Annotated in this window: 54 protein-coding genes and 1 pseudogene (1 of these 55 only partly in view); 26 read left to right on the plus strand and 29 right to left on the minus strand. The window is 62.6% G+C overall.

Annotated features, from left to right (window positions below):
- Window positions 1-327: the 5' portion of an AMIN-like domain-containing (lipo)protein gene (locus ACXIUA_RS03640; protein WP_457976135.1), read on the minus strand. Its footprint begins 267 nt before the window's first position; only the first 327 of its 594 coding nucleotides appear in the window; its start codon is at window positions 325-327; its stop codon lies beyond the left edge, outside the window.
- Between the two features lie 143 nt (window positions 328-470).
- On the opposite strand from ACXIUA_RS03640, the gene ACXIUA_RS03645 reads away from it, so the two are divergent.
- Window positions 471-1,376, plus strand: a complete 906-nt coding sequence (locus tag ACXIUA_RS03645) for a sucrase ferredoxin (protein WP_070477627.1) — start codon at window positions 471-473, stop codon at window positions 1,374-1,376.
- Here the strand turns inward: ACXIUA_RS03645 and ACXIUA_RS03650 are convergent.
- The 4 genes from ACXIUA_RS03650 to ACXIUA_RS03665 are packed head-to-tail and all read right to left on the minus strand — an operon-like array spanning window position 1,373 to window position 4,805.
- Window positions 1,373-2,161: an HAD family hydrolase gene (locus ACXIUA_RS03650; RefSeq protein WP_421628985.1), complete on the minus strand. Its 789-nt coding sequence runs from the start codon at window positions 2,159-2,161 to the stop codon at window positions 1,373-1,375. The two genes, ACXIUA_RS03645 and ACXIUA_RS03650, sit on opposite strands and share 4 nt — an antisense overlap.
- Before the next feature lie 29 nt (window positions 2,162-2,190).
- Window positions 2,191-2,883 (minus strand): methionine ABC transporter permease, encoded by a 693-nt coding sequence (locus tag ACXIUA_RS03655; protein WP_070477634.1) that lies wholly within the window; start codon window positions 2,881-2,883, stop codon window positions 2,191-2,193.
- On the minus strand, window positions 2,880-3,911 hold the full coding sequence (locus ACXIUA_RS03660) for a methionine ABC transporter ATP-binding protein (protein ID WP_070363017.1): 1,032 nt from the start codon (window positions 3,909-3,911) through the stop codon (window positions 2,880-2,882). The genes ACXIUA_RS03655 and ACXIUA_RS03660 overlap by 4 nt, the downstream gene beginning before the upstream one ends.
- A 3-nt stretch (window positions 3,912-3,914) precedes the next feature.
- Complete coding sequence (locus ACXIUA_RS03665; protein WP_070363016.1) at window positions 3,915-4,805, minus strand: MetQ/NlpA family ABC transporter substrate-binding protein; 891 nt, start codon at window positions 4,803-4,805, stop codon at window positions 3,915-3,917.
- 144 nt (window positions 4,806-4,949) lie between these two features.
- On the opposite strand from ACXIUA_RS03665, the gene ACXIUA_RS03670 reads away from it, so the two are divergent.
- Genes ACXIUA_RS03670 through ACXIUA_RS03680 form a run of 3 tightly spaced genes read left to right on the plus strand, consistent with a single transcriptional unit; the run spans window position 4,950 to window position 9,983 of the window.
- Entirely contained in the window at window positions 4,950-8,087 is a 3,138-nt protein-coding gene (locus ACXIUA_RS03670; RefSeq protein ID WP_457976136.1) for an error-prone DNA polymerase, read from the plus strand.
- A gap of 19 nt (window positions 8,088-8,106) precedes the next feature.
- Window positions 8,107-8,613, plus strand: coding sequence for a PH domain-containing protein (locus ACXIUA_RS03675; protein WP_255365775.1), 507 nt, complete (start codon window positions 8,107-8,109; stop codon window positions 8,611-8,613).
- The gene (locus tag ACXIUA_RS03680) at window positions 8,610-9,983 is read left to right on the plus strand and encodes a PH domain-containing protein (RefSeq protein ID WP_457976137.1); all 1,374 of its coding nucleotides are present in this window, start codon (window positions 8,610-8,612) and stop codon (window positions 9,981-9,983) included. Before ACXIUA_RS03675 ends, ACXIUA_RS03680 begins: the two co-directional genes overlap by 4 nt.
- On the opposite strand, the gene ACXIUA_RS03685 is transcribed toward ACXIUA_RS03680, so the two are convergent.
- A complete protein-coding gene (locus ACXIUA_RS03685) occupies window positions 9,980-10,948 on the minus strand; it encodes a S1 family peptidase (protein WP_457976138.1) in 969 nt (322 codons plus the stop codon). The two genes, ACXIUA_RS03680 and ACXIUA_RS03685, sit on opposite strands and share 4 nt — an antisense overlap.
- A gap of 69 nt (window positions 10,949-11,017) precedes the next feature.
- A complete protein-coding gene (locus ACXIUA_RS03690; protein WP_070477642.1) occupies window positions 11,018-11,488 on the minus strand; it encodes a tRNA (cytidine(34)-2'-O)-methyltransferase in 471 nt (156 codons plus the stop codon).
- Window positions 11,489-11,511: 23 nt separating this feature from the next.
- On the opposite strand from ACXIUA_RS03690, the gene ACXIUA_RS03695 reads away from it, so the two are divergent.
- On the plus strand, window positions 11,512-12,360 hold the full coding sequence (locus tag ACXIUA_RS03695; protein ID WP_205634833.1) for a bifunctional methylenetetrahydrofolate dehydrogenase/methenyltetrahydrofolate cyclohydrolase: 849 nt from the start codon (window positions 11,512-11,514) through the stop codon (window positions 12,358-12,360).
- Window positions 12,353-12,688 (plus strand): DUF3017 domain-containing protein, encoded by a 336-nt coding sequence (locus tag ACXIUA_RS03700; protein ID WP_457976139.1) that lies wholly within the window; start codon window positions 12,353-12,355, stop codon window positions 12,686-12,688. Before ACXIUA_RS03695 ends, ACXIUA_RS03700 begins: the two co-directional genes overlap by 8 nt.
- Before the next feature lie 7 nt (window positions 12,689-12,695).
- On the opposite strand, the gene metX is transcribed toward ACXIUA_RS03700, so the two are convergent.
- The 3 genes from metX to ACXIUA_RS03715 form a co-directional block, all read right to left on the minus strand.
- Complete coding sequence (gene metX / locus ACXIUA_RS03705) at window positions 12,696-13,790, minus strand: homoserine O-acetyltransferase MetX (protein WP_457976140.1); 1,095 nt, start codon at window positions 13,788-13,790, stop codon at window positions 12,696-12,698.
- Between the two features lies 1 nt (window position 13,791).
- The gene (locus tag ACXIUA_RS03710) at window positions 13,792-15,114 is read right to left on the minus strand and encodes an O-acetylhomoserine/O-acetylserine sulfhydrylase (RefSeq protein WP_457976141.1); all 1,323 of its coding nucleotides are present in this window, start codon (window positions 15,112-15,114) and stop codon (window positions 13,792-13,794) included.
- A 626-nt stretch (window positions 15,115-15,740) separates the two neighbouring features.
- Window positions 15,741-16,238: an ATP-binding protein gene (locus ACXIUA_RS03715; RefSeq protein WP_457976142.1), complete on the minus strand. Its 498-nt coding sequence runs from the start codon at window positions 16,236-16,238 to the stop codon at window positions 15,741-15,743.
- 35 nt (window positions 16,239-16,273) lie between these two features.
- On the opposite strand from ACXIUA_RS03715, the pseudogene bioB reads away from it, so the two are divergent.
- Both bioB and ACXIUA_RS03725 read left to right on the plus strand, forming a co-directional pair.
- Window positions 16,274-17,176: pseudogene (bioB, locus tag ACXIUA_RS03720) on the plus strand (biotin synthase BioB); the annotation flags it as partial.
- A gap of 135 nt (window positions 17,177-17,311) precedes the next feature.
- Entirely contained in the window at window positions 17,312-17,383 is a 72-nt protein-coding gene (locus ACXIUA_RS03725; RefSeq protein WP_457976172.1) for a hypothetical protein, read from the plus strand.
- A gap of 30 nt (window positions 17,384-17,413) precedes the next feature.
- Here the strand turns inward: ACXIUA_RS03725 and ACXIUA_RS03730 are convergent, their stop codons facing one another.
- Genes ACXIUA_RS03730 through ACXIUA_RS03740 form a run of 3 tightly spaced genes read right to left on the minus strand, consistent with a single transcriptional unit; the run spans window position 17,414 to window position 19,127 of the window.
- Entirely contained in the window at window positions 17,414-18,097 is a 684-nt protein-coding gene (locus tag ACXIUA_RS03730) for a hypothetical protein (protein WP_457976143.1), read from the minus strand.
- On the minus strand, window positions 18,094-18,777 hold the full coding sequence (locus ACXIUA_RS03735) for a hypothetical protein (protein WP_457976144.1): 684 nt from the start codon (window positions 18,775-18,777) through the stop codon (window positions 18,094-18,096). The genes ACXIUA_RS03730 and ACXIUA_RS03735 overlap by 4 nt, the downstream gene beginning before the upstream one ends.
- Window positions 18,774-19,127: a GntR family transcriptional regulator gene (locus ACXIUA_RS03740; RefSeq protein WP_071569341.1), complete on the minus strand. Its 354-nt coding sequence runs from the start codon at window positions 19,125-19,127 to the stop codon at window positions 18,774-18,776. The genes ACXIUA_RS03735 and ACXIUA_RS03740 overlap by 4 nt, the downstream gene beginning before the upstream one ends.
- Window positions 19,128-19,499: 372 nt before the next feature.
- On the opposite strand from ACXIUA_RS03740, the gene ACXIUA_RS03745 reads away from it, so the two are divergent.
- Window positions 19,500-20,408 (plus strand): endonuclease domain-containing protein, encoded by a 909-nt coding sequence (locus ACXIUA_RS03745; protein WP_457976145.1) that lies wholly within the window; start codon window positions 19,500-19,502, stop codon window positions 20,406-20,408.
- A gap of 220 nt (window positions 20,409-20,628) precedes the next feature.
- Here ACXIUA_RS03745 and ACXIUA_RS03750 read toward each other — a convergent pair whose 3' ends face one another.
- On the minus strand, window positions 20,629-22,842 hold the full coding sequence (locus tag ACXIUA_RS03750) for an NADP-dependent isocitrate dehydrogenase (RefSeq protein ID WP_457976146.1): 2,214 nt from the start codon (window positions 22,840-22,842) through the stop codon (window positions 20,629-20,631).
- A 103-nt stretch (window positions 22,843-22,945) separates the two neighbouring features.
- Here ACXIUA_RS03750 and ACXIUA_RS03755 point away from each other — a divergent pair, with 103 nt between their 5' ends.
- The 4 genes from ACXIUA_RS03755 to ACXIUA_RS03770 all read left to right on the plus strand — a co-directional run bounded on the left by ACXIUA_RS03755 (window position 22,946) and on the right by ACXIUA_RS03770 (window position 26,896).
- Window positions 22,946-23,863: an exodeoxyribonuclease III gene (locus ACXIUA_RS03755; RefSeq protein ID WP_457976174.1), complete on the plus strand. Its 918-nt coding sequence runs from the start codon at window positions 22,946-22,948 to the stop codon at window positions 23,861-23,863.
- A gap of 1 nt (window position 23,864) precedes the next feature.
- On the plus strand, window positions 23,865-24,653 hold the full coding sequence (locus ACXIUA_RS03760) for a trimeric intracellular cation channel family protein (protein ID WP_288792463.1): 789 nt from the start codon (window positions 23,865-23,867) through the stop codon (window positions 24,651-24,653).
- A gap of 56 nt (window positions 24,654-24,709) precedes the next feature.
- Window positions 24,710-25,717, plus strand: a complete 1,008-nt coding sequence (gene trpS / locus ACXIUA_RS03765; RefSeq protein WP_457976147.1) for a tryptophan--tRNA ligase — start codon at window positions 24,710-24,712, stop codon at window positions 25,715-25,717.
- An 81-nt stretch (window positions 25,718-25,798) separates the two neighbouring features.
- Window positions 25,799-26,896, plus strand: coding sequence for a YhjD/YihY/BrkB family envelope integrity protein (locus tag ACXIUA_RS03770; protein WP_457976148.1), 1,098 nt, complete (start codon window positions 25,799-25,801; stop codon window positions 26,894-26,896).
- On the opposite strand, the gene ACXIUA_RS03775 is transcribed toward ACXIUA_RS03770, so the two are convergent.
- Window positions 26,856-28,124 (minus strand): D-alanyl-D-alanine carboxypeptidase family protein, encoded by a 1,269-nt coding sequence (locus tag ACXIUA_RS03775; RefSeq protein WP_457976149.1) that lies wholly within the window; start codon window positions 28,122-28,124, stop codon window positions 26,856-26,858. The genes ACXIUA_RS03770 and ACXIUA_RS03775 overlap by 41 nt on opposite strands.
- A gap of 88 nt (window positions 28,125-28,212) precedes the next feature.
- Between ACXIUA_RS03775 and ACXIUA_RS03780 the strand changes: the two genes are divergently transcribed.
- Window positions 28,213-28,902: a VIT1/CCC1 transporter family protein gene (locus ACXIUA_RS03780; RefSeq protein WP_256020693.1), complete on the plus strand. Its 690-nt coding sequence runs from the start codon at window positions 28,213-28,215 to the stop codon at window positions 28,900-28,902.
- On the opposite strand, the gene ACXIUA_RS03785 is transcribed toward ACXIUA_RS03780, so the two are convergent.
- The 4 genes from ACXIUA_RS03785 to ACXIUA_RS03800 form a co-directional block, all read right to left on the minus strand.
- Window positions 28,899-29,984 carry a trimeric intracellular cation channel family protein gene (locus ACXIUA_RS03785; RefSeq protein ID WP_070363000.1) on the minus strand — a complete coding sequence of 362 codons (1,086 nt, stop codon included), beginning with the start codon at window positions 29,982-29,984 and terminating at the stop codon, window positions 28,899-28,901. The two genes, ACXIUA_RS03780 and ACXIUA_RS03785, sit on opposite strands and share 4 nt — an antisense overlap.
- A 64-nt stretch (window positions 29,985-30,048) precedes the next feature.
- Complete coding sequence (locus tag ACXIUA_RS03790) at window positions 30,049-31,287, minus strand: hypothetical protein (RefSeq protein WP_256059608.1); 1,239 nt, start codon at window positions 31,285-31,287, stop codon at window positions 30,049-30,051.
- 12 nt (window positions 31,288-31,299) lie between these two features.
- On the minus strand, window positions 31,300-32,262 hold the full coding sequence (locus ACXIUA_RS03795) for a C40 family peptidase (RefSeq protein WP_457976150.1): 963 nt from the start codon (window positions 32,260-32,262) through the stop codon (window positions 31,300-31,302).
- On the minus strand, window positions 32,262-32,543 hold the full coding sequence (locus tag ACXIUA_RS03800; protein WP_457976151.1) for a hypothetical protein: 282 nt from the start codon (window positions 32,541-32,543) through the stop codon (window positions 32,262-32,264). The genes ACXIUA_RS03795 and ACXIUA_RS03800 overlap by 1 nt, the downstream gene beginning before the upstream one ends.
- 62 nt (window positions 32,544-32,605) lie before the next feature.
- On the opposite strand from ACXIUA_RS03800, the gene upp reads away from it, so the two are divergent.
- The 4 genes from upp to ACXIUA_RS03820 all read left to right on the plus strand — a co-directional run bounded on the left by upp (window position 32,606) and on the right by ACXIUA_RS03820 (window position 36,388).
- On the plus strand, window positions 32,606-33,241 hold the full coding sequence (upp, locus tag ACXIUA_RS03805) for a uracil phosphoribosyltransferase (protein WP_070477655.1): 636 nt from the start codon (window positions 32,606-32,608) through the stop codon (window positions 33,239-33,241).
- Between the two features lie 100 nt (window positions 33,242-33,341).
- Window positions 33,342-33,659 carry a helix-turn-helix domain-containing protein gene (locus tag ACXIUA_RS03810; protein WP_256007745.1) on the plus strand — a complete coding sequence of 106 codons (318 nt, stop codon included), beginning with the start codon at window positions 33,342-33,344 and terminating at the stop codon, window positions 33,657-33,659.
- A 52-nt stretch (window positions 33,660-33,711) separates the two neighbouring features.
- On the plus strand, window positions 33,712-34,890 hold the full coding sequence (locus tag ACXIUA_RS03815) for an amidohydrolase (RefSeq protein WP_070477658.1): 1,179 nt from the start codon (window positions 33,712-33,714) through the stop codon (window positions 34,888-34,890).
- A gap of 91 nt (window positions 34,891-34,981) precedes the next feature.
- A complete protein-coding gene (locus ACXIUA_RS03820) occupies window positions 34,982-36,388 on the plus strand; it encodes an NAD(P)H-quinone dehydrogenase (RefSeq protein ID WP_457976152.1) in 1,407 nt (468 codons plus the stop codon).
- On the opposite strand, the gene ACXIUA_RS03825 is transcribed toward ACXIUA_RS03820, so the two are convergent.
- Entirely contained in the window at window positions 36,369-37,679 is a 1,311-nt protein-coding gene (locus ACXIUA_RS03825) for a helix-turn-helix domain-containing protein (protein WP_457976153.1), read from the minus strand. The genes ACXIUA_RS03820 and ACXIUA_RS03825 overlap by 20 nt on opposite strands.
- A gap of 187 nt (window positions 37,680-37,866) precedes the next feature.
- Here ACXIUA_RS03825 and prpD point away from each other — a divergent pair, with 187 nt between their 5' ends.
- From prpD to ACXIUA_RS03845, 4 genes are all read left to right on the plus strand, one after another.
- Window positions 37,867-39,378 (plus strand): 2-methylcitrate dehydratase PrpD, encoded by a 1,512-nt coding sequence (prpD, locus tag ACXIUA_RS03830; RefSeq protein WP_457976154.1) that lies wholly within the window; start codon window positions 37,867-37,869, stop codon window positions 39,376-39,378.
- A gap of 1 nt (window position 39,379) precedes the next feature.
- Window positions 39,380-40,300 (plus strand): methylisocitrate lyase, encoded by a 921-nt coding sequence (prpB, locus tag ACXIUA_RS03835; RefSeq protein WP_457976155.1) that lies wholly within the window; start codon window positions 39,380-39,382, stop codon window positions 40,298-40,300.
- 51 nt (window positions 40,301-40,351) lie between these two features.
- On the plus strand, window positions 40,352-41,512 hold the full coding sequence (locus tag ACXIUA_RS03840) for a bifunctional 2-methylcitrate synthase/citrate synthase (protein ID WP_070362990.1): 1,161 nt from the start codon (window positions 40,352-40,354) through the stop codon (window positions 41,510-41,512).
- A gap of 195 nt (window positions 41,513-41,707) precedes the next feature.
- A complete protein-coding gene (locus ACXIUA_RS03845; RefSeq protein ID WP_457976156.1) occupies window positions 41,708-45,157 on the plus strand; it encodes a pyruvate carboxylase in 3,450 nt (1,149 codons plus the stop codon).
- 17 nt (window positions 45,158-45,174) lie between these two features.
- Here the strand turns inward: ACXIUA_RS03845 and ACXIUA_RS03850 are convergent, their stop codons facing one another.
- The gene (locus ACXIUA_RS03850) at window positions 45,175-45,672 is read right to left on the minus strand and encodes a GNAT family N-acetyltransferase (protein ID WP_070975880.1); all 498 of its coding nucleotides are present in this window, start codon (window positions 45,670-45,672) and stop codon (window positions 45,175-45,177) included.
- A gap of 64 nt (window positions 45,673-45,736) precedes the next feature.
- On the opposite strand from ACXIUA_RS03850, the gene ACXIUA_RS03855 reads away from it, so the two are divergent.
- The gene (locus ACXIUA_RS03855) at window positions 45,737-46,639 is read left to right on the plus strand and encodes a hypothetical protein (RefSeq protein WP_457976157.1); all 903 of its coding nucleotides are present in this window, start codon (window positions 45,737-45,739) and stop codon (window positions 46,637-46,639) included.
- On the opposite strand, the gene ACXIUA_RS03860 is transcribed toward ACXIUA_RS03855, so the two are convergent.
- From ACXIUA_RS03860 to ACXIUA_RS03870, 3 genes are all read right to left on the minus strand, one after another.
- A complete protein-coding gene (locus tag ACXIUA_RS03860) occupies window positions 46,626-47,111 on the minus strand; it encodes an N-acetyltransferase family protein (protein WP_457976158.1) in 486 nt (161 codons plus the stop codon). The genes ACXIUA_RS03855 and ACXIUA_RS03860 overlap by 14 nt on opposite strands.
- Window positions 47,112-47,114: 3 nt before the next feature.
- Window positions 47,115-48,887 (minus strand): acetyl/propionyl/methylcrotonyl-CoA carboxylase subunit alpha, encoded by a 1,773-nt coding sequence (locus ACXIUA_RS03865; protein WP_457976159.1) that lies wholly within the window; start codon window positions 48,885-48,887, stop codon window positions 47,115-47,117.
- Window positions 48,888-48,991: 104 nt separating this feature from the next.
- Window positions 48,992-49,858: a sulfurtransferase gene (locus ACXIUA_RS03870; RefSeq protein WP_457976160.1), complete on the minus strand. Its 867-nt coding sequence runs from the start codon at window positions 49,856-49,858 to the stop codon at window positions 48,992-48,994.
- A gap of 295 nt (window positions 49,859-50,153) precedes the next feature.
- On the opposite strand from ACXIUA_RS03870, the gene ACXIUA_RS03875 reads away from it, so the two are divergent.
- Window positions 50,154-51,212, plus strand: a complete 1,059-nt coding sequence (locus ACXIUA_RS03875) for a Cj0069 family protein (RefSeq protein WP_070975890.1) — start codon at window positions 50,154-50,156, stop codon at window positions 51,210-51,212.
- A 38-nt stretch (window positions 51,213-51,250) separates the two neighbouring features.
- Here ACXIUA_RS03875 and ACXIUA_RS03880 read toward each other — a convergent pair whose 3' ends face one another.
- From ACXIUA_RS03880 to ACXIUA_RS03900, 5 genes are all read right to left on the minus strand, one after another.
- Complete coding sequence (locus ACXIUA_RS03880) at window positions 51,251-51,646, minus strand: DUF3151 domain-containing protein (protein WP_457976161.1); 396 nt, start codon at window positions 51,644-51,646, stop codon at window positions 51,251-51,253.
- A gap of 5 nt (window positions 51,647-51,651) precedes the next feature.
- The gene (locus tag ACXIUA_RS03885) at window positions 51,652-52,245 is read right to left on the minus strand and encodes a Maf family protein (RefSeq protein ID WP_284817647.1); all 594 of its coding nucleotides are present in this window, start codon (window positions 52,243-52,245) and stop codon (window positions 51,652-51,654) included.
- 3 nt (window positions 52,246-52,248) lie between these two features.
- Window positions 52,249-52,452 carry an acyl-CoA carboxylase subunit epsilon gene (locus ACXIUA_RS03890; protein WP_070362979.1) on the minus strand — a complete coding sequence of 68 codons (204 nt, stop codon included), beginning with the start codon at window positions 52,450-52,452 and terminating at the stop codon, window positions 52,249-52,251.
- 15 nt (window positions 52,453-52,467) lie between these two features.
- Window positions 52,468-53,994: an acyl-CoA carboxylase subunit beta gene (locus tag ACXIUA_RS03895; RefSeq protein WP_457976162.1), complete on the minus strand. Its 1,527-nt coding sequence runs from the start codon at window positions 53,992-53,994 to the stop codon at window positions 52,468-52,470.
- A gap of 105 nt (window positions 53,995-54,099) precedes the next feature.
- On the minus strand, window positions 54,100-54,522 hold the full coding sequence (locus ACXIUA_RS03900; RefSeq protein ID WP_288792129.1) for a DoxX family protein: 423 nt from the start codon (window positions 54,520-54,522) through the stop codon (window positions 54,100-54,102).
- 31 nt (window positions 54,523-54,553) lie between these two features.
- Here ACXIUA_RS03900 and ACXIUA_RS03905 point away from each other — a divergent pair, with 31 nt between their 5' ends.
- Entirely contained in the window at window positions 54,554-55,276 is a 723-nt protein-coding gene (locus tag ACXIUA_RS03905; RefSeq protein ID WP_256020707.1) for a biotin--[acetyl-CoA-carboxylase] ligase, read from the plus strand.
- A gap of 10 nt (window positions 55,277-55,286) precedes the next feature.
- On the plus strand, window positions 55,287-55,653 hold a 367-nt coding region (locus ACXIUA_RS03910), incomplete at its 3' end, for a hypothetical protein (RefSeq protein WP_457976163.1).

The following is a 55,653-nucleotide window of genomic DNA, read 5'->3' on the forward strand; positions in this document are numbered from 1 at the left end:
CTCCTGCATCGGGGTGGAGGTGTAATCCACGAACCAGCCCGGCTCGCCCTCGCCGACGAGGTCTACAACCACACGGTCGAACCCTTCGTGGGTGCCCACACGCACGCCAGCCACGGTGAGCTGAGCAGGCGCGGAAGGCCGCTGAGTCTTCGGGCTCGCGTTCGCGGTACCGAGCGGGCGCAGCTGCGTCGTTGATGGCGCAGCATGCATCGAGCCGACGCGGGTCGCGGCCTGGTCCTGAGCAGGAGAAGACACGCACCCAGCGAGCACGGCGCCAGCAATGCAGGGCGCCAGCGCCGCAACGGCGAACTTCGGTAAGGGAAACACGCAAATTACCGTAGCCAGAACGAATCTCGAAGAGCAAAGCAGAACGGCAAAAAATCAAAAAGGTTATCAAAATGTTAACTGCCCGACTCGGCCCGGTTTAGGTATGCCTAATCAATCGGGAAATTTTCGCTACAGTAGGTGACATGACTACAGCCCATGCACGCACACTCTGCTCCGATACGGACAGTGAGCCGCTGCCGGGTACCGCGAAACCCGGCTCGACCTACGTTTTGTTTGAGTGGCCACACAAGTGGAGCCACGACGTACTCGACGGCGACACCTTCGGGGACGAACTGACCGAAAAGTTGAAAGCGCACATGCAGCGCTACAACGCCACCTTGCTGCTCATCCGCCACCCAACGAGGGAAGGCCGCCAGATTGAAGACCACCACGTCTACCTGGTCTTCGCCGACCAGGCAGCAACCGAGGTGCTGCACGTCGATGGGCCTGAGGCGATCCTGGATCTCGACCTGTCAGGCCCAGGGCAAAACAGCGCCAAGTCGCGTACGAAACCGCTGGTCCTGGTCTGTACCCACGCGAAGCGCGACATGTGCTGCGCCATCAAGGGTCGCCCCATCGTCAACGAGCTCGTAGAGAAGTACCCGTTTGGGCAGGGCAACGACGTGGTGTGGGAAACCTCGCACATCAAGGGGCACCGTTTTGCCGCCACGATGCTGCTCATGCCGTGGGCGTACAGCTTTGGCCGAATGAACCTTGAGGCTACTGAGGCCATGCTTGAAGCTGCGATGCGCGGCGAGTACTTCGTGCCGGGCAACCGCGGCCGCGGCACCTTCAGCCCGGTAGGTCAGGTGGCGGAAGTGGACGTCGCAACGCAGCTCGCCACCCGAGGGGACAAGGTGCGCTACGGCCAGCTCGAAGTCACCGCCGAGCGTATCGACGGCCCCTCCGCCCACGTCACCGTCACCGACACCGCGACCGACACTGCCTACGAGGTGACGTTGGAACAGCGCGACGTTGATGCCGTGATGGCATCATGCGGGAAGGACCCGAAGCCCGGCAAGAGCTGGGTCGCAGTCGGGCGCTCCTAGATGTAGCTGGGCAGCACGTCAGCGACCCTGTTGATCACGTGGTCGGTGCGCTGCTGCACCTCGGCGGGCGAGTGGTGGAAGCTGTGCGAGTGATCTGCGATCTCGTGCATGGACAGGTCATTCCACGAGTCGCCGAAGGTGTACAGCTCGATGTCTTCGCGTGGGACGTCGAGGAGCTGCAACAGGTCCTGGATGCCTGCGCCCTTCGTGCGACCGGGCGCCATGATGTCGATGAAGTCCTGGTTCTGCGCTACCGATACATGCGGCAGCGCGCGCGTCCACTCGTAGACTTCGGCGCGAAGCGCTTCGTTGCCTGGGATCCACAAGGGGACGACGGCGAACTCGTGGTGGGGAATGTCGGCCGTGGTCATCCTGTCGAAGTTGACGGTAAAGCTGCTGCGGGCCTGGGTGTTGTTGCTGAACTCACCATCGACGTGGCCGATCGTGGTGCCGAACACCGCCACCCCATCCGTGTCAGCGAAGTGCGTGACCACCTGCTCGACGATCTCCGGGTCTACAAGATGTGAGTAGAGCAGGCGCTCGTTGTCGCCGGTGGTTGCGGAGCCGCCGTTGGAGAGCACCTGGTAGTCGAAGCGGATGGGGCAGTGGCGCATCCCGAACTCGAGCGCGGTGCGCGAGCGTCCGGTGGCAGAAATGGCGATGTGGCCGGCGTCGCGCCAGGCCTGGATCGCGGCCATGTCGGCCGGGTCGAAGCCGTGCTCGCCCGTGTCAGTGTCCGTGGAATGATGAAGGGTGCCATCAAAATCAAACGCTGCGATTTTCATGGCACCCATCCTAACCAACTGGTCACACCTTAGCGGCGCATCACCTTCTTGGACAGCCAGTTGCCCAAGAACTGCGCCAGCTGCACGATGACGACGATGACGATCACGGCAGCCCACGTCACCTGCGGCTCGAACTGGCGGTAGCCATACACGATGGCGAAGTCACCGAGGCCGCCACCGCCGATGTAGCCTGCCATCGCGGACATATCGATCACCGCGATGAAGATGAACGTGTAGCCGAGGATCAGCGGACCGAGCGCCTCGGGGAGGATGACGGTGCGGATGATCGTCCACGGGCCTGCGCCCATCGAACGCGCGGCCTCAATCATGCCGGGATCGATGGACACCAGGTTCTGCTCGACGATACGGGCCACGGTAAAGGTCGCGGAGAAACACATCACAAACGTGGCTGCGCCCCGGCCAATCGTGGTGCCCACCACCGACAACGTGATGGGGTAGAGCATCGCGATCATGATGATGAACGGGATCGGCCGGAAGAAGTTCACGGCGAAGTTAATCACCCAGTACACGACGCTGTTCTGCAGGATGCCACCCGGGCGGGTGGTGTACAGGAACACGCCAAGGATCAGGCCGCAGATACCACCGACCAGCAGGGTGATGCCCACCATCCAGAGCGTGTCGCCGATGGCGTCTACGAACGTGGGACCGAGGCGGTCCCAGTTCGGCTGCGCCAGAATGAATTCATTGACAGCACTGTTCATCGACGTATCTCCTGAATATCCGTGGTGCCCTGCAGCGTGTGCAGGAACTCGTTAATCGCTGCATCGTCGCCGTTGAGGCGGACCGTCATCTTGCCGAAGGAGTGCTCCTGCAGGGTCGTAATACCCGCGTGCACCGGCTGAATCGACACGCCGCGTTGGCGCGCCTTCTCCGCCGCGCCGAAGAATCCCGAGTGTTCGGTCAGGTCGACAGTGAAGAGGCGCCCAGGCGCCGCGTTCAGCAACTCGAGCTCCTCGTGCTTGTCTGGGGTGTTGCGAAGCGACGTCGATACGAAGCGCTGTGCGACCTTCGTCTTCGGGTCCGAAAACACCTCGTAGACGGAGCCATACTCGACGACCTTGCCGGCCTCCATCACGGCGACCTTGTCCGCAATCGCGCGGATCACGTCCATCTCGTGGGTAATCACCACGATCGTGATGCCAAGTTCCGCGTTGACGCGGCGCAGTAGCTCAAGCACCTCGTGGGTGGTCTCGGGGTCGAGGGCGGAGGTGGCTTCGTCGGCAAGCAAGAGCGAGGGATTCGTGGCGAGCGCACGAGCGATGCCCACGCGCTGCTTCTGACCACCCGAAAGCTGCTCGGGGTAGTTCTTGCCACGATCCGACAGGCCGACGAACTCGAGGAGCTCCTCGACGCGCGCCCGGCGCTCCTGCTTGCCCAAACCGGCAAGCTGCAGCGGGTACTCAATGTTGCCCGCCGCAGTTCGGGAAGAGAACAAGTTGAACTGCTGGAAAATCATCCCAACGTTTCGGCGCACTTCCCGCAGGCGCTTCTCGCTCTTGCCGACGATATTGGTGCCGTCGAGGAGGAGTTCGCCGCTGGTAGGCATGTCGAGCCCGTTGATCAGCCGCACCAGCGTGGACTTGCCAGCGCCGGAGTAGCCGATCACTCCAAGGATCTCACCAGGCTCGACCGTCAGCGACACATTGTCGACGGCCACAACCTCGCGCCCACCCGTTGTAAAGACTTTCGATACGTCCCGGAACTCAACCCGGGTGCCGGTTTTCGTCACGGATTACTTCTCCTGAAGGCGTGCGAGGATAGCGTTTGCGTCATCGCGGGAGCGCTCAACAGCGACCGCGGTGCCGCGGGAATCCTCCTGGACGGCAGCTGCGACCTCTGGGGAGTTCCACAGCTCTGCGAGGCGGTTGTAGGTCGGGTTGTCCAGGTCCTCAGCGCGTGCAGCGAAGACGTTGATGTATGGCTCGCCCTGCTCGGAAGCCGGGTCATCCTGGAAGATAGCCTGCTTTGGCTCAATGCCAGCGCGCTCCAGCCAGGAGTTGTTGATGATGGCCGGGCGACCCTCCTTGTATGCGGAGGTCGTCTGGGAAGCGTCGACCGGAACAACCTTCACCTTCGACGCTGCCTCGTCGATATCTGCTGGAGACGGGGCCAGTTCATCGGCGCCATCCTTCAGCGTGATCAAGTCAGCCTGGACGAGGACGTTGATTGCGCGGCCCTGGTTCGAGTCATCGTTCGGGATAGCAACCTCGGTACCTTCGATGCCGTCGAGGGAATCGTGATCCTTCCAGAACAGTGCCAGCGGGTAGATCTCCGTGGTGGACAGCACCTTCAGGTCGTTGCCGGAAGCCTCGTTGTAGGTAGCGAGGTAGAGGATGTGCTGGAACTTGTTCAGGTCAATCTCGCCCTGGGCAAGCGCCTCGTTGACTGGTGCGTAGTCAGAGAACTGCACGATGTCGAGGGTGATGCCGTTGTCCGCTGCAAGGTCTTCGAAGACGGACCATGCCTTCTGGTCAGCGTCGGTGGTACCAATCTTGACGACGGTGTCCTCGCCGCCACCGGCAGCGTCGGTGGTCTTCTCGGCAGAGTCGTTGGAGCAAGCTACCAGGCTGGTAGCGGCGAGGGCTGAAGCTGCGATGGTTGCAATCACACGGTTGAGGCGCATGATGTCTCCTTTATGTCTTTCGTTGGGGAATCATTGATGGTTTGAAAACTTAGCATCTATTGGACCGCTTAGTCTATCCCTGGCTACAAACGTTGAATATAAATCCGCTTGCGCGAGCATTCGAACATGTTTACACTATCGAACATGCGATTCAATGGGGGTGCTCCGCTGACATGGTCAAAGCTGGAGCGGATACTGTCTGGGAGCGACGTCGGTCCTGTCGTTCCGGTAGATCACCTCACCTTTGCTGGTGAAGCGGAGGGTGAGGGGGTCGGTGGTCGGCGCGGTGGGGTGCCATTCGCCGAGTTGCACGCGGTGTCGTCCTATAGCTTCCTTGGCGGGGCGAGCGAGCCTGAACAGCTGGTTGCACGCGCTCGGTCGCTCGGACTTTCGGCGCTTGGCCTGTGTGATCGTGACGGTTTCTACGGTGCGGTGAAGTTTGCGGAAGCTGCTGCGGCGGCCGGGATGCCCACGGTGTTTGGTGCAGAGCTGACGCTGAAAGAGGGGGTGCTGCCCGTCCTGGCCCGTGGTGCGGAAGGGTACCGGAGGTTATCGCATCTGATGTCGCGCGCACACATGGAGGGTAGGCAAAAAGGCGAGCTCTCGTACCCGCCGATGTGGGAAATCGGGGAGTGGCTTGATGGCTCCTGCTTAGCGCTTGGCGGGTGGGAGTGGACCCCGCTATTCGATAAATTGAGCGAGAGCTTCGGGGTGGAAAATGTGGTGAGGGAGTACGTGGTCTCACTCATGCCGGATGATGCCGATCATCACCAACAATTAGACCGCTTCGTTCATCTTCCCGCCATAGTGAGTACCCGGCCTGCCGCTGCGACGCGCCGACACGCGCGCCTCGCTGCAGCGAAACATGCGCTTGGCCAGCGCCGCGCGCTGCGGCAAGACGTTGCTGACCTGCACCCCATGGGGGCGCACTGGCTGCGCAGCGGGCAGCAGCTCGCCCGGCTGCTGCCGGGATGTGAGCCGATGCTGGCCACCACCGTGGAGGTTGCCGAACAGTGCGCGTTTACGCTCGACCTTGTCGCGCCAAACCTACCGGACTACGACACTCCTGCTGGCCACAATGAAATGAGCTATCTGAAGGAGTTGACCTACGCGAGTGCGCAGGTGCGGTACGCGACGCGCCCGGAAAACATCCGTGAGCAGGCGATGAAGCAGATTGCTTACGAACTCAGCGTGATTGAGGAGCTCCAATTCCCCGGCTACTTCTTAATCGTGTACGACCTGGTCGACTTTTGTCGGCGCAGCAATATCCTGTGCCAAGGCCGTGGGTCGGCGGCGAACTCAGCGGTCTGCTTTGCTCTCGGGATCACGAACGCCGAGCCGATCAGCGCTGGCCTTCTCTTTGAGCGTTTCCTGTCGCCGGACCGCGATGGCCCACCGGATATCGATATTGATATTGAGTCCGGCAGGCGCGAAGAAGTAATCCAGTACGTTTACCGGCGCTACGGCCGCGAGCGTGCCGCGCAGGTGGCGAACGTGATCACGTACCGGAGGAAGGGTGCTGTTCGTGACGCCTCCCGGGCGCTCGGGTACCCACAAGGTGCTGCGGATGCCTGGTCAAAAGGACTCAGCGACCCGCCGGAGCCGGTATGTACGTTGGCGGAGGAGTTCATTGGCCAGCCACGCCACCTCGGGATCCACTCGGGCGGGATGGTGATCTGCGACCGGCCGATCGCGGACGTCGTTCCCATCGAGTGGGCGCGCAAGGAACAGCGCTCTGTGGTGCAGTGGGACAAAGACGACTGCGCTTCGGCGGGGTTGGTGAAGTTTGACCTGCTCGGGCTCGGCATGCTGGAGGCCCTGCACCACATGGTGGACCTCGTACGCGATACAACGGGCACAGAGGTGCACCTGTGGGAGCTCGACCTCGCCGACACCAACGTCTACGACATGCTGTGCCGCGCTGACGCCGTCGGAGTATTCCAGGTGGAGTCGCGCGCGCAACTTTCCACGCTGCCACGGCTGAAACCACAGCGCTTCTTTGACCTCGTGGTCGAGGTGGCCCTCATCCGCCCAGGCCCAATTCAAGGCGGATCCGTTCACCCATATCTACGGCGCCGCGATGGCCTCGAGCCCGTTCTCTACGATCACCCGGTGCTGGAAAAATCTCTTGGGAAGACGCTGGGTATTCCGTTGTTCCAGGAGCAGCTCATGCAGATCGCCGTCGACGCCGCAGGATTCAGCGGCCGGGAGGCCGACGCGCTGCGCCGCGCGATGGGTTCGAAGCGTTCTCCAGCTAAAATGGCGGCGCTCAAAGCCCGGTTCTTCGAGGGCTGCAACACCACGAACGGGATCGGGGCGGACGTCGCGGAAAAGCTCTGGAACAAGATCGTCGCGTTTGCCGCCTACGGATTTCCGGAGTCGCACTCGCAATCGTTTGCGTCGCTTGTGTACTTCTCCGCGTGGATGAAGTACTACTACCCGGCGCAGTTCTGCGTCGGCCTGCTGCGGGCACAGCCGATGGGCTTCTACTCGCCCCAGTCCCTGATTCAAGACGCCCGCCGCCACGGCATCACGGTGTTGCCGGTGAGCGTGAACGGATCCGGCGTACAGGCGCGCTGTATAGATAATGACACAATTCGGATCGGGCTGAATTTGGTGAAGGGGGTCGGGGAGAAGGCTGCGGCCAGGATCGAGAAGGCCGCGCCGTTCACGGACATCGCGGACCTGGCGCGTCGGGCGGCGCTGACCGTGGAGCACGTCGAGGCGCTCGCCAAGGCGGGTGCGCTGGACTGCTTCGGAGGGGAGCGTCGACAAGCAGTGTGGGCTGCGGGTATCGCAGCAACAGAGCGCGACGGCATGCTGCCTGGGCTTTCAGGTATCGACGCCCCAGCGCTGCCCGGGATGACCGCGTTCGAATTGCTCGCGGCCGATGTTGCCGCCACGGGCGTCACCCCTGATATTCAACCGATGCAGCTGCTGCGCGAACACTTGCAACGGGAGGGGATTCTCCGAGCGGTCGACCTTCGTAGCGTGGAAGACGGTACCCGCGTCCGCGTCGCAGGCGTGGTCACGCACAGGCAGCGGCCGCAGACGGCATCAGGCCTGACGTTTCTGGGGATGGAGGACGAAACCGGGCTGCTGAACATCATGGTGTCGCCGGGGCTGTGGAAGCGGCAGCGCGTAGTGGCGCGCACAGCGCACGCGCTGGTGGTGCGCGGGATTGTCCAGAACGCGTCGGGTGCGGTCAGTGTGGTGGCGGACCGTCTGGAGCAAATCGATGTCGGCCAGTGGCTCTCGCGTGGTTCACGTGATTTTCGGTGAAGTCGCTAGGGTAGGGCCCATGGAACAGCAGACTGACGCACTCGCGAGACCACCGCTGCCGGCCTCGGTTGAGCAGATGCACCGCGTATCACCGAAGTACATGGTGCCCATGCTGGTGACCAACACGGTGTGGGCGCTGATTGTCATCGGCGGCTTGCTGTGGGCGCAATGGAAGTACGGCGGCTGGTGGATGTGGGGAGCGGCCGTCTGCGGAGTGTTCTTCATCTGGAAGTACTTCCTTATCCCGTTCCAGGTACGCAACCTAGCGTGGCTGGAAACGAACAACGAGCTCATCCTGAGCCAGGGGAAGATGTGGCACACGCTCACCGTTATCCCTTACGGGCGCATCCAGTTCGTGGACGTCAACACGGGACCGGTGATGCGGATGCTTGGGCTTAAGAAGCTGGTGGTGAACACGGCATCGGTCAGTTCGGTGACCACACTGCCTGGGCTTCCCGCCCACGATGCCGACGCGCTGCGTGACCGGCTTGTAGTCAAAGCACGCGAACAGATGAGTGGCCTATGACGGCGGCCTCTGAGTACCGGCGGGTCCACCGGCTGACCCCGTTGCTGCGCGTGTGGGCGACGCTGCTTGCGCTGCTCACGATCGCTGTCTTCAACTTCACGATGCCCCTAGTCAACTGGCTGCAAGACGAAGGCATCGGCATCATGGATGTGGGCGTGGCCGTCGGCGTGTTCGTCGTTGGCCTGCTCGTAGTGTTCATTATTTCGCAGCTGTGGTGGGCCAAGATCGGATTCCGCGTTGGCGAAGAAGACATCGAGCTGACGCGAGGGGTGCTCACCACTAAGGTGCGCACCGCTCGCTACGACCGGATCCAGGCAGTCGACGTCATCGAGCCGTTCGCGCCGCGCCTGTTCGGACTTGCGGCGGTGCGCGTCGAGGCGGCCGGCGGCAACAATTCGGCCATCGAGATCGCCTACCTGCCCCGCGCGGAAGCGGACGAACTACGCGCCGAGATCCTGCAGGCCATCGCTGCCCGCCCCGGCGCAGCTGCGTCCGCGTTGACGCCCACCGAGCAAGACGCCGAACCGGCTAATACGCTGGTGCCACCAATCCCGATTGGTCGTTCGCTGCTTGCTGCGGCGTTCCAACTCTCAACCATCATTACTGTTGTCTCGAGCGCCGTCCCGCTCTTCACCGATCTCTCGATCACCGCGGCAGTACCGATCCTCGTCGGGTTCGTGCCACAGATCTGGCGCACCATCGACCACTCGTGGCGCTTCAATTCAGTGCTTGACGACGCCACCTCCGGCAGCAACGGGGCCGTCATCAACATGACGTACGGGCTTGCGAACCGCAGGCACCAAGCGGTCCCGTTGCACCGCATCCACGCGGTACAGCTTCGCCAGCCACTGCTGTGGCGCATGTTTGGGTGGTGGACCGTCTCGGTGACTGTGGCCGGGTACGGGTCTGAGCGTAACAAGGCAACTGGCACGTCCAAGTTGCTGCCGGTCGGGACCTTGGAGCAGGCCATGCAGGTCATCGACGCGATTGCGCCGCTGTCCGGCGAGGCGATGAGAGACATGTCGCGTGCGCAGATGTGCTCCCCGCGCGCAGCGCGGTGGGTCTCACCGGTTGACTGGCGGCGGCAGACGGTCACGCTGTACCCAGAGGTTACAGTGGTCACGTTCGGAAGCCTGTCCCAGCGGTACCAGATGGTGGAAAACATGCATATCCAGGAGCTTTCCTTCAAACAAGGGCCGTTGCAGCGCAGGCTTGGCCTGGCGCACGTGCGCTTTGACCTGGTCCCGGGAGCCGTCAAAATGGTGGCGCGGGACGTGCGCGCGGGGGAGGGGCGTTGGCTCGTCGACACGCTGCGCACCCGCACGCTTCCAGGTATGGATGATGCGGAGGCGCTCATCGAAGAGGCTTAGCCGTGGACGGTCAAACCCCAGTGCTGTATGGCGCCGCCGATCTCCATGGCGCCTACGCGAGTCTTATTGGTATCGGACACGTTGGAGTTGACGCCTACGGCCCATACTCCGGAGTTATCGGCGGCGAAGACCGCACCGCCTGAGTCTCCACGATCGGTGATGCTGCGGAAGTAGAACAGGCCGTTGTTTCCGATGTTTTCGAACTCTCCGCAGGAGTAGCCGGTGGTGGCTCCGAGACGACAGATGGCCATGCCTCGGGCTTGCGCTTCTTGTGGGGTGATCCAGCCGCGGAGCGGAAGATCCAGTGGGAGTGTTGAGGAATATCGCGCATCGCCGGTGATTTCGATCAGCCCGATATCGGCGCCGACGATACCGCCGTATGCGTCCTTCTCCAGATAGGACTCCACCATCTCTCCGACATACGACCAGTTGCCTTGGGCGTCCTGCACGTAGAACTGATCGCCGCGATCGCCACAGTGGCCCGCAGTGATGATGAAGATCCGCTCGCCTTTGGATGCAAGGAAGCCCGTCGAACAGCCCGAGCTTTGTGTCTCGTTGATGATCCTGCCGCCAGGTACGATCCCGCCAGGCTGCTCCAGCCACTTCCAGTCGACAAAGTTGTGGTAGTACACGCCACGGTTGTCGTCGCGGCCCCGCTGCCCAGATGAGTCGTTTCTCGGATCGATGACGTTGCGTTGAATCGGTGGCTCGACGCGTTGGCTGGGGGCGCTTGGGCGTTCGCGGTAGTCCGGCTCTGAACGGTACTGCGTCTGCTGGGCAGAGGTGGTAACAGCTGGTAGCGAGGTATGCTCGTCGAGCATTGAGGCAATGTCCGAAACAGCTGCGTCCTGCTCGGCGCGCCATGCGTCGAGCTCCTCATCGGAGGAACCCGAACAACTCGCCAACAATGCAGAAGCGGCGAGTACAGCGGTCAAACGGGCACGGGATGCAGTCGTAGAGAGCATGGCGGACTCGTTTCAATTAAGGGGCAGGGTAACAGGCACAGATCTTAACAGCTGTAGCAACCCTTCCGCTTAGACTCCGCCGACGAATCCCAACTGCCGCCAGGCCTCGAAGACGGCGACGGACGCGGAGTTGGAAAGGTTCATTGACCTGCGGCTCGGCAGCATCGGGATGCGTAGCTGCTTGGTCACGCGCGGGTGGCTGCGGTGTGCTTCGGGAAGACCGGTCGGCTCGGTGCCGAAGAGGAGGGCGTCGCCGTCGCGGTACTCGACGTCCTGGTAGTAGTCGGTTGCCTGCGTGGTGAACGCGAAGATGCGGGCGTCCGGGATGGAGGCGAAGCAGGCGTCGATAGTCGGGTGGATCTGCACGTCCGCTAGGTCGTGGTAGTCAAGGCCTGCGCGCTTCAGGTGCTTGTCTTCGAAGTTGAACCCGAGTGGCTCCACCAGGTGCAGTACGGCGCCGGTGTTTGCGCACAGCCGGATTGCGTTGCCGGTGTTGCCTGGGATGACGGGATTGTCAAAGATAACGTGAAAAGCGCACATGGTTACAGTCTAGGATGGTCACCGTGACTGCGATTAAATTAGACGGAAAACTGTACCGCGAAGAGATCTTTGCAGATCTCAAAACACGAGTAGCCGCCCTGCGTGAGCGTGGGATCACGCCGGGGCTGGCCACCGTGCTGGTCGGCGATGATCCGGCGAGCCAGAACTACGTGCGCATGAAGCACCGCGACTGTGAGGAGCTGGGCATTGCCTCCATCATGAAGGAGCTGCCGGGGGACATCACACAGGAAGCGCTCGAGGAAGTCATCGAGGAGCTCAACAACGACGACGCCGTCACCGGCTACATCGTGCAGCTGCCGCTGCCGAAGCACCTAGATGAGAACCGCATCCTGGAACTGATCGACCCGGACAAGGACGCCGACGGCCTGCACCCGGTCAACCTGGGCAAGCTGGTACTCAACGAGCCTGCGCCACTGCCGTGCACCCCGAACGGTTCCATCAAGCTGCTGGAGCGCTTCGGCGTGGATCTTAACGGCGCGATTGTGTGCGTCATCGGCCGCGGAGTGACCGTGGGCCGCCCAATCTCGCTGATGTTGACCTCGCGCAACGTCAACGCCACGACGGTGCTGTGCCACACCGGCACCAAGGACCTGGCTGCGGAGACGCGCCGGGCGGACGTGGTCATCGCGGCGGCCGGTAAGCCGCACATGATTACGGCGGACATGATTAAGGAAGGCGCCGCACTGCTGGACGTGGGCGTCTCGCGTGTCGACGGCAAAACGGTCGGCGACCTGCACCCTGATGTGTGGGAGAAGGCGGGCTGGGTCTCGCCGAACCCTGGTGGTGTTGGCCCGATGACTCGCACGTTCCTGGTCCGCAATATCGTGGAGCGGGCTGAGCAGCTTGCCTAACTCGGCAGAAGGGTTGTCGCTGGACAACCCTCATGACATTGGGAACCCGCCCTCGCCCCTGCCACGGAACGTGCAGGTGGCGATGGTCGGCGTGTTCATCCTGGGGTTTGTCGCCGCGGGGGTGTGGTCGCTGACGGATCATTGGCGGCGTGCCACGTTCACACTCGGGGCGACCATGCTGTGGTGCGCACTGCTGCGCCTGACGTGCGACTCGCAAGTCATTGGTCTGCTGGCAGTGCGCTCCAAACGGTTCGATATCGCGTTTTCCACCAGCCTGGGCGCCGCGATGGTGTGGCTAGCCTGGTCGGTGGACGCGCTGGGCTCCTAAAGGGATCTTACGCGCTGGTCAGCGCGATGAAGTTGCGCAAGATGTTGTCCATCTGGCGGGCCTCGACGAGAAACGCGTCGTGGCCAACCGGGGATGACAGCTTGTGCATCCCCAGCAGGTTCCCCAGGTTGCGGGACATGTGTTCCTGCTGGTGGTAGGGGTACAAAATATCCGTATCGACGCCCACAATCATCGTCGGCACCGTCGACGAGTGCAGCGCTTTGTTCAGGCCTCCGCGACCGCGGCCGATGTCGTGGCGGTTCATGGCTTCGGTGAGTGTGACGTAGGCGCCGGCGTCGAAACGCTTGACGAGCTTCTGCCCCTGGTAGTCCAGGTAGCTTTGCACAGCGAAGCGCTGGTCGTGCTCGCGGTAGGGGCCGAGTGGGTTTTCGCCCTCCTGGGCGCTGGTGCCGAAGCGCTCGTCGATTTCGAGCTCACCGCGGTAGGTGAGGTGTGCGATGCGCCGGGCGGCAGCCAGTCCCTCGTCGGGGGAGGTGCCGGTGGAGTAGTAGTCGCCGTCGTGCCAGTTGGGGTCGCGCACGATGGCGTAAATCTGAGCCTCCTGGATGCCGATCTGCCAGGCGCTTGCGCGCGCGGAGACTGCCATGACGCAGGCGTAGCCGACAGATTCCGGGTAAAGCAGCGTCCACTCCAGGGTGCGCGCCCCGCCCATGGAGCCTCCCATGATGGCATGCACACGGTGAATGCCGAGCTGGGTGAACAGGGTGTGTTCGGCGCGGACCTGGTCGCGAACTGAAAGTGCGGGGAAGCGGGACCCCCACGCGGCGCCGTCGGGATGCGTGCTCGCAGGACCAGTCGAGCCGTAGCAGGACCCGATCACGTTGGTGCAGATCACGCACCATGTGTCGGTGTCGAGTGCTTTGCCGGGGCCAATCGCCCCGCCCCACCACTCGGCGGCGTTGGAATCGCCGGTTAAGGCGTGCTCAACAACAAGGATGTTGTTGTCGCCCTTCGAGTCACCCCGGAACTGCCCCCACCGCTGGTACGCGATGTGGGCGTCCTGGATAGTGCCTCCGGCCTCTGTGGTGAAGTCACCAATCGGGACTATCTGCAGCTCGCCTTCAGGCGCCAGGTTGGGCATGTTAGATCGCTGCGAATCCGCGCTCGAGGTCCGCAATGATGTCGTCGGCGTCTTCGATACCGACGCTCAGGCGGATGGTTGCCTGGGAGATACCGGCGCGCGCCAGGCCCTCCGCGTCCGACTGGGAGTGCGTCGTTGTGGCCGGGTGAACCACCAGGGAGCGGACGTCGCCGATGTTCGCCAGGTTCGAGTGTAGCTTGAGGGCGTCGATAAACTTCCAGGCGTTGGTGTGGTCGTCCTTGTCGCCTGCGATCTCGAAGGAGAGCACCGAGCCGGTGTAGCGCAGTCCGAGCTTTTCCTTGACCGCGTAGTACGGAGAGGACTCGAGGCCGGCGAAGTTCACCTTGGCCACCTTGTCGTGCTCGCTGAGGAACTTCGCTACCTTCAGTGCGTTCTCGTTGTGACGCTCCACGCGCAGGCTGAGCGTGTCTAGGCCCTGCAGTGCGACCCACGCGTTGAACGGGGAGATTGCAGCGCCGGTGTCGCGCAGGATGCCGGCGCGGGCCTTCAGTGCGAAGGCCGGTGCACCGAGGTCCGCGTACTTCAGGCCGTGGTACGCCGGATCCGGGGTGACGAAGTACGGGAAGACTGGCTTGCCGTCGCGCTCGACGGTCCAGTCGAACTTGCCGCCGTCGACGAGGACGCCGCCGATAGCTGCGCCGTTGCCCGTGTAGAACTTCGTGGTGGAAACGACCACGATGTCCGCGCCGAGCTCCAGTGGGCGGACCAAGGCAGCGGTGGCCATCGTGTTATCGATAATCAGTGGCACCTGGTTGCGGTGCGCGACCTCCGCGACGGTCGGGATGTCGAGGACGTCGGCGATCGGGTTGCCGAAGGTCTCGCCGTAGAACGCCTTCGTGTTCGGCTGGACAGCCGCCTGCCAGCTCTCTGGATCGTCAGGGTTGTCGACGAACGTGACGTCGATGCCGAGGCGCGGCAGCGTCACCTGGAACAGGGTCTCGGTGCCACCGTAGATGCGAGGTGAGGTAACGATGTGGTCGCCTGCCGACGCCAGGTTCGTAATGGCGGCGGTCTCTGCAGCCATGCCAGAGGCGAATGCGGTAGCTGCGACGCCACCCTCGAGGTCCGCGATGCGGTCTTCGAGTGCCTGCTGGGTTGGGTTGGTCAGGCGAGTGTAGATCGGGCCTGGGTTGGAGAGGTTGAAGCGGTCTGCTGCGTGCTGAGCGTTGTCGAACACGTAGGAGGTGGTCATGTAGATGGGTTGGTTGCGGGCCCCGTAGTCGCTGTCCACGGCCTGTCCGGCGTGGATGGTGCGGGTGTTGAAGGACCAGTCTTTCGTATTGCTGTTGTCGTATTGAGTCATGGGGAACAATGTAACGCTTGGTAAGTTTCGTGTGAACCAAGCTGTCTAGCGACGCCTGTTTACCAGTGACTATGCGTGAATATAAATCTTGCGAGTACCGTAGCTCGCGATGACGTGACCTCCGTTTCCAGGGCAGGGGGTGTTATCTGTACTGCGGTAGCTGGCGCACTGGATTCCCCTATTGGAGGAGGCTTCAGCGTCCGTCTAGCCCGCTGATTACGTCCGCGAAGACGTCCGATTCTGAGGCTGGGTGCTCGGCCGCATTCTCTCCGAGCAAGAGGGGGCAGGAGATCTTCGATCTGGTCGAATCCAGTCGCCGTACTGTCTTCGACATCGCCCACGTCGGTGTCTCCGGCATCCTCGAGTCCATGGTCCTGTTTAAAGAGGTCGGCCTGGGCAGTGTCTACGTCGTCCCGCTGTTCGAGATGTCCAAGTCGCCATGAGTGGGCTGGTCATCGCGCTGCGCAATGAGGGGTAGGTTTTCGCGGCGGGGGTGCTGAGTGGACCTCCCTGAAACCCGCTACAGAAGCAAGAAAGAGGTAAGAAAACGTTTCTCAAGCTAGAGGAGTTTGTGGAGTGGTTTTCGGGCTGTTTTGGCACTCTTTTCTGGTTACGGAGCAAGAAAACTACTCGGCCCAAAAAGGAACATAGTGGCGGTTGCGAGCTCCCGCATTCGGGTCGTAGAGCCGGATGGGGCCTTCATCTACGGTGGCGTTTACGAGACGGGTCGTCTGGGCAGTCTGTGTATCCCTGAGTCCGAAGCGACTTCGTAGCGATGTATTCGTGACTGCGCGATTGTCCAGAAATCCAAGGCATGCATGCTGGTAGACGGCTTCGATCTTTTCATCTGTAGTCATCAGCTTGAACGGGCGGTAGGCACTCAGCGTGACGGTGGTTGTGCCATTTGTGCGAATGGGTGCAGGTGGAAGGTGTTCCGCCTCCAGTGGCGCAACAATCTTGTCCCAATCACTTCCACGTTGCTCGACGAAGTGTGCGAGGCGAAGCGCTTCGCCGAGACGTGGATTGCGAGTTGTGGAAGCCGAGTCAATAAAACGCTGGGGATCGACCAACGGGGCTCCAGGATTAGTCACTTCGACACGGTCGCTGAAGACCTCAACAGTCAAGTATTAGTCACGCTGTTCCAGGTCCTGGTGCATGAGTGCAAGGGATCATCTCCCTGAAGACCGGTGGCTGTACTGAGGACTGCCACTTCTGCTCCCAGTCTGGCCTGTTCGAATCACCCGTGCGCGCCGTGACGCTGGACATCGCCGAACTTGTCGAGGCCGCCAAGTAGTCCGAGAAGATGGGTGCTTCCGAGTTCTGCATCGTCGCCGCAGTGAAGGGCCCGACCCAGCAGCTGTTCGACCAGGTTGCCGAGGCTGTAACGGCTATCCAGAAAGAGGTGGACATTTCCATCTCCGCATCACTTGGCATCCTCCCTCGCGACCAGGCTTGCCAACTGGCCGAGATGGGCGTGCCGCGATACAACCATAACTTCGAAATCGCCGAGTCGTTCTTCCCTAACGTGGTCACCACCTACACCTGGCAGGAGCGCAAGGACACGCTGGAGAACGTGCTGGCAGAGGGCATGGAGACCTGCTGCTGCGGCGGCATCATCGGGCTAGGCGAGACCATTGAGCAGCGCGCCGAGTTCGCCACCCAGTTGGCCGAAATCCAGGCGCATGAAGTGCCGATGAACTTCCTCGACCCGCGCCCAGGAACCCCGTTCGCAGGCTGCCCCTTGGTGCCGCAGGGTGAGGCGCTGCGCGCCGTCGTGGCGTTCCGTCTGGCCATGCTGTCCACTCAGCTGCGCTTCGTCGGTGGCACGGCGCTCGCGCTTGGCGACGACGGCACCGAAACCGTCCTCATAGGCGGCGCGAATGCCATCATCGGTGGCAATTACCTGACCACGTTCGGCCGTCCGATGGAGAAGGACCGCGACGCCGTCGACCGGGTGATGGAAGGCGGGGCGAAGCCAGCCTTAAGCCTGAGCATCACCACGGTGGGGCAGAAGCAGAACTCCGGACACGGTGTTCTGTATGACACCATCAAGTCGCTGTAGTCAGCCGGGCCCTGATGAAAATCCTGGATTCAACGGAACTCGCCGACGCAGTCCTCTCTAGCGAGATCGCCTGGCCACTCGACCCGGCCAGGCCCCTACGACGCACCGCGCATCTGCCCGCTGTGCCAGCGGCGCATGGTGATAAAAATCAGCCCGATGGCGTGGGAGGCGGCCTGCTCCCGCCATGGGCTGTTGTGCTCCGAGTAGTTGGAGAAGTAACAGGGACGGGAGTGGCTGCTAGCGCACGAAGCGCTTCGTGCTACGAAACGCCACCGCGCTGACAGCGAGTGTGACTAGGCACGCGGCGCTTACGCCACCGACGGCGGCGGTGTGCCAATCGCCTACAGGGGACTCAATTGCCCAGTACAGCGCCACCGCGATGAGGAACGTGGCAAATGCGGTGATGAGGCCGCGTCCCGTGCCGAAGGATGCATAGACCAAACCGAGCGCAACTCCCACGATGGCGGCCACGAAGAAGAACGCGATGTGGAGCAGCACCGTCCACGCCATCGACGTGGTGTCTTGTCCGACGTTCGCCACGATGTAGGGGTCACCGTTAGTGTCTACCCAGGGTACGTCTGCGCCGTTCGTGAAGAGGAACAGGTCATAGGCCTGGTAGTACGGGCTCTTGAACTGGTTGTAGATCGAGGATGCCGCGGTGGGCACTCCAAGTACCACCGCAGCAAAGACGGCTGTGATTGTTGCCGAGTTCATCCACGCGGAAAAGCTCGCACCGAGCTGGTTTAACGCGCTCCACTGCGTGCCAGCGAGGATAAATAGGGCGGTCAGGGCGAAGCCTCCGAAGATAGTCCAGAGGGAACCATCTCCACGGTAGAAACGGCCCAGAGGGGCCAGGATCAGTAATACGGCCAGTGCCACCAGATAGGACAGCGGCTTGAAGGGGCTGAGGAAGAGTTTCATCGTGTGGGCCTTTCTGTTGCAAGGAGGTCGATGAGTTCGGCATCGTCCGGGTACTCGATGGGCAGGTGGACATTGTTCTCACTGAGGGGTTCAGCGAAAGTGGCGCGTGTCGTTGGCCCGAGGTTCGCCGTCTCGGCGACGGGGAAGCGGGCGATAAGTTCTTTAATCTCGGCGGTGGGGCCGGTGACCGTCGGAAAACGCAGGCGGGCGTCGTCGAGTGGGACTGGGTGCGAAACCACCCGATCAAACACCTGGATGACATGGGTGGCGAGACCCACGAAGTCCTCCGGGCGATGCGACGCCATCACCACGCTGCGCTGCGGGTTCTCTGCGATGTAGTCAATCAGCCGCTGGCGGACCTGTTTGCGGGTGGCGGTGTCGATGCCGTCAAACGGCTCGTCGAGGAGTAGCAGGTCCTTGCCGATGGCTAGGGTTACCTCGATGGTGAGGAGGCGGCGCTGCCCAACGGAGAGGTCCCTGATGCGGGCGTTGGGGAAGTCGAGCTCTACATGTGGGTGGATGGCCGCGACCGCGCGCAGATGGTCGTCCACGGTCGTGCCCGCAAACTTCGCGTCCGCACCAGCCGGGACAAACGCGGCGTGCGGGCCCATCAAGGTGTGAAGGTAGTGGGTTTTGCCGGCGGCGTTTGGGCCGACCAGAGCATAAAAGCCGGGATTCATCGAGAACGCTCCTTAGTGATCATTGTTGTCAGTTCCTCGGTGGTGAAATCGAGCTGGTCGGCTTCGTGCACGAAGGGTTTGACGAAGTTATGGAGAAAAGCTTTGCGGCGAGTGTTCAGTACCTGTTCACGTGCGCTGTCGAGCACGAACATGCCAAGTCCTCGGCGTTTTTCCAGTAGCCCCTCGTTGAATAGCTCGGTTAGTGCTTTCGCGGAGGTTGTGGGGTTGACGGAGTGAAAATGGGCGAGTTCGTTGGTGGATGGCACACGGTCACCTGGGGCAAGGACACCCGAGCCGATGAGGTCGCGCAGTTCATCGGCAATCTGCCGGTATATGGGTTTACCACTCATGTGGGTAACCATACAACTAGTATGCCTGGATTGTCAATGGGTGAAGACTCAATGCCCGTGTCTGGAAGACGAAATCGATGTTGGCCTGCGCTACTACTAACTCTCCCTGCTTGAGCAAATCCCGACGCTCAACCGCGCTATCCGCTACGATCTGCGCGACACCTGCTGTCGCTCAACGCCGTCCAGCTCGAGCTGCTGCGCCGGTACCGCGTCGGTGACGAGACGTTCCTCCTCTCCAAGACCATCCAGGTCACCATGAACGGGCTAGCTACCGCGCCGCGCAATGCCGGGTAAGCTTTCGGGCTGAGAGGGAACCTGAGCCGGGTTTTCGACGTCAAAATAGGTATGGGGATTGACAGAGAAAACCCGGTCGTGCTGCAACGGTGGGAGGAACGGAAGGGGGAGTTGCGGCGGGGGATCGTTGATACGCGGGCGCTGTCGCACAAGGAAGTTGGTCGACTTAGAGGAACACATCGGGTCCTCGACACGAGCATCATCTTCCCGGAAACTTGCTGGAGGGACCTGAAGTACCACGAGCGGCAATGGCTGCGCGTCGAAGCTGCTGCGCTGATGAGTAGGGAAGCGGTGCTCGTCGGTCGATCGGCTGCCCGCATGCACGGCATGTGGGTGATCAGCACCACCGAAGAGCCAGTCGAGCTGTGTCTGCTTTCCCGAGGGAGCTCGCTATCCCGCAGCGGCAGAAAAGGAATTCTGTTTCGGCGCATGGTGCTCCGCGAGAACGAAACCTCATTGCGTGACGACCATCGCGTCACCACTGGTTTCCGGACCTTCGCCGATATCGCCCGCCACCACGGCTTCGTCGAGGGGCTCGTCGCTGCGGACTACCTCCGGCGCAGGGGGTTCACGCGTACGCTCCTGGAGCAAGAAGCACGCCAGCTGGGCAGACTGAAGGGCATCGCAGTGGTCCGGGAGTGCATCCGGCACTGCGTCGACGACTCGGACTCGCCCTACGAATCCTTCGCGCGCGCCCTGCTGATCCGCGCCGGGATTGGCCCGTTGTTCACGCAATTCGAAGTGGCGGGACGCTTCGCCGATCTCTGCATCGACGGCTGGCTGCTCATCGAGATCGACGGCGACGTCAAATACCAGGGGCCAGACGCCGAACGTGCGCGACAGGAAGAATTCGAGCGCCAGAAGCGGATTGCCAACAGGGGTTATGTTTTCCTCCGCTATTCGCCTTCTTACCTACGTCGGCACCCCGACGGGTTCATCCGCGAGGTTCGCGACACCATCGCTGGCCGCCGGGCTGCGCTCGCGTGAACCCTTGCTTCTCGACGCCACCCCAACGCACCGCTAAGGATGGTAACCAGAGGATGGTAATCAGCCGAGTAGAGGTGATCGCCGTCGGCCCAGTTACTCGGCTGATTACCATCCTCTGGTTACCACGTAGAGGTACCATCCTGGGCGCCAGGTCAAGAACCGTAAACAAAACCCCGGCCGCCGCGAAAACGCAGCAACCGGGGCCGATCAAACCGAGGGTTTACTTCAAACCGTCAATCACCTTGTTAAACGTTGCCGACGGACGCATGACGGCAGTGACCTTGGCCTCCTCAGGCCAGTAGTAGCCACCCAAGTCGGCAGGGGAGCCCTGCACCGCGAGCAGCTCTGCGTCGATGGTCTCGGCGTTCTCTGCCAGCGCCGCAGCAACCGGAGCGAACGTGGCCGCCAGGTCCGCGTCCTCGGACTGCGCGGCGAGCTCTTCGGCCCAGTAGCGTGCCAGCCAGAAGTGGGAGCCGCGGTCGTCGATCTCGCCGACCTTGCGCGATGGCGACTTGCCCTCGTTGAGCAGCTTCTCCGTTGCGCGGTCCAGCGCGTCACCGAGGACGCCTGCCTTCTCGTTGCCGTTCGTGTTCTTCTCGTGGCGGAAGGACTCGGCAAGCGCGAGGTACTCGCCGAGGGAGTCCCAGCGCAGGTGGTTCTCCTCCTGGACTTGCTGTACGTGCTTCGGCGCGGAGCCGCCGGCACCGGTTTCGAAGAGGCCGCCGCCAGCCATCAGTGGAACGACGGAGAGCATCTTCGCGGAGGTGCCCAGCTCAAGGATCGGGAACAGGTCCGTGTTGTAGTCACGCAGGACGTTACCGGTCACGGAGATGGTGTCCTCGCCGCGGCGGATGCGCTCGACGGAAACCTTCGTCGCCTCAACCGGGTTCAAGATGGAGATGTCCAGGCCGTCCGTGTCGTGGTCAGCCAGGTACTTGTTCACCAGCTCGATGAGGTTGCGGTCGTGCGCGCGCTCCTCGTCGAGCCAGAAGATGGCCTTCATACCGGACAGGCGTGCGCGGTTGACGGCGAGCTTGACCCAGTCCTGGATCGGGGCGTCCTTGGTCTGGCATGCGCGCCAGATGTCGCCGGTCTCGACGTCGTGCTCGATGAGGACGTTGCCAAGCTTGCTGACAACCTGGACCTTGCCGTCGGCAGGGATCTTGAAGGTCTTGTCGTGGGAGCCGTACTCCTCAGCCTTCTTCGCCATCAGACCGACGTTTGGCACGGTGCCCATGGTGGTTGGGTCGTAGGCGCCGTTGGCGCGGCAGTCGTCGATAACCGCCTGGTAGACGCCCGCGTAGGAGGAATCCGGGATGGTCGCCAGGGTGTCCTGCTCCTGGTCGGCAGCGTTCCACATGTGGCCCGAGGTGCGGATCATCGCAGGCATCGAGGCGTCGATAATCACATCGGATGGAACGTGCAGGTTGGTGATGCCCTTGTGCGAGTTGACCATTGCCAACGCCGGTCCGTCCTTCAGTGCCTGCTCGAAGGCCGCGCGGATCTCCTCACCATTATCGACGCCAGCAAGGCCATCAAGGATTGCGCCCAGGCCGTTCTCGCCGTTCAGGCCAGCAGCCAGCAGGGTCTCGCCGTACTTGTCGTAGACGTCCTTGAAGTATGCGCGGACGACGTGGCCGAAGATGATTGGGTCGGAGACCTTCATCATCGTTGCCTTCAGGTGGGCGGAGAAGAGCACGCCCTCTTCCTTGGCGCGCTTGACGGCGTCGAGAAGGAAGGCGTCGAGTGCCTTGGCGGACATGAAGGTGCCGTCCACGACCTCGCCAGCTTCGACGGCCAGGGAGTCCTTGAAGACGGTCTCGGTGCCATCATTGGCGACCAGTTTGATGGTCAGGGAATCGGCCGCCGGCATGATGACGGACTTCTCGTTGTGGCGGAAGTCGCCAGCATCCATGGTGGCGACGTTCGTCTTGGAGTCCTTCGACCACGCGCCCATCGAGTGAGGGTGCTTCTTGGTGAAGTTCTTGACGGCCTCCGGCGCACGGCGATCGGAGTTGCCCTCGCGCAGGACGGGGTTCACGGCGGAGCCCTTCACGGCGTCGTAACGCTTCTGTACTTCGCGCTCTTCGTCGGTGGAAGGATTGTCCGGGTACTCCGGCAGGTCGAAGCCAGCGGCCTGCAGCTCTGCGATGGCCTTCTTCAGCTGGACCAGGGAAGCCGAGATGTTCGGAAGCTTGATGATGTTCGCTTCGGGGGTAGTAGCAAGCTGGCCGAGCTGCGCAAGTGCGTCGTCCATCTTCTGCTCGTCGGTGAGACGCTCCGGGAACTGCGCAATGATGCGGCCTGCAAGCGAGATGTCAGCGGTGGTGACATCGAGCCCCGCCTGAGCGGCGAATGCCTCAACGATTGGTTTGAGGGAATAGGTTGCCAGCAGTGGCGCTTCATCGGTGCGTGTCCAAATGATTTGAGCCATGGTTCTCCTTAAGTATCGCGTCAAATGTGTTGCCTAAACCCACAGCGTACAGCTTTTACATACCGCGTGTCTTGTATTAGCGGGGAAAGGTAGGGTCATGGGCATGGTTTTAAGCATTGCTTCGGTCAACGTCAATGGAATCCGCGCGGCAACGAAGGTCCGCAACGAGCTCAATCACGGGATGCACGCATGGCTCGACGCCTCGTCTGTCGACGTCGTGCTGATGCAAGAGGTGCGGGCAACGCAGGAACAAACCGAGCTCGCGCTGGCGCCTGCGCTCGAACAGGGGTGGCATCTCGCCGTCGGCCCGGCGGAAACTCCGGGCGCGAAGGGGCGAGCGGGTGTGGGAATTCTCTCAAGAATCCCCCTATCTGAGGTAAGCGTTGGTATCCCGGGCTTCGAGGATGCGGGGCGTTTCATTGCGGCGACGCTAGAGAATGGCGTGCGGGTGGCGTCGCTCTACCTGCCGTCGGGTGCCGCGGAGACCGCCAAGCAGGACGAGAAGTACCGCTTCTTCGACCAGTTCGGCCCGGTGCTCGAGGAACTGCCCGCGAAGTACCCCGACATGGTGATCGCAGGCGACTGGAACATCTGCCACCGCCGCGAAGACTTGAAGAACTGGAAAACGAACCGGAAGAAGTCCGGCTTTCTTCCCGACGAACGTGCGTTCATGGACTCCGTATTCGGCGCATTCCCGGACGACGCTGCCCAGGACCTCGAAGACAAGGATGCAAGCCGGTGGGCTGGGGCGGTGGAGTACCAGTCGGAGGGGCGTCGACAAGCGAATGACAACCCACAGTGGTTTGACGTCGCGCGCCGCCTGCAGCCCGAGGACGCGCCGTACACGTGGTGGACCTACCGCGGCCAGGCGTTTAACAACGACGCCGGCTGGCGCATCGACTACCAGGCCGCAACGAAGTCCATGCTCGAGCGCGCGCAGCGCAGCTGGGTGGAAAAGGCGCCTACGGTTGAGCAGCGCTGGTCGGATCACTCCCCACTCATCGTGGAGTACGACATTTAATATGGACGCAGTCAGCACCGATCAGCTCATCACCGCGCTGTTCATCATCGGTATCGTCGCAGAGGCCATGACCGCGGCTGTCTCCGCGGGCCGCATGCGCATGGACCTCTTCGGGGTCATCACCCTCGGCGCGTTGACCGCGCTCGGCGGCGGCACGGTGCGCAACCTGCTGCTGGGGATTTACCCGATGGTGTGGGTGGAAAAACCCGAGTATCTGCTGCTCGTCGTAGTTGCTTCCGTACTGACTGTCCGCATTAGTTGGCTGATGCACCAGCTGCGTCGCGGCTTCTTAGTTGCCGACGCCATCGGGCTCGCCGCGTTCGTTGTTGTTGGTATTCGAATCGCGATTGAGAACGGCCACGGGTTCATCATTGCCTGCGTGGCCGCCATCACCACCGGTGTGTCCGGCGGCATCATTCGCGACGTCCTCTCCGATCGTGTGCCGCTGGTGTTCCGGAAAGAGTTGTATGCGTCGGCGGCGGTCATCGGCACGGTCGGGTGGTGGCTGATGATGCTGGTTGGTGTCCCGGAGTGGATCAACGTCATTGTCACCGTGCTGCTCGTGCTGGGTATCCGCCTGGTTTCTCTGAAGTGTGGCTGGTCACTGCCGGTCTATGTGTACGACGACGAGCGCGTCGCCGAGATCGACCCGAAGTACGCGCTGACCTCTTACTTCTACCGGCGAGCGCGGATGGTGCCGGGGGCGCGCCAGGTCTACCGCGGTATCAAGCGGATGCGACGCACCGACCCGCGGCCAAACAACAGGGCCGACAAAGAGGAAAAAGAATAGGGCAGGGAGACAGGTAGCGCACGCGCGCGTTCCAGTCTGGTCTACAGTAAGAAAGCATGACTGAAAAACAGCGCGTACTTTCCGGAATCCAACCCACGGCAGACTCCTACCACCTTGGCAACTACCTCGGGGCGTTGAAGCAGTGGATTGACCTGCAAGACGGGTACGACGCGTTCTATTTCATCCCGGACCTGCATGCGATTACGGTCGACCAGGATCCGAAGGAGCTGCGCGAGCGCACCATCGCGGGCTGCGCACAGCTGATCGCGCTCGGTATTGACCCTGAGAAGTCCACGTTGTTCGTGCAGTCGCACGTGCCGGAGCACACGGAGCTGACCTGGGTGCTGCAGTGCCTCACCGGCTTCGGCGAGGCCAGCCGCATGACGCAGTTTAAGGACAAGAGCCAGAAGCAGGGCCAGGACCGCACCTCGGTGGGCCTGTTCACGTACCCGGTGCTGATGGCGGCCGATGTTTTGCTGTACTCGCCACAGCTCGTGCCCGTTGGCGAGGATCAGCGCCAGCACCTCGAGCTGACCCGTACGCTCGCTGAGCGCTTCAACTCCCGCTACGGCTCCACCTTCGTGGTGCCTGAGGGGCTGATTCCGGAAGGCTCGGCAAAGATTTATGACCTGCAGGATCCGACGTCGAAGATGAGCAAGTCTGGGAAGAACCCGAAGGGCCTGATCAACCTGCTGGATGATCCGAAGGTGTCCGCGAAGCGGATTCGTTCCGCGGTGACGGACGACGATGGCGTCGTCGCCTACGACAAGGAGAACAAGCCTGGCGTATCCAACCTGCTGGTGATCCAGTCGGCGCTGACGGGCACCCCGATCGACTCGCTGGTGGCCAGCTACGAGGGCAAGGGGTACGGCGCACTGAAGGTGGATACGGCGGATGCACTCGAAGCCTTTACGACGCCACTTCGCGCCCGCTACGACGAGCTCATGAACGACCGCGCGCAACTGGAACGCATCCTCGCAGACGGAGCGCAGCGCGCCCGCGAAATCGCGGCGCCGTTGGTCAAAGACGTCTACGAGAAAGTCGGGTTCCTGGCCGGAGCCTAATAATTCGGTGGCTAGATCGTGGACCTTTCCTCTACGATGGTGTGCTTAGCGTAACTAACCAAACGTAGGGAAGGGACTGTGATGGCCACGTCGACGTCGCCACAGACGGAATACACCGACCGGCAGGGTATTGAGCGAGCCACGAAGCAGCAAACAGAGGGCGCTGCGGACGAGATCGCGAAGAAGGCTCCGGCGGTCGGTCACCTGATGCGGATGAACGAGCGTTTCTCCGCGCAGGGCGGTAATCAGCTTTCGGCAGGTATCACGTACTTTTCTGTCCTGTCGCTCTTCCCGCTGGCGATGTTGCTGTTCGCCGCGCTCGGTGTGTTTTTGAACGGGCGCCCGGACATTATGCAGCAGGTGCAGGACCAGATCACCGAGAACCTCGAGGGCGGGTTCGGCGATACCGTCAACGAGCTGCTGCAGGCAGCGATTGATCAGCGCGGCGCCGTCGCAGGCGTCGGTTTGCTCACCACCCTCTGGTCCGGCTTGGGGTGGATGAACAACCTGCGAGTCGGCATTTCGGCGATGTGGAACCTGGACGCGAATGATGGTGGAAACTTCGTCGTGAAGAAGTTGACAGACCTGCTCGGCCTCATTGGTCTCATCGTGTTGTTCATCGTGGCGTTCGGTGTGACCGCCATCGGTGCCTCCTCGTGGACCTCGCAGGCGATGGAGCACTTCGGTCTCGGCGACTTCCCGGGGGCCCGCCTCGTGGTGTGGGCCGTCGGCCTGTTGGTCGGTGTGCTGGCGAACTTCCTGGTGATGTGGTGGATGGTCACGTACATGCCGCGCACGAAGGTGCCGATGAAGTCCGGCCTGAAGGGCGCGCTGCTTGGCGCGGTCGCGTTCGAGCTGGTGAAGCAGTTCGCAACCGTGATCGTCAGCTCGGCGACGGGCAACCCAGCCGGCGCGATCTTCGGCCCAGTGATTGCGCTGATGGTGGTGCTCTATCTCATCTGGCGCGTTGTGCTCTACGTTTCTGCCTGGACCGCCACTGCAGAGGAGTCGTTGGAGCTCGAGCCGGTTGAGGTCCCGGAGTCCGCGATTATCAACGTGCGCGCGGGCGCATACCAGGACCCGGCTAGCAGCGCCTCGGCATCGGGCAAGGCGCTGGGTGTCGGTGCGGCGATTGGTGCTATTGGCGTCGGGATCGCTTCTTTGCTGACACGAAACTAAGCGCGACGGCGAGTGCGGTAACCACCAGCACGCCGCCGACGAGCGCGATGGAAAGCCAGGGAATGCCACCCTGGCTTTCCTCCTTCTCGGGGCCAACATCGGTTGGCTGCTGCGTCGTCGTTGGCGTTTCCTCGACAGGATTCAGCGACGCCACGTGGGTCGAGCCCTCGGAGGCGGAGGCGTAGGGGTAGGACTCGTGGAGAAGCGTCTGCGCCTGCTGCCAAGCGCGCATTTTATCCACCGTGGTGTCCAGCACTACCGCCACCAGACGCACGCCGTCGTGGTTGACTGCGCCTACAAACGTGTGGTTCGCGTCATCCGTGTAGCCGGTCTTGCCGCCGATGCCGTCTGGGTCGTTGAGGTAGAGCTTGTTGTCATTCCACAGCTCGTAGCCCGGGATGTCGCCGTAGCCGGGGAACGGGTAGGACGCGGTGTCTGCGATTTCGGCGAACGTCGGATTGGAAAACGCCGCCCGGTATGCGAGCGCCATATCCCACGCCGAAGTGGACATCCCAGCCCGATCCAGCCCAGAGTAGGAGGTTGCGCGGGTGTCAGTCATGCCGAGCTCACGGGCCTTCGCGTTGATCTTCGTCAGGGTGGCGTCGTCACCGCCGAGCGCCTGCGCGAGCGCATGGGCGGCGTCGTTGCCCGAGGCCATCAGCAGGCCGTGCAGCAGGTCGTTGACGGTGTACTCGCCGCCGGCCCCGATGCCGACGGCGGAGCCCTCCTGGCCAGCGGATTCCTCGCTGACCACAACGCGCTGCTCGCGGGGCAGCTCGTCAATCGCCACGAGTGCGAGCAGCACCTTAATAATCGACGCCGGCCTGTACCTGCCGTGCGGATCCTTCATCGCAATCACGTCGCCGGTATCGAGGTTGGCGACCAGCCACGCGGACGCGAGCACCCCCTCATCGACATGGAATCCCTCGGGCGCCTCGATGCCGCAGGAACCGTCGTAGGTTACGGGGAGTGGTTGGAGCGTCTCGGTTTCGCGAGCTTCGGACGTCGAGACTGGTTCGGGCGGCCACAGGGAGCGCTCGCAATTGTTCGTGTCCGGCGCGTGGAGGCGGACAGGAGGGACCCAGTTGCCGTAGTCGTCGTAAAACCCGGGGCGGGGTGTGACCGTGGTCGTGACCGTCGTATCCTCCGCCTGCGCAAGCGGGGCAGGGGCGAGAGTCAGGCACAGGGGCGCGCACACGGCGCTTGCGATGCGTATTGCAGTGTTCATCGCAGGCTATCGTACGCCAGGTCACCCACGATATTGGTGAGGCTGCACTTTGTTGCGTGGGTGTGTAGTTTCAGCCACGATGTAGCGCATGGTTGCGGTTGAAGGCATGAATGAGCGGCTGAACAAGCTGCGCGCGGCAGTGCTCGGCGCGAATGATGGCATCGTTTCGACGGCCGCGGTGGTCGTCGGCGTCGCGGGTGCTACCCCGAACGTTCCCGCGATCGCTACGGCCGGCATCGCCGCGCTGATCGGTGGCGCGGTGTCGATGGCGCTCGGCGAATACGTGTCCGTGTCCTCCCAGCGGGATATGGAAAACGCCTTCATTGAGCGCGAGCTCGAGCTGCACAAGGAGGACCCGCACGAGGAGTTCGAGCACCTGGTCGCAGGCTACGTCGCGTCTGGTTTGAGCTCGAAGACGGCGCTGAAGGTGGCGAAGGAGCGCACCGCCGAGGACCCCATCAAGGCCCACTTGGAAATGCACTACGGCATCGACGAGGACGACCTTGCGAACCCATGGTCCGCGGCCATTGCGTCGTTCATTTCCTTCTTCCTCGGTGCGTTGCTGCCGCTCGCTGCGGTGCTACTTCCGCCAGACTCGTGGCGTGTGGCGTCGACGTTCATTGTGACTCTCGTGGCGCTGGCGGCAACTGGCGCGATCTCTGCCCGCATCGGTGGCGCGAGCGTGACGCGCGCCGTGTTGCGCCTGGTCATCGGCGGCGGGCTTGGGCTTGCCATCACCTTCGGCGCCGGCTGGGCCTTCGGCACCGCGGCGCTCTAAGAGTTTCGCGCTTCGTACTGCTTGACCAGCCGCTCGATGAGTTCGTCGGTGAGTTTGTCGTCCTGCAGAATCATGTCCAGCATCTTGCTGGCGGTCTGATCAAGGTTGCGGTCTTCGTCGTAGGAATCGCCGGAGAGATCCACCCCGATGCCGTCGAGCAGCGACTCGCTTGTCGACGCCCCCTCCGCCACATCCTGGCCTTCCTCCACGTTGATCGCCTCGAACTGGGATGTGAACTCCTGGAGGAACGCATCCGCCTCGTGGACTGCTTCCGAACGGCCTTTGCCGCGCTTGACTTCCGATTCGATCCTGCGCTGGAGCGCCTTTTCCATCTGGCGGTGGCGCCAGGAGCGCACGCGGGTCGGCTCGAGTTCACGCGCGATGTTGCGTGAGCGACGCTCCGCTTTCCGAGCCAGTTCAGCGAGGTGTGCCGCGGTCTGGTTTACCGGCGCGAACTCGGAGTTCGTGGAGATTCGCCAGTTTCCGTAGTAGCCGAGCAGGAAGAGTCCGAAGCTCACCATCGGGCCAATCACCATCCCGATCGCCATGTGGCCCGTGGCGTGCCCAAGCAGCACGATGACAGAGCATGCCACGGCTGGAATGACCGTTGGTTGGTTGTTGCCGAAGACACTCGGTTCGCGGCCGGTGACGACGTCGCGGATCATGCCGCCGCCCGTCGCGGTGAACACGCCCATCATGATCGCAGGCAGGACCGGCAGCCCGTACGTCAGGGCTTTCGACGCCCCGGTGGCCGCCCACAGCGCTGAGACGAAGGCGTCGCCATGGCTTTCAAGCACGCTCCACGCGCGCCCTTTGAAGTATGTAAAGCGCGCGATCACCGCGCCGGTAAAAGCCAGGATGAGGTACTCCGGCTGGCTCATTGCCGCCACGGTGCCTTCGTTGATGAGGACGTCGCGAAGCATGCCTCCGCCGAGTGCGGAGAGCATCGCGATGAAGAAAAACCCGATGATGTCGTAGCCACGGTGGCGTGCGATTGTGCCACCGATGATGCCCATCAGTAAGACACCGGATACATCGAACCAACGATAAATAGCGGAGATTAACGGATCGACCTGGTCCATGGTGGCACATTTTACGTGTGCCAGAATCCGGCGTCTTCGACGGCCTCAGGAATTTAGGCTGCGACTAGAACTTGGAGAAGCGCTTGATGAGCTGCAGCTCCATCTCGTTCCACGCCTCAGCCTTATCCGTAAACGGTGCGGATGGGACGTAGCCTGCGGCTTCGGTGGAGCCCAGCATGTACGCCAGGTAGTCCTGCATGCGTGGGTTTGCCAGGAGGAATGAGTTGAGCGAGTCGTCCTTGGCCCAGTCGGCGGCGTCGGCAAGCAGCTCGTAGGCCTTCGCCATCTGCTTGGTATCGACGCTATCGACGCCCTGCTTGATGTCCTGCGCGATGCCGTTGAAGGAGTAGGAGTTGTCCGGGTGGACGGTGACCTCGAGCTCACCAGCGTTGGCCAGGGTAACCAGGTCAGGCCAGGTTGCTACTGCGGCGAGGTCGTGGTCATCGTTCTCGATAATCCAGCGTCCAAGGTGTTTGGTGGACGGGAACGTGAAGATTTCACCGTACTTGCCCAGGAATACTGGGTTGGAGCCCAAGTAGGTGCGCAACGTGTAGACGCTCTTGCCCTGGATGGAAACCTTCACTGGGTCGATTCCGGCACGTGCCCACGCGGAGTTGTCGTATGGGTCTTGCGCCTCCTGCTCAGCACGCTCGGCCTCGCTGGCTTGCTGCTGCGCCTCTTCGCGGGCCTTTTGCGCGGCCTCGATAGCTGCGGCAGCGGCGCTGACCGCTGCCGCGTCGATGGAGTCCGTCTTCACTACGCGGACCGACTCGTCGAGGGATTTGACTACCTCTTCCCAGTTCGCCAGCACGACGCGGCCGACACCAGACCACTCGTCCAGGCCGTTCTCACCCTGGTAGTGATCAGAGCCGCGGTTGACGTTGCCCAAAATCGAGTGGGAGGCGAAGAAGATCAGTGCTGGCTCTGCCGCCGCTACCTCCGCGAGGGAGCGCGAAATCTGCAACACGCGGGACAGGTGCGAGACGTTCTCGTGGCTTGGGCGGCCAGCCAGCAACTCCGGTGCACCAATGATGTCGAAGTACTGCTTGTCATTCGGCACCACACGGTCGTCGCCCTGGTTGGAAAACTGCTCCCACTTGGGGTGGTCCGCCAGGTCATGCTTCGGCGTGTTATTGACATATGCGAGCAGCGCCTCGGGAGATTCGAAGACGAGCACCGAGTTTTCATCGCCGAAAAAGGCCTGCCACTCGGAGCCGTGCTCCTTCCAGGTTGGCGCCCACAGGGTGTAGAAATCGCCGTCGGTCAGTGAAAGCTTGACGGGCAAAATAGCACGGGTAATCATGCAGCAAATCTATCACGCTGTTGGACGCCAGAAACCTTTGAAGGCCATTCCCATGTTTTCTGTTCGCACCGGGTTCATCTGAACTGGGTCGCCAGCTTCGATGAGCATCCCGTCACCGGCGTACATGGCAACGTGTCCATCCCACACCGCGAGGTCGCCCGGTTGCAGATCCTCGTAGCGGACCTGTTGCCCGATATTTTGCTCTTGGGCTAGGCGTGGCAGCTCCACACCGGCCTGCCGATACGCCCAGCTTGTCAGCCCGGAGCAGTCGAACCCGCCGGGCGCAGATCCACCCCACGCGTACCGTGTGCCGAGCTGTTGTTTCGCCGCCGCGACCGCAGCTTCACCAGTTGCCGAGCCACCCCGGGAGGGAGGAGGTCCCGCCTGCTGAACGGCGGCGAGCTGGGTGACCTCGTTCTTAGCGTGAGGGAGTTCGCGGGCTGTGATGTGGCGCTCGAGCTCGTACATGGCGGCTTTTGCTTGCGAGGATGCGGCAATAGCGGGTTGGCTCGCTGCGTGTGCCACGATCTCCGAGAGTTGCTTGGCCAGTGGTGCGAGGTCGTTCGCCAGCCCGTTGAGCGTGAGCCCAGCCTGGGTGACCGCCCACGCGACCTGGGCGGCGATCTTGATCCCCGCTCCGATCGCAGTTGCAGGGTTGAGCAACAGTGGGATGAGCGGCTGGGTGTCTCGGATGAGGTCAACCACGATATTGCTCAGGTCTTTGGCGGCAAAGAACACGAGGCTGCTTGCCTGGCCGAACATCTTCACAATGGTGTCGCGATCTTTCCCCAGCAGGTTCGCAGCATTGCGCAGCGTCTGGCCCGCAGGGTGCGCCCCTACGAACGCGGCAAGGGGCTCGATGGCGGAAAAATCTGGAGTGGACAGGAATGGGAGTTGGGGAAGTGGGGCAGGGACGTGTCGCAGAATGAGCTGCGCTGCCGCGATCGGGTCAATGCCCGCAGCCAGTGCAGCCATCACAACACCGCCTGAAGAAGGTTGCTGAATCGCTCATCAACGCTGATGGCCGCTTTTACAGCCAGGAGCATCGCGAAAGCGACGCGGCTTGCTTCCTCACTCAAAGCCTCGCTTCTCGCGTTTTCCTGCTCCACGGCCTGCGAGAGCGCCTGGCTGAACTCCGCGAGCGGCCACACATTGGAAACCGGAACGTTTGGCAGTGGTTGGAGCGCAGCGGCGTCGTCGCGTAGCGAGTCAGCGTGCGAATGGATCGTTGATTGGTCAAAAGCGAAAGTAGTCATAAGAGGTTGGACGCACAGAGTCAGTAAACGGTTCCCTCCGAATTTCAATTACCATGTGAATCATGGAAATTACCGTTGTTGACCACCCCCTAGCAGCCTCCCGTCTGACACTGATGCGCGATGAGCGAAGCGACAACACCGCGTTTCGTGCCGCACTCGCTGACCTAGGCGCGATGCTGATTTATGAGGCGTCGCGTGACCTGAAAACCGAAACCTTTGAAACCAAAACGCCGGTTGCAACAGCCACCGGCGTTCGCTTGGAAAAGCCCCCAATTATTGTTCCGATCATCCGTGCCGGCCTCGGAATGATTGACCCGGCGTTGTCCATGATCCCGGACGCGCAGGTCGGCTTCATCGGCATGGCGCGCGACGAGAAGACGCACGAGCCGGTTCCATACCTCGAGGCGCTGCCCGACGACCTGTCGGGACAGCCGGTGTTCTTGGTTGACCCGATGCTGGCCACGGGAGGTTCCCTCATCCACGCGATTGAACTGTTGGAAGGCCGTGGGGCAGACGACATTACTTGTGTGTGCATGGTCAGTGCGCAGCCGGGCGTCGACAAGCTGAAGCAGCACGGCGGATCGGTGCGACTGATCACCGCCGTCATTGACCCAGGACTCAACGAGGACGCGTACATCGTGCCGGGCCTCGGCGACGCCGGAGATAGGTTGTACGGGCCACGCAATATTGACCTCTAGTCAAAGTAACGTGCGTCGGATATAATCACCGGAAGTTTGTTACGTACACGAGGGGGTATACGTGTTCTTTCAGGGGAGTCTTGGCGCACGTTTTTCGGACGTGGATTCGGACCAGTACTGGGCCAGCTATGCGTTTGCGTTAGGGGAGAAGATCCGCGCGCTGCGAACAATGCAGGGGCTATCGCAGGCGTACCTGGCGGAGCGGGCGGGGATCTCTCGTTCGTTGCTCTCGAACCTGGAGCGCAATAGCTACAACAGGAATAGGGCTGCTGACCCCACGCTTTCGACGATCTACCGGATCGCTGCCGCGCTCGATGTTTCGCCGCTGCAGCTGCTTCCAGCAGACGAGGAGCAGGTGGACGAACACGACCAGTCACAAGATTCGGCGGAGATGAGCGTAGAATCAGTGCCACAATAAGGCGCAGTGGGAGCCACGCGCACAAATGCTGGGTGAAGGGTGAACATACACGATGACGGCCGGAGGAATTGCGCGCGCGGTAGACCAATGGGTGAAGGAACATCACTCGACAATGGTGGAGTGGCGCCGTCACTTCCACTCCTACCCGGAGCTTTCCAACCAAGAGTTCGCCACCACCGAGTTCATCGCGAAGGTGCTGCGTGAGCACGGCTTGGAGCCCGTCCTCTTCCCCGGCACGGGGCTCTACGTTGACCTGGGCCCAAAGGACGGCAAGCGGCTCGCGTTCCGCGGCGACATCGACGCCTTGAAAGTGCCGGAGCAAACCGGCCTGCCGTTCGCATCCCAGCACCCGGGCGTTTCCCACTCGTGCGGCCACGACGTGCATACGACGGTGGTGCTCGCGCTGGCGTGCGCCTTATCGACGGTCCAGCTGCCGCTCGGCGTACGCATCATCTTCCAGCCGGCGGAAGAAGTGATGAACGGCGGTGCGCTCGACGTGATCGAGTGGGGCGCGCTGCAGGATGTCGCGAGCATTTACGCCCTCCACGCCGAACCGAAACTGCGCGTAGGCCAGATCGGTGTGCGCACGGGCGCGATTACCTCGGCGTCGGACGTGCTGCGCATTACGGTCAACGGGCCTGGCGGCCACACCTCTCGCCCGCAGCTTTCGGCGGACGTGGTCTACGCGCTCGGGGCGCTGATTACGCAGTTGCCGGCGCTGCTGTCGCGCCGGGTCGACCCACGTACGGGCACGGTGTTGGTGTTCGGGCACGTCGAGTCGGGCGACGCGGCGAACGCGATCCCGAAGACAGGCGAGCTACTGGGCACGTTGCGGACAGCGGATATCGGGACGTGGCGGATCCTCGAAGATCTGGTCACTGACCTGATTGACCTCGTCGTCGCACCGACCGGGTGCACGTACCACCTCGACTACATGCGGGGCGTGCCACCGGTGCTCAACGATGACGCCGCGACGGCGATCGGGGTGCAGGCAGGACGCAGGATTGACCCACACGCGGTGGTGACCGCGCCGCAGTCCTCGGGCGGGGAGGACTTCTCTTGGTACCTGGAGCACGTCCCCGGGTCGATGTTTCGGCTCGGTGCCTGGAGCGGTGAGGGAGAGATGCAGGACCTGCACCAAGGCAACCTTGATATTGATGAGCGAGCACTTGAAGTTGGGGTGCGTTTGTTCGGAGGGGTCGTCGAAAAGTACGCCGAAAACCTCAGCTAGTGCAACTTTTGGTTGGTAACGAAGCCGTGGGCGGCCGTGTAGACTAGCCAGGTATTTGTGCGAACGACGAAGACCGTTGAGGAGTATGTAGGTGTCGAAGAAGATCGTCATCATTGGCGGAGGGCCAGCTGGTTACGAGGCTGCGCTGGTTGCATCAAAGTACGGGGCCGATATCACCATTGTGGAAGACAATGGTTTGGGCGGCTCCGCTATCCGCAAGGACGTTGTTCCTTCGAAGAGCTTTATCGCCGGCGCCAACATTAAGACGGACCTTCGCCGTGCAGACGACATGGGGCTCAACCACGGGCTTGGGGAAGCCCAGCTTTCGCTGACCGCCCTGAACGCGCGCGTGATCGCGCTGGCTGATAAGCAGTCCAGTGACATCGCTAAGCAGTTGGAGCAGCGTGGCGTGCGCCTTATCCAGGGGCGCGCTCGTTTTACGGACCAACAGCACGGTCACACCACGCACCGCGTGGAGGTGCACTGCGAGGGCAAAGACACCGAGATTATTGATTGCGACATGGTGCTGGTGTGCACCGGCGCGAACCCGCGCGTGCTGCCGGACGCTGAGCCGGACGGCGAGCGCATCCTGAACTGGCGTCAGATGTACAGCCTGCAGGAGATGCCGACGCACCTGATCGTGGTCGGTTCCGGTGTGACCGGTGCTGAGTTTGTTTCTGCGTTCGCTGAGCTGGGCGTCGAGGTGACCATGGTTGCTTCGCGTGACCGCATCCTGCCGCACGATGACGCCGATGCCGCTGACGTGCTCGAGGAGGTGCTCGCGGGCCGTGGCGTCCACTTGGAGAAGCACGCTCGCGTGGAGTCGGTGACGAACACTGGCGACGGCGTGGTTGTGCGCACGACGGACGGGCGCGAGATCGCCGGTTCGCACGTGATGATGTCCATTGGTTCGATTCCGAACACGGCGGACCTCAACCTGGAGGCGGCCGGTGTGGAAGTCGCCCCGTCGGGCCACATCATTGTTGACCGTGTGTCGCGTACCAACGTTGCAGGTATTTACGCTGCGGGTGACTGTAGCGACCTGATGCCGCTGGCATCGGTCGCGGCGCAGCAGGGCCGCATTGCGGTCGACCACGCGTTGGGCGAGGGCGTGTCACCGGTGCGCCTGAAGACGGTGGGCAACGCGGTCTTTACCCGCCCGGAGATCGCCGCGGTTGGTGTGACGCAGCAGCAGATCACCGACGGCGAGGTTGACGCGGACATCTACAAGCTAGACTTGGCGACGAACCCTCGCGCAAAGATGCGTTCCCTCCAGCACGGTTTTGTGAAGATCTTCGCCCGCAAGGGCTCCGGCCAGGTACTCGGCGGCGTGATTGTCGCACCGACTGCCTCCGAGCTGATTCTATCGCTGACCATCGCGGTAGCCAACGACCTGACTGTGCGTCAGCTGGCGAATTCGATGGCGGTGTACCCGTCCCTGTCCGGTTCGATTACGGAGGCGGCACGCAGGCTGATCTCTAAGTCTGATCTGGACTAGCGCTCGGGCTAGAACTAGGTGGCCCCGGAAATGCTCGCTGCGGACAGGATGTTCGTGGGCAGGTAGCGCAGCCGGGGCCGATTTGTGTTGCCGATTCGGGGGAGATGTTCAGCCCGTTGGCGTAAATCATGCGCTGGGCGAACGCGATATCGCAGCCCAGCACCACCGCGTGCTCCCGGCGCGGGGAGTCGAATCCTACGACGGGGCCCTGCACCATCCGCGCAATCCATAGGTAGGTCCGCCCGTCTGGCATGACGGCGACCTGACGCGTCACTCTATTCGAAGTTTCAAACGCGCGGTGCACGACCCACAACGGGCAGCCCCCACCGTGGCGCGAGAAGTGGAAGGCTGTCGAAGACTGCCGCTTCGAAATGTTGCCTGCCCGGTCGGTGCGCACGAAGACGAACGGAATCGCCTCTGCGCCGGGGCGCTGCAACGTCGCGAGGCGCTGGCAGGTTGACTCGAAACCAGTGCCGAAGCGTGCGGAGATGACGTCGATGTCGTAGCGGGTTTCTTCGGCAGCTTGGAGGAGCTCGGCGTAGGGCATGGTGACAGCGGCGGCGAAGTACTGCGCCAGCCCGTGGCGTGCGAGCTGGACGGGCTCGGGCTGTGTCGATTCGTCGAAAGTGTCGCGGACGTACTCGTCGATGAGCTCCGCGAAGGCGGTGCGGCCGTAGTGGTAGGCGAGTTCAAAGCACTGCTGGGACTCGGTGAGTCCGGTGCGTAGGCGGATCTCGCGCTGGTCGTGCTGCAGGGTCGAGCGGGGGCCGTGGGCGTATTGGTTGAAGCGCACTTGGATGCCGTATTCCCTGTCGAAGGTTGCCGCGAGGCGTGTCAGTCGCAGTTGCCGGTTCGCGGCGTGCGCTGCGAGCTGCTCGGCAGCAACGTCGAGCTCGTGGAAGTAGTTCTTGTGGTTCTGGAAGAATTCGCGCACGAGTGCGTGGGGGTGTTCGGAGTCGGTGGTCTCGGGTGAAGGCAGTGCCCGTAAGGAGTTGGCGATGTCGGGGAAGCGCTGTGCGAACTCGTGCAGTTTCGGCTGCGGTACGTCGGGGAGTAGCTCGGAAAGCTCGTTGACCACGCGTTGGTCTTCATCGGGGGAGAAGAACGTGGTGGAGAGCTGAAACGCGTGGGTGAGTTGGAGGAGCACGCTGACGGTGAGCGGGCGCTGGTCGTTTTCGAGCTGGTTGAGGTAGCTCGTTGAGATGTCGATGCGGCGGGCCATTTCGCCTTGTGTGAGTTCGAGTTCACGGCGGAGCGTCTGTATCTTTGCCCCCGCGTACAGCTTTGCCATCGTACCTGTCTCCCATTTTGTGTGCGTGTACTGCGTAGTTAACAGAATTTGCACAAGTAGCAGAATTTGTACGCAGAAGTTTACATGCAAAAATCATGGCCCGCATCACATTTAGCTCCCTAATATGAGCTGCAACATCAACGAGGTTTCGCGGTAGCGGAACTACAACGAAGACGAAGGAGCCAAGATGATCGAACACAACGTGCGCACGCACCGTTCGGCAGAAGATTTCCCGATTGAAGAGCACCTCGCATACAAGATCGCCAAGGTTGCAGCAGACCCAGTCGAGGTTCCAGCTGATACGACTGAGATGATCATCAACCGCATTATCGATAACGCCTCGGTCGCCGTCGCTTCCTACGGTCGCCGCCCAGTCGCCACCGCTCGCGTGATGGCAGAGGCACATCCAGTTTCCGAAGGCGGTGCGCAGATCTTTGGTGTCGACGGCTCCTACTCCGCAGAGTGGGCCGCATTCGCCAACGGTACCGCGGTCCGCGAGCTGGACTTCCACGACACCTTCCTCGCGGCGGAGTACTCCCACCCGGGCGACAACATTCCGCCGATCCTCGCAGTAGCACAGCACAAGGGCCTCGACGGTAAGGCGCTGATCCGTGGTATCGCGACCGGTTACGAGATCCAGGTCAACCTGGTCAAGGGTATTTGCCTGCACGAGTGGAAGATTGACCACGTGGCGCACCTCGGCCCATCTGTTGCGGCGGGTCTGGGCACCATGCTGAACCTGGACATTGACACCATCTACCAGGCGGTTGGCCAGGCGCTGCACACTACGACGGCGACGCGCCAGTCCCGCAAGGGCCTCATCTCTTCTTGGAAGGCGTCCGCCCCGGCATTCGCGGGCAAGATGGGCATCGAGGCTGTTGACCGCGCGATGCGCGGCGAGGGTGCACCCGCTCCGATTTGGGAGGGCGAGGACGGCTTCATCGCCTGGATGCTGCACTCCCCAGAACGCACCTACGTGGTGCCACTGCCTGCAGACGGTGAGGCAAAGCGCGCAATCCTGGATACCTACACCAAGGAGCATTCGGCTGAGTACCAGTCGCAGGCCCCAATCGACCTGGCGCGCCGCATGAAACAGGCCATCGCGGATGCCGGTAAGTCCACCGCCGATATTGAGTCGATCGTGCTGCACACCTCGCACCACACGCACTACGTCATCGGCACCGGCGCGAACGACCCGCAGAAGATGGACCCGAAGGCGTCGCGCGAGACCCTCGACCACTCGATCATGTACATCTTCGCCGTAGCGCTCGAGGACGGCACGTGGCACCACGTCGATTCCTACGCTCCTGAGCGTGCGAATCGCCCTGAGACGATCACGCTGTGGCACAAGATCTCCACGGTGGAGGACCCGGAGTGGACGCGTCGCTACCACTCGCAGGATCCGGCCGAGAAGGCGTTCGGCGCAAAGGCCGTCATCACCTTCAACGACGGCACCGTCATCGAGGATGAGATGGCCGTGGCGGACGCTCACCCACTGGGGGCACGCCCGTTTGCCCGTGAGCAGTACATCCAGAAGTTCCGCACGCTGGCGGAGGGGATCGTCGATAAGGAAGAGCAGGACCGTTTCCTTGAAGACGTGCAGAACCTCGAGCAGCTCACCGACTTGAGCAAGCTCAACATCAAGGTGAACGCGGACGCGCAAGCCAATGCTCCTCAGATCCCAGGAGGGATTTTCTAAGATGTTTGTTCCTGATACAACGCCAAATGAGCGCCGACTGGCGCTGCGGGCCTCACTCGAGTCCGCGGAAATTACAAAACTGCCCGGCGCGTTCAATCCGCTGACGGCTCGACTCATCGAGGACATCGGTGGCTTCGAAGGTGTCTACGTCTCCGGCGCGGTACTCGCCAACGACCTAGGCCTGCCGGATATTGGGCTGACCACACTGACGGAGGTCGCGCAGCGCGGTGGCCAGATCGCCCGCGCCACGAACCTTCCAGTGCTTATCGACGCCGACACCGGCTTCGGCGAACCGATGTCCGCAGCACGCACCGTGGCTGAGTTCGAGGCCGCGGGGCTTGCCTCGCTGCACCTGGAGGACCAGGTGAACCCGAAGCGCTGCGGGCACCTCGACGGCAAGGAAGTAGTGCCGCGTGACCTGATGGTGCGACGCATCAGCGCCGCAGTAAAGGAGCGCCACGACGATGCATTCGTCATCTGCGCGCGTACCGACGCAGCTGGCATCGAGGGCATCGACTCCGCAATCGAGCGGGCCAAGGCTTACGCAGATGCCGGCGCGGACCTTATCTTTACGGAGGCACTCTATACCGAGAAGGACTTCGAGACCTTCCGCAAGGCCGTCGATATCCCGCTGCTGGCGAACATGACGGAGTTCGGTAAGACCAAGCTGCTCTCCGCCGGAACCTTGCAGGACCTCGGCTATAACGCGGTGATCTGGCCGGTGACCACGTTCCGCCTCGCAATGGGGCAGACCGAGGCCATGCTCCGCGATATCGCGGAAACCGGCACGCAGGAGCCGTGGTTGGACCGCATGCAGCACAGGTCCCGCCTATACGAGCTGGTCAAGTACGAAGACTTCAACCAGTTCGACCAGTCCGTCTTCACATATTCTAAGGACACCTACTCGTCCACATTCGAGTAATCCCTATCCCGCATCCCTAACCCAATCCCTATCCCGAAAGGACTTCATCCCATGACCACTCAAGAAATCAAGAAGGGCCTCGCCGGCGTCGTTGCGGACTACACCGCAATCTCCAAGGTCAACCCTGAGACGAACTCCCTGCTGTACTACGGTTACCCGGTCCACGAGCTGGCAGAGCACTGCACCTTCGAAGAGGTTGCGTACCTGCTTTGGCACGGCGAGCTGCCTGACAAGTCGGGCGCGGAGGAGTTCCGCCTCGGATGTATGAACAACCGCGACATCGATGAGGAGCTCATCCAGGTCATTAACTACCTGCCGAAGGACTGCCACCCGATGGACGTGCTGCGCACCGCAGTGTCCTTCCTGGGCACCCGCGACGAGTACAAGTTCACCCCGGATGCTGACCACATCCGCAAGATCGGTACCGAGCTGCTGGCGAAGCTGCCGACCATCGTGGCCACCGACATTCGCCGCCGCCAGGGCAAGGGCTACATCGCCCCGAGCAAGGACAAGGGCTTCTCGGAGAACTTCCTCTGGATGGTCTTCGGCGACGAAGAAGGGTCCCCGGCAACCATCCCGTCGGATATCGAGGCATTCGAGAAGACCATGATTCTCTACGCGGAGCACTCCTTCAACGCCTCCACGTTCACCGCCCGCACGGTGACCTCGACGCAGTCCGACGCCTGGTCTGCGATCACCGCGGCGATCGGCGCACTGAAGGGCCCGCTGCACGGTGGCGCGAACGAGTTCGTCATGCACCACATGAAGGAAATCGACGACCCAGCAAACGCGGAGCAGTGGTGCCTGAACAAGCTGAAGAACAAGGAGCTCGTCATGGGCTTCGGCCACCGCGTGTACAAGAAGGGCGACTCGCGCGTGCCGACCATGGAGGCAGCGTTCAAGAAGCTCGCCGCGGAGCACAAGGACCAGGGCGCCGAGAAGTGGGTGGAAATCTACGACATCATGGCGAAGACGATGTACGAGAACACGTCCATCAACATCCGCCCGAACCTGGACTTCCCGTCCGGCCCGTCCTACTACATCCTGGGCTTTGACATCGAGTTCTTCACGCCGCTGTTCGTGATGAGCCGCATCACCGGCTGGACCGCGCACATCATTGAGCAGTACGAGAACAACTCGCTGATCCGCCCACTGTCCGCGTACAACGGCCCGGAGGAGCGTCACCTGGACGGCACCTACCAGCCGCAGTAAGCCAGAACGACGGGTGGTCTGCCTTTGGGGCGGACCATCCGTTTTGTTTGTTTTTATATGAGAGGCGTTGACCGCTGACCCCAACTTGGGGGGTAATCGCTATGGGAACAGATGCAATTGTGCATTTTCCCGTGGTGTGGCGCCAACCTGCGTTAGGATTGTCAGGCCAACCAAATAACATTCAAACTGTCACGTATGTCACAGTATGGAAGGATTGCATCGATGGAGCAGCTCCCCCTGAATGACCTCCCGGCATTCAAAAAGATCTTGGTAGCAAACCGTGGCGAAATCGCGGTTCGTGCCTTCCGCGCAGCATTTGAGACTGGCGCAAAAACTGTCGCGGTGTACCCGCGCGAGGACCGAAAGTCCTACCACCGACCGTTCGCCGACGAAGCCGTACGAATTGGTGTTGAGGGCCAGCCAGTCAAGGCGTACCTGGACATCGACGAAATTATCCGTGCGGCGAAAGAGACCGGCGCCGATGCAATTTACCCGGGCTATGGGTTCCTCTCGGAGCGCGCAGACCTTGCGCGCGCTTGCCGCGACAACGGCATTAAGTTCATCGGCCCAAGCCCAGAGGCGCTTGAGCTGACTGGTGACAAGGCGGCCGCTGTGCACGCTGCTGAGCGCGCCGGGCTGCCGACGTTGAAGGACTCCGAGCCGTCAACTGACCCGGCGGAGCTCGCCGAGATTGCGAAGGAATTCACCTTCCCGGTCTTCGTCAAGGCAGTCGCCGGTGGTGGTGGGCGCGGTATGCGCTTCATCGAGAAGATCGAAGATGTCGAGCGCCTCGCGGCAGAGGCATCCCGCGAGGCGGAGGCAGCGTTTGGCGACGGCCACGTGTACCTCGAGCGAGCGGTCATCCGCCCGCAGCACATTGAGGTGCAGATCATGGCGGACTCCTACGGCAACGTGGTGCACCTGTTTGAGCGCGACTGCTCGCTGCAGCGCCGTCACCAGAAGGTCGTCGAAATCGCTCCGGCACAGCACATCACGCAGGAACAGCGTGAGCGCATCTGCCAGGACGCGGTGAACTTCTGTAAGGAGATCAACTACGAGGGCGCCGGTACCGTCGAGTTCCTCGTTGATGAGCAGGGCAACCACGTCTTCATTGAGATGAACCCGCGTGTCCAGGTGGAGCACACCGTCACCGAGGAAATCACCGGCGTGGACATCGTGAAGAACCAGATGTACATCGCTGCGGGCGCGAAGCTCGAGGACGTGCACCTGACCCAGGACCTCATCGAGATGAACGGTGCGGCGCTGCAGTGCCGCATCACCACGGAGGACCCGAACAACGGATTCCGTCCGGACTCCGGCGTGATCACCGGCTACAGCTCCCCGGGTGGCGCGGGTGTGCGTCTCGACGGCTCCGCAAACGTCGGTACCGAGATCACCCCGAACTTCGACTCCCTGCTTGTGAAGATGACGTGCCGTGGCCGTAACTTCCAGGTCGCCGTCGACCGCGCACTACGCGCGCTCAATGAGTTCACCGTCACCGGTGTCTCCACCAATATTGGCTTCCTGCGCGCGCTGCTGTCCGACGAGGACTTCCGCTTCAAGCGCATCAACACCGGCTTTATCAACGATCACCCGTTCTTGCTTGAGGCTCCTGCCGCGGCTGACGATGCAGGCAAGATCCTCGACTACCTGGCGAACGTGACCGTCAATAAGCCAAACGGCCCACGCCCGACCTCGATTCGTCCTTCGAAGAAACTGCCGGAGTTCGACTACGGCGACCTGCCACGCGGCTCCCGCGACGACCTGCTGGAGCTCGGCCCGACGAAGTGGGCGGAAAAGATCCGCAACCAGACAGCGCTTGGCGTGACCGAGACGACGTTCCGCGATGCGCACCAGTCGCTGCTGGCAACCCGCATCCGTACGAACACGCTGGTCGCTGCGGCGAAGCACGTCGGCCACATGACGCCACAGCTCGCCTCTGTGGAGGCGTGGGGCGGCGCCACCTACGACGTGGGCATGCGCTTCCTGCACGAGTCTCCGTGGATGCGTCTCGACGCCCTGCGTGAAGCCATCCCGAACGTGAATATCCAGATGCTGTTGCGCGGCCGCAACACCGTGGGCTACACGCCGTACCCAGATTCGGTGACGAAGGCGTTCGTGAACGAAGCGGCGTCGTCAGGCATTGACATCTTCCGCATCTTCGATGCACTCAACGACGTCTCCCAGATGCGCCCCGCCATCGAGGCCGTCCTGGAAACCAACACCACCGTCGCCGAGGTCGCGATGGCGTACTCAGGCAACCTGCTCGACCCCGCCGAGGACATCTACACGCTGGACTACTACCTGCGTCTGGCCGAAGAGATTGTCGACGCCGGCGCGCACGTCCTGGCGATCAAGGATATGGCCGGCCTGATGCGTCCGGGCGCTGCCGCGAAACTGGTCAAGGCGCTGCGCGAGCGCTTCGACCTGCCTGTCCACGTGCACACCCACGACACGGCTGGCGGCCAGCTGGCGACCTACCTGGCGGCCGCAAATGCTGGCGCGGACATTGTGGACGTGGCGTCGGCACCGCTGGCGGGTACTACCTCGCAGCCGTCGCTGTCCGCACTCGTTGCTGCGTTCGCGAACACCGAGCGTGACACCGGCATTGACCTACAGGCTGTCAGCGACCTCGAGCCGTACTGGGAGGCCGTGCGCCAGGTCTACGCTCCGTTTGAATCTGGTATTCCTGGCCCGACTGGTCGCGTGTACAAGCACGAAATCCCGGGCGGTCAGCTTTCCAACCTGCGTACGCAGGCGAAGGCGCTGGGCCTGGGCAACCGCTTCGAGCTCATCGAGGACTACTATGCCGCGGTGAACGAGATCCTCGGTCGCCCGACGAAGGTCACGCCGTCGTCGAAGGTTGTCGGTGACCTTGCGCTGCACCTGGTGGGTGCGGGCGTGGACCCGAAGGACTTCGCGGAGAACCCGCGCAAGTACGACATCCCTGAGTCCGTCATCGGCTTCCTGCAGGGTGAGCTGGGTACGCCTCCAGGTGGCTGGCCGCTGCTGCGCGACAAGGCGCTCGAGGACCGCCAGGAAGTCGACCACACGGTGGACGTGCCGGAAGAGCTCGCTGGTGACCTTGATTCCGAGGAGCACGTGACTCGCCGTGCTGCGCTGGACCAGCTGCTGTTCCCGAAGCAGTACAAGGAGTTCCTGGAGCACCGCCGCACCTACGGCATCACGGACCACCTGTCGGACCGCACTTTCTTCTACGGCCTCGTTGAGGGCGAGGAGACGATGATCTGGTATGGCGAGCTCGAGGATCACCTGCCGCCGCTCGTGGTCAACCTTGACGCCGTGGGCGAGCCCGATGAGAAGGGCATGCGCCAGGTCATCTTGACGGTGAACGGCCAGATCCGCCCGATGCAGGTCAGGGACGAGAACGCCGAGTCCACAGTCGCCGAGGTGGAGAAGGCTGATCCGTCGCAGGAAGGCCACGTTGCGGCACCGTTCGCTGGTGTGGTGAACGTGACCGTCAAGCCTGGCGACGAGGTCAAGGCCGGCGACCAGGTTGCTTCTATCGAAGCGATGAAGATGGAGGCCGCGATCTCCGCGACGAAGGACGGCACAATTGAGCGAGTCGCCTTCACGCAGGCAACCAAGGTGGAGGGCGGCGACCTGGTCGTCGTGATCTCCTAAAGGGTTTTTCGCCGCAGTTAGCCGACGTTGCAGTCAAACACCATGACATTGGCATCGTCGGCAACCGTGGTGAAGCCGAACTGCTCGTAACGGTGGCGCGCACGCTCGTTGTCTGGATCAACCCAGAGAGCGACGCGGGGCGCGCCTTGTTGCGCTGCAAGCTCAATGACTGCGCGTAGCAGTTTCGAGCCGAGCCGGTGGCCTGCGAAGCGGCGTTCCACCGCGATGGCGAGCTCCGGCACGTCGGGTCCAAGGTTTGCGTGGCCTGCATCTGGGTCATCCCAGTAGCGCAGCCACACCCCGCCAGCGGGGGTGCGGAACTCATCGCAGGCGATAATGCCGCCGTCGCGCTCCGGGTCCCAGTGGTCCACGTAGTCGGTCACCCCGAGGCGCTCCTCGTGTCCGACGGGCGCGGTTTCATCGCCGAATACGTCCGCAAGAAAGTTCAGGCGCTGCAGGTACATGCGGTCTGATTCGGTGGCTTGGCGTAGAGTAAACGACTTGTTTTGTGTCATGGTGCCACTGTAACGCGACTACTACGGATAGGCGCAGCCAGGGCCGTGCGGTACCCTGTGGCCTATGCGAGGAGGAACTGCACGCGGCATCGGGGCCGTCACTGTGGCGTTGACCCTTGGCATCTCGCACGGGGCTGCGGTCGCGGCGCCGGTGGTGCAGCAAGGCGGCTTGATTGTTGTTGGCAGCAACGTGAAATGCACCGTCGCGATGAATGACAAAAACCAGGGCGTGAGCTACACCAGCGCCCACTGTGGGAGCAACGGGGACCGTGTCACCGTCAAGGGGGCCGAAGGCCTCACCGGAACGTTTATCCCCTCGCCGCTGTACCGCGATGAGGAGGACTACACCGCGAACGACTGGGCCATGGTGGTCTGGGACGACGGCGTGGCCCTCGGCCCGAACTGGCTCAGCGGAGACACCCTTATTTCCCCAGGCACGACGCTGACCTCGAAGGACCGCGTGTGTACATACGGCGGTGTGACGAAGGCGAAGCGCTGCGGTTCGTTCGCTGCGCGCCTCGGCAACACGGTGTTCAGCACGCTCCCAGATGGCCAGGCAGGCGACTCCGGTGCACCCGTGTGGGTCGAAGGCAAAGGAGTGATCGGGCCGTACTCGGGCGTGAGCAACATCTCCTCATCGTCGGGTGTGCGCGGGCTTTCCCGTGCGGTTCACCCGGAAGACGGCCGCGACTACGGCACCGATGAGGAAATCGAGGTGCTCAAGCGCTGGTTCCATATCGACGGCCCCGTGGTGCACACCGCCGAGCGCCCAGTAGAAACGGCCGCGAACGCAGGGGCGCAGTTGGGTAAGCGCCTCGACTCGCTGTCCTCCGAGGATGACTCCGCAGTGCGCGGTGTGTTGCCAGTCGTGCTGGCAATCGTGTTGGGCGTACTCGTCGCCGCGGCACCCGACATCGTCTCCATCGTCGAGTCGTGGCGCTCAATCGCAGCCGCTAGAGGTCAATAACCATCGTGCCCGGGTGTGGGGCATCGGTAACATCCCGGAAGCCGAATTTCTCGTAGACGTGTCGCGCTTTGGGGTTGTCGGCGTCGACAGATAAAGCGAGCTGTCGCGCACCCTTGTCGCGCGCGAGCTCGCAAGCCTGCTCAATCATCGTGCGTGAAAGGCCCTTGCCCTGCGCGCGGGCCTCAATCGCGATGGCGAACTCGGGGATATCCGGCCCAAGGTTAGCCCACCCAACGGCGGAGGCATCCTCCCAGAACCGCAGCCAGATCGCCCCGGCCGGTACGCCGAGGGCGTCGTAGACGATGACGCCGCCGTCGCGCTCCGGATCCCAGTCCCCGATGTAGCCTGCGGCGTAGGTGGGGTAGTCACTGAACAGTTCGCTCGATTCATCACCGTGCGCCTCGGCGAGGAAGTAAATGCGCTCGAGGTACGTGCGGTCGGACTCGGTGGCTCGGCGGAAACGAAAGCCCATGGGCTACTTCAACTCCATGAGCGTTGCGCCCTTGGCCGCTTGAGCGCCCTGCTCGGCGGCCAGGCCCGTCACGACGCCATCCTTGTGCGCCTTGACCGGGTTTTCCATCTTCATCGCCTCGAGCACGACGAGGACGTCGCCCTCAGCGACGGTGTCGCCCTCTGCCACGTTGACCTTGATTAAAGTTCCCTGCATCGGCGCCGTCACGGCGTCGCCGGATGCGGCGGTCTTCGCGGCCGATGCGCGGCGCTTCTTCGGCTTACGGGCAGGGCCCGCGCCGGGCACGAGTGCGGAAGGCAGGGCTACCTCGATGCGGCGGCCGTCAACCTCCACGGCAAACACCTGCTTATCGACGCCTGCTTCGCCCTCCACAACTTCACCATCAGCTGCGGTGACGGCTGGCATCTCGCCGTCCCAGGCCTCTTCGATCCAGCGAGTGTAGACGTCGAACGAGGTGCCGTCGCCGATAAAGGCGTCGTGCTCGACCATTGCGCGGTGGAAGGGGATCACGGTCGGGATGCCCTCGACGACGTATTCCGCAAGCGCGCGGCGGGCACGATTCAGCGCTTCCTCGCGCGTTGCGCCGTACACGATCAGCTTGGCCAGCATCGAGTCAAACTGACCGTTAATCGCCGAACCTTCGCGCACGCCGGAGTCCACGCGCACGCCGGGCCCGGCTGGCTCGCGATAGACGTTGATCGGGCCAGGAGAAGGCATGAAGTTGATGGTTGGGTCCTCGCCGTTGATGCGGAACTCAAATGCGTGCCCGCGCGGCGTTGGGGTCTCCGTGATGCTGAGCTGCTCGCCACGGGCGATACGGAACTGCTCGCGTACCAAGTCCAGGTCGGTGGTCAGCTCAGTGACCGGGTGCTCTACCTGGAGGCGCGTGTTGACTTCCAAGAAAGACACCAGGCCGTCAGCGCCAACCAGGTACTCTACGGTGCCTGCGCCCGAGTAGCCGGCTTCCTTACAGATCGCCTCGGCGGAGCGCTCAATGCGCTCGCGCTGCTCATCGGTGAGGAACGGTGCAGGGGCTTCCTCGATAAGCTTCTGGAAGCGGCGCTGCAGCGAGCAGTCGCGGGTACCCACGACCACGACGTTGCCGTGCTGGTCCGCGAGCACCTGCGCCTCAACGTGGCGAGCCTTATCCAGGTAGCGCTCCACGAAGCACTCGCCGCGGCCGAAAGCGGCAATGGCCTCACGGGTCGCGGACTCGAACAGCTCCGGGATTTCTTCCCGCGTATGTGCGACCTTCATACCGCGTCCGCCACCGCCGTAGGCGGCCTTAATCGCGATCGGGAGGCCGTGCTCATCTGCGAACGCAAGGACTTCCTGTTCGTCTGCGACCGGATGTTTCGTGCCGGGGGCCATCGGGGCGTCGACAGCTTCGGCGATCGCACGGGCCGCCACCTTGTCACCCAGCGTGGCGATAGCCTCGGGGGAAGGGCCGATCCAGGTCAAACCGGCGTCGATAACTTTCTGTGCGAATTCAGCGTTTTCGGCGAGGAAACCGTAGCCGGGGTGAACGGCGTCCGCGCCCGAATCCGCCGCCACTTTGAGCAGCTTCGCCATGTCCAGATAGGTCTCTGCGGCGGTTTCCCCGCCGAGGGCGAACGCTTCATCGGCAAGGGAAACATATGGTGCGGCCGCGTCGCTGTCTGCGTACACCGCAACGGACGCGATGCCTTCATCCTGGGCAGCACGAATGATGCGCACCGCGATCTCGCCGCGGTTTGCAACCAACACCTTGGTCACTTGCTGATTGTGAATAGGCACAAAAAATCCCGTCTTTCTCAAAGAGTCTGAGCTTTGCCGAAATATATCGGATTTTGCCACCCTATGTTACAACCCAGCGGGATGGGCAGCGAACCTTTCCTATCTTAGCGTTCGCCGCGCTCCACTGGCACACGCACCATGTTTCCCCACTCCGCCCACGAGCCGTCGTACAGGGAAACCAACTCGAAGCCGAGCACGTGCTTCAGCACGAACCAGGTATGGGCCGCGCTTTCGCCGAGCTGGCAGTAGACCACAGTCGGTGCAGCTGGGTCGAAGTCTTTATAGACGTGCGCAATGTCATCCCTGCCCTTGAGGCGCGCGTTCGGGAACACGGAGTTGCCCCACGGCACGTTCACTGCGCCGGGGATGTGCCCGTGGCGCAGAGTATCGACGCCACCATCCTGTGCGGCCGCCTCTGTTCCTGCGTAATGCTCGGGCGAGCGGGCGTCGATAAGCTGGGCGGGTGTTTCCTGCAGCAGCTCGGATGCGAAGGTGCGAAGCGGTGCGTCCTGGCGCTCGACTACCGGGTACTCAGTGCGTGGATACTCCGGCACCGCGAAGGAGGTATCGCGCTCTTCGCCCATCCAGGCGTCGCGGCCGCCGTCGAGGATGCGCACATCCGGGTGACCGAACAGCTCAAAGACCCACGCTGTGTAGGCGGCCCACCAGTTGGAGCGGTCGCCGTAGATCACCACGGTATCGTCGCGGGAGATGCCGCGCGCGCTCATGAGTTCTGCGAAAGCCTCGCCGTCGATAAAGTCGCGCTGCACAGGATCATTGAGGTCGTTGTGCCAATCGATCCGGACGGCGCCTGGGATGTGCCCAATGTCGTAGAGGAAGGCGTCCTCGTCGCTTTCGACCACCCGCAGACCCGGCATGCCCAAGCGTGCAGAAAGCCACGCGGCTGACACGAATCGTTCCGGATGTGCGTAGTTCGCAAACTGCGAGTGATCGTCGAGTTCGATGCCCACGGTGGGTTAACCTCCAATAGCAATGGCCAATAACACAGAGCGAAGTTACTTACTGCCCCTCACCCTACATGTCAAGGAAAATAGGTGACGCAAAATTCCGCAAAAACGGGTCCAGTGTGCGCGGTGTCACTCGCGTGCGCAGGGTGTATTCACGGGGGTTATACGCGGTGTGAACTTGGGCACGTTTTCCCAGGCGAGTGCGGAAAAATTCATCCTGCCAAATAAAGTTACTAATTGGAACATACAGACACCCGTTTCCACCCACAAGGTGGGACAATGACTAGAAAGGTGCCCCATGCATAAAGCTATCGTCGTATTCGAGGTCGAGGGCGGCTCGGATAAGTATTTCGACGGACACCGGAAAGACACCATGCCGATCGTCAACGCGATCAAGGCTATGGGATGGCACGCCGAAGTTGTCTTCTACCGCCCCGAGTGGAAAGACGCGATCTACACCTACGTCTCCGAGAACTTTGACGGCTACATCTCCCGCGTGAACCCAGGCAACATCCCTGGCGGCGAGAAGGGCTACTTCGACCTGCTCACCAGCCTCTCCGTTGCGGGCCTGGTCGGCATGTCTACGCCGGGCGAGATGATGGCCTACGGCGCGAAGGACGCCCTGGTGAAGCTGAAGGACACCGACCTCGTCCCGTCCGACACCGCCGCGTACTACGACGTCGAGACGTTCCACGAGACCTTCCCGACGTCCCTGTCCTACGGCGAGCGCGTGCTGAAGCAGAACCGTGGCTCAACTGGTGAAGGCATCTGGCGCGTCCGTATCGCTGACGAGGACCTCGCGGCCTCCGTCGAGCCGGGCACCGCGCTGCCGCTGGACACCAAGATCCGCTGCACCGAGGCCGTCGACAACCACACCGAGACGCGCGAGCTCGGCGAGTTCATGACCTTCTGCAACCAGTACATCGTTGGCGACAACGGCATGCTGGTGGACATGCGCTTCATGCCACGCATCGTCGAGGGCGAGATCCGCATTCTGCTCGTCGGACCGCACCCGGTGTTCGTTGTGCATAAGAAGCCAGCAGAGGGCGGCGACAACTTCTCCGCGACCCTGTTCTCCGGCGCAACGTACACCTACGACAAGCCAGAGGCATGGCAGGAGCTCATCGACATGTTCGCTGAGGCCCGCCCGGTCATCGCCGAGAACCTCGGCGGCGACAACATCCCGCTCGTTTGGACCGCGGACTTCATGCTGGCCGACGGCGAGAACGGCGAGGACACCTACGTGCTCGGCGAGATCAACTGCTCCTGCGTTGGCTTTACCTCCGAGCTCGACATGGGCATCCAGGAGCTCGTTGCGCAGGAGGCAATCAAGCGCGTTGAGGCGAAGTTCGCCTAGTCGCGTTTAGCCATACGAGCCATGGCGCCGCCCGGGGTTTAGAGCAGCGTAGTTACGCTGTCCGGGTCGGCATCGGAAAGCATCTGGCGGCAGCGGTCGTACTCGGCGTCGTCGCCAATTGCTTTGGAGGCCAGGGCGAGCATCGCGATAGCCTTGAGCACCGGCACGTTCGCCTCGTGTGAGGCCGGAACCGGGCCCCAGCCCTTCCAGCCGTTGGCGCGCAGCCGGTCGAGTGAGCGGTGGTATCCGGTGCGGGCGTACGCGTAGGCGACGATCGTGTCGCCGTCTGCCAGCTCGCGCTCGGCGCGGGCGGCCCACACGGCGGGGGAGTCAGGGTGTGTGACGGCGGTGGCGTCGGCGAGCAGATCGCAGCCGGTGGCTGGGTCTTCTGGGAGGTGGATCGGGTCAGGGGCAAGCATGTCGTTGAACTTCATGCCGACTAGGATACCCAGAACTCCGACGCGTCCAGTCCGAAGTGATAGAGGCAGCGCCGCAGCAGCGGCATCGACAAGCCGATGACGCTGGTTGGGTCGCCGTCAATGGAGTCAATAAACCAGGAGCCGAGTGCCTCTAGCGTGAACGCGCCCGCGCACTGCAAAGGCTGACCGGAGCTGGCGTAGGCCACGATGTCGGCGTCGCTCGCCTCGCCGAAGCGGATGGTGGTGCGCACGGTGTCCGTGACCCACTCGCCGTTGTAGGCGACGGCGTGGCCGGTGAGCAGCTCTGCGGTCTTGCCGCGCTGTGCTCGCCACCGCTCGATCGTGGCCTCAACGGTGTGCGGCTTGCCTAGCAGCTGACCGTCCAGGAGCAGCATGGAATCGCAGCCGACCACGACGTCATCCGGGAACTCGCCGGCGACGGTCTCGGCCTTCGCGCGGGCGAGGGCGGCGACGGTGTGCGCTGGTGGGGCGTCGGCAAGCGAGGCGATCACCGCATCCTCGTCGATGTTGGCGGGCCGAAGCACAGGCTTGACGCCACCCTGCTCGAGCAGCATTCGGCGCGACGGCGACTGCGAGGCGAGAACAATCCGCATGGCTTAGGAGTACGTCGAAGGGGAGAACGCGAGCGGGTTAAACAGCGTCGGCGCATGCACCGGCGAAGGCGCTACGCCCCACAGGTTGCGCTGCCCGCGCTTCGCGGCCTGGGCCTGCTGCTGCAGTTGCTCCAGCACGAGGCGTAGCGCCTCGACCTCCTCGGGGGAGGGGTTGCCTTTCACAACGTCGAAGGGGAGGGAAGACATACGTTCCTTTCGTGGTTACAGCGGCAGGTTGCCGTGCTTCTTCTGCGGCGGATAGACAACCTTGCGCTCCAGCAGGCGCAGGCCCTCCACGACCTGGGCGCGGGTGTCGCTAGGTGCGATGACGGCGTCGACAAGGCCGCGCTCGGTAGCGACGTAGGGGTTGAGGTTTTCTTCCTCGTACGCCTGCGTATCGACGCCCAACGCCTCAGCAGCCGTCGGTGCGTCAGCCAGCGCGATCTGCGCGGTCGGCCACGCGAAGACAAGGTCAGCGCCCAGGCCCTTCGAGCCGAGCACCGAGTAGGCGGTGCCGAGCGCCTTGCGTGTGATCACCGTGATGGTGCCGACCTGGGCCTCAGCGAAGGCGTACGCCAGCGTGGACGCAGCGGACAGGGCGCCCGCCTGCTCCTCTTCGACGGTCGGGACGAAGCCTGGGCAGTCCACGATGTGCAGCAGTGGCAGGTTGAAGGCGTCGCAGGTGCGGATGAAGCGCGCGGCCTTTCGGGCTGCGTCGGCGCTCAGGCAGCCGGCGAGCACGCTTGGCTGCGTGGCCACGATGCCGAGCGCCCGACCGTCAATATGTGCGAAGCCGGTGACGACGTTGTCGGCGTGGGCGCCGCCGAGCTCGTAGAAGTCGCCGTCGGTGATCGTCTCGATGACGGTGGTGATGTCGTACGCCTGGGCGTCCTCGTCGGGAACCAGGGAATCAAGCACGCTGGCGTCAGCGCCCTCTGCGGCGTCAGCCACGGGAGCAGCCGCGCGGTTGTTCAGCGGCAGGTAGCTCATGAGCTTGCGCACCTCGTCGACAGCCTGCTCATCGGTGCTGACGCGGATGTTGGCCACACCAGTGGTCGCGGCGTGGACGTCGGCGCCGCCGAGCTGCTCCGCGGTCACCTCGCTGCCAGCGACCTTGGAAGCCACATCGGTCGCAGCTAGGTGCAGGCTCGCGCCGTCGACCATGATGCGCATATCGGCCAGTGGGACGGTGGTGGCAGCAAGCGTGGCCACCTCACCGGCAACCACGGCGATCTGCGGCACCAGGCCAGAAGCCTGCGTCGCGGCACGCAGGATCTTCGCCTGCATATGCGCCGTGACGACGCCCTCCTGCCAGCGCGGGCCGAGCGAGTCGTAGAACCCGATCACCGGCACGCCAGTCTTTGCGGCCAGCTCGTAGACTTTGAGGATCTTCTCGGCGTACACCTCGCCGATACCGCCGTCGAAAATGGTGGCATCCTGGGAGAACACGCAGACGCGGCGGCCGTCGATGAGGCCATAGCCGGCCACGACACCATCCGTCGACGGCTTGGTGCGGTCCATCTTGTACGCCTCGACGCGGTGGCGTGCCAGCGCGTCGACCTCCACGAAGGAGCCCGCGTCCAGCAAACGCTCGACACGCTCACGCGCGGTCAGGTCCCCGGCCTCGTGGACCGCGTCGATCGCGTCCTGGCCAAGCGGCGCCTGGGCCTCGTCAAGCCGGTTGCGCAGATCTTGGATGCGGCCTGCAGTCGTCGACATGTCAGGTTTGGAAGAAGATTTATCGCCCATATCGCCTCAGTCTAACTAGCACGGAAAGAAAACCACATTATAAATCGCGCGGCGGGGCCCTTATGTTTCAGGTGCCAGGACGCTAACACGGCACGGGCAACGCGCTTAGCGCATGCTCGGGTCCTTGAAAATGCTCCACGCAGCTGAGATTAGCGGCAGCTGCAGCGGAAGTCGACCGATGCTGATCACCTGCTTTTGCCACGGCTTGTTGCGCCACTGGCGGGCCATCTCGAAGTTCGCAGGCCACACGGCCAGCAAGAGCGCTGCTGCGAAGCCACCACCGAGTTTGCGCAGCTTCGGCGCACGTTTCTGGTGTCCCGCATGTGACGCCGGGCCAAGCTTGGGCGCGGCCAGCAGCACAGCAGCTGCCAACTCCGCGGCGCCGGACGCGTAGGTGTACGTCCGGGCCTCACCTGGGAGGGCCTCGGGAACGATGGAGTCGAAAGGTTCTGGTTTGATGAAGTGCAGGATGCCGGCCACCCCGAACGTCGGGATGAGTGCCTTGCGGAGGAAACGTTGAATCGTCATGGGTCCAACAGTAGCGCTAGATTAGGTCAACATGAATGCTGAAGAACTGAGCAGGCTCCAGCGGGGCGTCGAAAAGTACTGGCCGGTGGTGCGCTGGGTGGAAACCACCGGGTCGACGAACGACGATCTCCTCAACAAAGGCGAGCCGGGCACCGTGCTCATCGCGGGGGAGCAGACGGCGTCGCGCGGGCGACTCGGCCGCAAGTGGGTCAGTCCGAAGGGTGCGCAGCTGGCGATGAGCATGGTGCTGCGCATCGACGACAACCCGCCACCGTTCGGGCTGCTGTCAATCGCGCCAGGCGTCGCGGTGACCGACGTCGTGCCACAGGCCCAGCTCAAATGGCCGAACGACGTGCAGATCGGCGGGAAGAAGCTCGCCGGGATTCTCTCCGGACTGGCGGACGGCCGCGTGGTCGTCGGCATCGGCATCAACGTGAACTTCGAGCGCGAGCAGCTGCCCATCCCCACCGCGACTGCGCTGAACCTTGAGGGGATCGACGTCGACTTCGTGGACTTCACCACGCAGGTACTGTGCGCGATGGGTGAGCGTTTCGCGCAGTGGCAGCAGCGCGACCCGCAGCTGCTCGCCGACTACCGTAAGGTGTGCAGCACGATTGGGCAGCACGTGCGCATTGAGCTGCATGACGGCGAGGTGATTGGCACCGTCGATGGCGTCAACGACGAGGGCGAAGTGATCATCGACGGCACGGCGTACAGCGTCGGAGATGTGCACCACCTCCGGCCGAAACAGTAGGATCTGTGCCGTGCAACAGTCGCGGGTGAAGTTTCAGCTGGCAGAGGGCGAGACCGTCCTCGCCGACACGAACCCGCCGTTAACGAGCCTCATTTTCCCGTTGCTCGAGCTCATCGTGATCACCGGGATCGCCTGGATTGCCATCGGCTGGATGGACGTCACCCCGTTTGTGAACCCCCAGGCGCACAACATCGTGGTTGCGGTGTGGGCGCTGCTGTCGGTGTGGCGCTTCGTGTTGCCGGTGGTTCGCCACCGCCGCCAGCGTTTCCTGCTCACCGACCGCCGCATCCTCGCCCGCTCGGCGCGCGGTGCGGTCGACTCCATCCCGCTGCGCCAGATTCATTCTTTTCGACGCCAGCGCGGCGGGCTGTCCATCG

The sequence above is a fragment of the Corynebacterium sp. UMB8791 genome (genome assembly GCF_054166365.1).

Bases quoted from the DNA above. Each gene is read 5' to 3' on its own strand.
- ACXIUA_RS03780 (WP_256020693.1), top strand. From the start codon at position 28,213: ATGGTTGCGGTTGAAGGCATGAATGAGCGGCTGAACAAGCTGCGCGCG.
- ACXIUA_RS03670 (WP_457976136.1), top strand. From the start codon at position 4,950: ATGCGATTCAATGGGGGTGCTCCGCTGACATGGTCAAAGCTGGAGCGG.
- ACXIUA_RS03845 (WP_457976156.1), top strand. From the start codon at position 41,708: ATGTCACAGTATGGAAGGATTGCATCGATGGAGCAGCTCCCCCTGAAT.
- ACXIUA_RS03875 (WP_070975890.1), top strand. From the start codon at position 50,154: ATGCATAAAGCTATCGTCGTATTCGAGGTCGAGGGCGGCTCGGATAAG.
- prpD (WP_457976154.1), top strand. From the start codon at position 37,867: ATGATCGAACACAACGTGCGCACGCACCGTTCGGCAGAAGATTTCCCG.
- ACXIUA_RS03760 (WP_288792463.1), top strand. From the start codon at position 23,865: ATGGACGCAGTCAGCACCGATCAGCTCATCACCGCGCTGTTCATCATC.
- ACXIUA_RS03740 (WP_071569341.1), bottom strand. From the start codon at position 19,127: ATGAGTGGTAAACCCATATACCGGCAGATTGCCGATGAACTGCGCGAC.
- ACXIUA_RS03860 (WP_457976158.1), bottom strand. From the start codon at position 47,111: ATGGGCTTTCGTTTCCGCCGAGCCACCGAGTCCGACCGCACGTACCTC.
- ACXIUA_RS03885 (WP_284817647.1), bottom strand. From the start codon at position 52,245: ATGCGGATTGTTCTCGCCTCGCAGTCGCCGTCGCGCCGAATGCTGCTC.
- prpB (WP_457976155.1), top strand. From the start codon at position 39,380: ATGTTTGTTCCTGATACAACGCCAAATGAGCGCCGACTGGCGCTGCGG.
- ACXIUA_RS03650 (WP_421628985.1), bottom strand. From the start codon at position 2,161: ATGAAAATCGCAGCGTTTGATTTTGATGGCACCCTTCATCATTCCACG.
- ACXIUA_RS03905 (WP_256020707.1), top strand. From the start codon at position 54,554: ATGAATGCTGAAGAACTGAGCAGGCTCCAGCGGGGCGTCGAAAAGTAC.
- ACXIUA_RS03685 (WP_457976138.1), bottom strand. From the start codon at position 10,948: ATGCTCTCTACGACTGCATCCCGTGCCCGTTTGACCGCTGTACTCGCC.
- ACXIUA_RS03895 (WP_457976162.1), bottom strand. From the start codon at position 53,994: ATGGGCGATAAATCTTCTTCCAAACCTGACATGTCGACGACTGCAGGC.
- ACXIUA_RS03655 (WP_070477634.1), bottom strand. From the start codon at position 2,883: ATGAACAGTGCTGTCAATGAATTCATTCTGGCGCAGCCGAACTGGGAC.
- metX (WP_457976140.1), bottom strand. From the start codon at position 13,790: ATGCCCAACCTGGCGCCTGAAGGCGAGCTGCAGATAGTCCCGATTGGT.
- ACXIUA_RS03675 (WP_255365775.1), top strand. From the start codon at position 8,107: ATGGAACAGCAGACTGACGCACTCGCGAGACCACCGCTGCCGGCCTCG.
- ACXIUA_RS03770 (WP_457976148.1), top strand. From the start codon at position 25,799: ATGGCCACGTCGACGTCGCCACAGACGGAATACACCGACCGGCAGGGT.
- ACXIUA_RS03710 (WP_457976141.1), bottom strand. From the start codon at position 15,114: ATGACTCAATACGACAACAGCAATACGAAAGACTGGTCCTTCAACACC.
- ACXIUA_RS03775 (WP_457976149.1), bottom strand. From the start codon at position 28,124: ATGAACACTGCAATACGCATCGCAAGCGCCGTGTGCGCGCCCCTGTGC.
- ACXIUA_RS03645 (WP_070477627.1), top strand. From the start codon at position 471: ATGACTACAGCCCATGCACGCACACTCTGCTCCGATACGGACAGTGAG.
- ACXIUA_RS03755 (WP_457976174.1), top strand. From the start codon at position 22,946: ATGGTTTTAAGCATTGCTTCGGTCAACGTCAATGGAATCCGCGCGGCA.
- ACXIUA_RS03680 (WP_457976137.1), top strand. From the start codon at position 8,610: ATGACGGCGGCCTCTGAGTACCGGCGGGTCCACCGGCTGACCCCGTTG.
- ACXIUA_RS03735 (WP_457976144.1), bottom strand. From the start codon at position 18,777: ATGAATCCCGGCTTTTATGCTCTGGTCGGCCCAAACGCCGCCGGCAAA.
- ACXIUA_RS03840 (WP_070362990.1), top strand. From the start codon at position 40,352: ATGACCACTCAAGAAATCAAGAAGGGCCTCGCCGGCGTCGTTGCGGAC.
- ACXIUA_RS03795 (WP_457976150.1), bottom strand. From the start codon at position 32,262: ATGGCTGCACTGGCTGCGGGCATTGACCCGATCGCGGCAGCGCAGCTC.
- ACXIUA_RS03850 (WP_070975880.1), bottom strand. From the start codon at position 45,672: ATGACACAAAACAAGTCGTTTACTCTACGCCAAGCCACCGAATCAGAC.
- upp (WP_070477655.1), top strand. From the start codon at position 32,606: ATGGAAATTACCGTTGTTGACCACCCCCTAGCAGCCTCCCGTCTGACA.
- ACXIUA_RS03690 (WP_070477642.1), bottom strand. From the start codon at position 11,488: ATGTGCGCTTTTCACGTTATCTTTGACAATCCCGTCATCCCAGGCAAC.
- ACXIUA_RS03880 (WP_457976161.1), bottom strand. From the start codon at position 51,646: ATGAAGTTCAACGACATGCTTGCCCCTGACCCGATCCACCTCCCAGAA.
- ACXIUA_RS03665 (WP_070363016.1), bottom strand. From the start codon at position 4,805: ATGCGCCTCAACCGTGTGATTGCAACCATCGCAGCTTCAGCCCTCGCC.
- ACXIUA_RS03855 (WP_457976157.1), top strand. From the start codon at position 45,737: ATGCGAGGAGGAACTGCACGCGGCATCGGGGCCGTCACTGTGGCGTTG.
- trpS (WP_457976147.1), top strand. From the start codon at position 24,710: ATGACTGAAAAACAGCGCGTACTTTCCGGAATCCAACCCACGGCAGAC.
- ACXIUA_RS03825 (WP_457976153.1), bottom strand. From the start codon at position 37,679: ATGGCAAAGCTGTACGCGGGGGCAAAGATACAGACGCTCCGCCGTGAA.
- ACXIUA_RS03800 (WP_457976151.1), bottom strand. From the start codon at position 32,543: ATGACTACTTTCGCTTTTGACCAATCAACGATCCATTCGCACGCTGAC.
- ACXIUA_RS03900 (WP_288792129.1), bottom strand. From the start codon at position 54,522: ATGACGATTCAACGTTTCCTCCGCAAGGCACTCATCCCGACGTTCGGG.
- ACXIUA_RS03790 (WP_256059608.1), bottom strand. From the start codon at position 31,287: ATGATTACCCGTGCTATTTTGCCCGTCAAGCTTTCACTGACCGACGGC.
- ACXIUA_RS03750 (WP_457976146.1), bottom strand. From the start codon at position 22,842: ATGGCTCAAATCATTTGGACACGCACCGATGAAGCGCCACTGCTGGCA.
- ACXIUA_RS03785 (WP_070363000.1), bottom strand. From the start codon at position 29,984: ATGGACCAGGTCGATCCGTTAATCTCCGCTATTTATCGTTGGTTCGAT.
- ACXIUA_RS03890 (WP_070362979.1), bottom strand. From the start codon at position 52,452: ATGTCTTCCCTCCCCTTCGACGTTGTGAAAGGCAACCCCTCCCCCGAG.
- ACXIUA_RS03815 (WP_070477658.1), top strand. From the start codon at position 33,712: ATGACGGCCGGAGGAATTGCGCGCGCGGTAGACCAATGGGTGAAGGAA.
- ACXIUA_RS03730 (WP_457976143.1), bottom strand. From the start codon at position 18,097: ATGAAACTCTTCCTCAGCCCCTTCAAGCCGCTGTCCTATCTGGTGGCA.